55 protein-coding genes, 1 tRNA gene and 2 pseudogenes (1 of these 58 cut by a window edge) are annotated in these 54949 nt (G+C 71.5%); 38 read left to right on the forward strand and 20 right to left on the reverse strand.

Annotated features, from left to right (window positions below; translation table 11 throughout):
• Positions 1-551 (reverse strand): acetyl-coenzyme A synthetase N-terminal domain-containing protein (locus DLJ49_RS16115; protein ID WP_147277327.1); only part of this gene is annotated, 551 nt, incomplete at its 3' end.
• Between the two features lie 898 nt (positions 552-1449).
• Between DLJ49_RS16115 and DLJ49_RS16120 the strand changes: the two genes are divergently transcribed.
• Complete coding sequence (locus tag DLJ49_RS16120) at positions 1450-1935, forward strand: hypothetical protein (RefSeq protein ID WP_115394586.1); 486 nt, start codon at positions 1450-1452, stop codon at positions 1933-1935.
• A gap of 67 nt (positions 1936-2002) precedes the next feature.
• A complete protein-coding gene (locus DLJ49_RS16125) occupies positions 2003-2920 on the forward strand; it encodes an endonuclease/exonuclease/phosphatase family protein (protein WP_115394587.1) in 918 nt (305 codons plus the stop codon).
• Between the two features lie 3 nt (positions 2921-2923).
• Here DLJ49_RS16125 and DLJ49_RS16130 read toward each other — a convergent pair whose 3' ends face one another.
• The gene (locus tag DLJ49_RS16130; RefSeq protein WP_199533397.1) at positions 2924-3463 is read right to left on the reverse strand and encodes a CIA30 family protein; all 540 of its coding nucleotides are present in this window, start codon (positions 3461-3463) and stop codon (positions 2924-2926) included.
• 73 nt (positions 3464-3536) lie between these two features.
• Between DLJ49_RS16130 and DLJ49_RS16135 the strand changes: the two genes are divergently transcribed.
• Positions 3537-5888 (forward strand): methyl-accepting chemotaxis protein, encoded by a 2352-nt coding sequence (locus tag DLJ49_RS16135; RefSeq protein ID WP_115394588.1) that lies wholly within the window; start codon positions 3537-3539, stop codon positions 5886-5888.
• A 554-nt stretch (positions 5889-6442) separates the two neighbouring features.
• A complete protein-coding gene (locus DLJ49_RS16140) occupies positions 6443-7321 on the forward strand; it encodes a hypothetical protein (protein WP_115394589.1) in 879 nt (292 codons plus the stop codon).
• Positions 7322-7373: 52 nt separating this feature from the next.
• On the opposite strand, the gene DLJ49_RS16145 is transcribed toward DLJ49_RS16140, so the two are convergent.
• Positions 7374-7655 carry a DUF2312 domain-containing protein gene (locus DLJ49_RS16145; RefSeq protein WP_115394590.1) on the reverse strand — a complete coding sequence of 94 codons (282 nt, stop codon included), beginning with the start codon at positions 7653-7655 and terminating at the stop codon, positions 7374-7376.
• Positions 7656-7835: 180 nt separating this feature from the next.
• Between DLJ49_RS16145 and DLJ49_RS16150 the strand changes: the two genes are divergently transcribed.
• Positions 7836-8051, forward strand: a complete 216-nt coding sequence (locus tag DLJ49_RS16150) for a hypothetical protein (protein ID WP_115394591.1) — start codon at positions 7836-7838, stop codon at positions 8049-8051.
• 18 nt (positions 8052-8069) lie between these two features.
• Here the strand turns inward: DLJ49_RS16150 and DLJ49_RS16155 are convergent, their stop codons facing one another.
• Positions 8070-8408, reverse strand: a complete 339-nt coding sequence (locus tag DLJ49_RS16155; RefSeq protein ID WP_115394592.1) for a TraR/DksA family transcriptional regulator — start codon at positions 8406-8408, stop codon at positions 8070-8072.
• A 142-nt stretch (positions 8409-8550) separates the two neighbouring features.
• Between DLJ49_RS16155 and DLJ49_RS16160 the strand changes: the two genes are divergently transcribed.
• From DLJ49_RS16160 to DLJ49_RS16185, 6 genes and pseudogenes are all read left to right on the forward strand, one after another.
• Positions 8551-8976 (forward strand): protein tyrosine phosphatase family protein, encoded by a 426-nt coding sequence (locus tag DLJ49_RS16160; RefSeq protein ID WP_115394593.1) that lies wholly within the window; start codon positions 8551-8553, stop codon positions 8974-8976.
• A gap of 378 nt (positions 8977-9354) precedes the next feature.
• Positions 9355-9663: pseudogene (locus tag DLJ49_RS22500) on the forward strand (DUF2282 domain-containing protein); the annotation flags it as partial.
• A 132-nt stretch (positions 9664-9795) separates the two neighbouring features.
• Positions 9796-10650, forward strand: coding sequence for an MNIO family bufferin maturase (locus DLJ49_RS16170; RefSeq protein WP_115394595.1), 855 nt, complete (start codon positions 9796-9798; stop codon positions 10648-10650).
• Positions 10647-11399: an HvfC/BufC N-terminal domain-containing protein gene (locus tag DLJ49_RS16175; protein ID WP_115394596.1), complete on the forward strand. Its 753-nt coding sequence runs from the start codon at positions 10647-10649 to the stop codon at positions 11397-11399. The genes DLJ49_RS16170 and DLJ49_RS16175 overlap by 4 nt, the downstream gene beginning before the upstream one ends.
• The gene (locus tag DLJ49_RS16180) at positions 11396-11962 is read left to right on the forward strand and encodes a DoxX family membrane protein (protein ID WP_115394597.1); all 567 of its coding nucleotides are present in this window, start codon (positions 11396-11398) and stop codon (positions 11960-11962) included. Before DLJ49_RS16175 ends, DLJ49_RS16180 begins: the two co-directional genes overlap by 4 nt.
• Positions 11963-12116: 154 nt before the next feature.
• On the forward strand, positions 12117-12323 hold the full coding sequence (locus DLJ49_RS16185; protein ID WP_115394598.1) for a cold-shock protein: 207 nt from the start codon (positions 12117-12119) through the stop codon (positions 12321-12323).
• Between the two features lie 195 nt (positions 12324-12518).
• On the opposite strand, the gene DLJ49_RS16190 is transcribed toward DLJ49_RS16185, so the two are convergent.
• Genes DLJ49_RS16190 through DLJ49_RS16200 form a run of 3 tightly spaced genes read right to left on the reverse strand, consistent with a single transcriptional unit; the run spans position 12519 to position 13848 of the window.
• Complete coding sequence (locus DLJ49_RS16190; protein WP_115394599.1) at positions 12519-12935, reverse strand: c-type cytochrome; 417 nt, start codon at positions 12933-12935, stop codon at positions 12519-12521.
• Positions 12932-13375, reverse strand: coding sequence for a c-type cytochrome (locus DLJ49_RS16195; protein WP_115394600.1), 444 nt, complete (start codon positions 13373-13375; stop codon positions 12932-12934). Before DLJ49_RS16195 ends, DLJ49_RS16190 begins: the two co-directional genes overlap by 4 nt.
• A complete protein-coding gene (locus DLJ49_RS16200; RefSeq protein ID WP_233489116.1) occupies positions 13372-13848 on the reverse strand; it encodes a c-type cytochrome in 477 nt (158 codons plus the stop codon). The genes DLJ49_RS16195 and DLJ49_RS16200 overlap by 4 nt, the downstream gene beginning before the upstream one ends.
• Positions 13849-14066: 218 nt before the next feature.
• Here DLJ49_RS16200 and DLJ49_RS16205 point away from each other — a divergent pair, with 218 nt between their 5' ends.
• The 6 genes from DLJ49_RS16205 to DLJ49_RS16225 all read left to right on the forward strand — a co-directional run bounded on the left by DLJ49_RS16205 (position 14067) and on the right by DLJ49_RS16225 (position 18296).
• Positions 14067-14510: a hypothetical protein gene (locus DLJ49_RS16205; RefSeq protein ID WP_147277328.1), complete on the forward strand. Its 444-nt coding sequence runs from the start codon at positions 14067-14069 to the stop codon at positions 14508-14510.
• A gap of 100 nt (positions 14511-14610) precedes the next feature.
• Positions 14611-15312, forward strand: a complete 702-nt coding sequence (locus DLJ49_RS16210; RefSeq protein WP_115394603.1) for a DUF1045 domain-containing protein — start codon at positions 14611-14613, stop codon at positions 15310-15312.
• Between the two features lie 97 nt (positions 15313-15409).
• On the forward strand, positions 15410-15568 hold the full coding sequence (locus tag DLJ49_RS21830; RefSeq protein ID WP_158547488.1) for a hypothetical protein: 159 nt from the start codon (positions 15410-15412) through the stop codon (positions 15566-15568).
• 175 nt (positions 15569-15743) lie between these two features.
• Positions 15744-16898 carry an amidohydrolase family protein gene (locus tag DLJ49_RS16215; RefSeq protein ID WP_115394604.1) on the forward strand — a complete coding sequence of 385 codons (1155 nt, stop codon included), beginning with the start codon at positions 15744-15746 and terminating at the stop codon, positions 16896-16898.
• Positions 16899-17167: 269 nt separating this feature from the next.
• Positions 17168-17389 carry a hypothetical protein gene (locus DLJ49_RS16220; protein WP_115394605.1) on the forward strand — a complete coding sequence of 74 codons (222 nt, stop codon included), beginning with the start codon at positions 17168-17170 and terminating at the stop codon, positions 17387-17389.
• A 115-nt stretch (positions 17390-17504) separates the two neighbouring features.
• The gene (locus DLJ49_RS16225; RefSeq protein WP_233489118.1) at positions 17505-18296 is read left to right on the forward strand and encodes an aspartate dehydrogenase; all 792 of its coding nucleotides are present in this window, start codon (positions 17505-17507) and stop codon (positions 18294-18296) included.
• Here the strand turns inward: DLJ49_RS16225 and DLJ49_RS16230 are convergent.
• Positions 18283-18993, reverse strand: coding sequence for an NAD-dependent deacylase (locus DLJ49_RS16230; protein WP_115394606.1), 711 nt, complete (start codon positions 18991-18993; stop codon positions 18283-18285). The genes DLJ49_RS16225 and DLJ49_RS16230 overlap by 14 nt on opposite strands.
• 281 nt (positions 18994-19274) lie before the next feature.
• Between DLJ49_RS16230 and typA the strand changes: the two genes are divergently transcribed.
• Positions 19275-21092, forward strand: a complete 1818-nt coding sequence (typA, locus tag DLJ49_RS16235) for a translational GTPase TypA (protein WP_115394607.1) — start codon at positions 19275-19277, stop codon at positions 21090-21092.
• Positions 21089-21751, forward strand: coding sequence for a DUF6639 family protein (locus tag DLJ49_RS16240; protein WP_115394608.1), 663 nt, complete (start codon positions 21089-21091; stop codon positions 21749-21751). The genes typA and DLJ49_RS16240 overlap by 4 nt, the downstream gene beginning before the upstream one ends.
• 14 nt (positions 21752-21765) lie before the next feature.
• Here DLJ49_RS16240 and DLJ49_RS16245 read toward each other — a convergent pair whose 3' ends face one another.
• A complete protein-coding gene (locus tag DLJ49_RS16245; RefSeq protein WP_115394609.1) occupies positions 21766-22233 on the reverse strand; it encodes an MOSC domain-containing protein in 468 nt (155 codons plus the stop codon).
• A gap of 143 nt (positions 22234-22376) precedes the next feature.
• Here DLJ49_RS16245 and DLJ49_RS16250 point away from each other — a divergent pair, with 143 nt between their 5' ends.
• Entirely contained in the window at positions 22377-23015 is a 639-nt protein-coding gene (locus DLJ49_RS16250; RefSeq protein WP_115394610.1) for a DUF6639 family protein, read from the forward strand.
• Here the strand turns inward: DLJ49_RS16250 and DLJ49_RS16255 are convergent.
• The 3 genes from DLJ49_RS16255 to recA all read right to left on the reverse strand — a co-directional run bounded on the left by DLJ49_RS16255 (position 23012) and on the right by recA (position 27606).
• Complete coding sequence (locus DLJ49_RS16255; RefSeq protein ID WP_115394611.1) at positions 23012-23308, reverse strand: DUF1330 domain-containing protein; 297 nt, start codon at positions 23306-23308, stop codon at positions 23012-23014. The genes DLJ49_RS16250 and DLJ49_RS16255 overlap by 4 nt on opposite strands.
• On the reverse strand, positions 23305-26001 hold the full coding sequence (gene alaS, locus DLJ49_RS16260; RefSeq protein WP_115394612.1) for an alanine--tRNA ligase: 2697 nt from the start codon (positions 25999-26001) through the stop codon (positions 23305-23307). Before alaS ends, DLJ49_RS16255 begins: the two co-directional genes overlap by 4 nt.
• 531 nt (positions 26002-26532) lie before the next feature.
• Complete coding sequence (gene recA / locus DLJ49_RS16265) at positions 26533-27606, reverse strand: recombinase RecA (RefSeq protein WP_115394613.1); 1074 nt, start codon at positions 27604-27606, stop codon at positions 26533-26535.
• Between the two features lie 180 nt (positions 27607-27786).
• On the opposite strand from recA, the gene DLJ49_RS16270 reads away from it, so the two are divergent.
• On the forward strand, positions 27787-28407 hold the full coding sequence (locus DLJ49_RS16270) for a gamma-glutamyl kinase (RefSeq protein WP_233489120.1): 621 nt from the start codon (positions 27787-27789) through the stop codon (positions 28405-28407).
• Here DLJ49_RS16270 and DLJ49_RS16275 read toward each other — a convergent pair.
• The 5 genes from DLJ49_RS16275 to yajC form a co-directional block, all read right to left on the reverse strand.
• Positions 28404-28769 carry an Mth938-like domain-containing protein gene (locus DLJ49_RS16275; protein WP_115394615.1) on the reverse strand — a complete coding sequence of 122 codons (366 nt, stop codon included), beginning with the start codon at positions 28767-28769 and terminating at the stop codon, positions 28404-28406. The genes DLJ49_RS16270 and DLJ49_RS16275 overlap by 4 nt on opposite strands.
• A gap of 193 nt (positions 28770-28962) precedes the next feature.
• Entirely contained in the window at positions 28963-29724 is a 762-nt protein-coding gene (locus DLJ49_RS16280; RefSeq protein WP_115394616.1) for a TSUP family transporter, read from the reverse strand.
• Positions 29725-29734: 10 nt separating this feature from the next.
• The gene (gene secF, locus DLJ49_RS22505) at positions 29735-30703 is read right to left on the reverse strand and encodes a protein translocase subunit SecF (protein ID WP_233489121.1); all 969 of its coding nucleotides are present in this window, start codon (positions 30701-30703) and stop codon (positions 29735-29737) included.
• Positions 30704-30706: 3 nt separating this feature from the next.
• Positions 30707-32368, reverse strand: coding sequence for a protein translocase subunit SecD (secD, locus tag DLJ49_RS22510; RefSeq protein WP_233489122.1), 1662 nt, complete (start codon positions 32366-32368; stop codon positions 30707-30709).
• A 9-nt stretch (positions 32369-32377) separates the two neighbouring features.
• On the reverse strand, positions 32378-32704 hold the full coding sequence (gene yajC / locus DLJ49_RS16290) for a preprotein translocase subunit YajC (RefSeq protein ID WP_115394617.1): 327 nt from the start codon (positions 32702-32704) through the stop codon (positions 32378-32380).
• 295 nt (positions 32705-32999) lie between these two features.
• Here yajC and DLJ49_RS16295 point away from each other — a divergent pair, with 295 nt between their 5' ends.
• The 10 genes from DLJ49_RS16295 to DLJ49_RS21475 all read left to right on the forward strand — a co-directional run bounded on the left by DLJ49_RS16295 (position 33000) and on the right by DLJ49_RS21475 (position 43608).
• Positions 33000-33842: a trypsin-like serine peptidase gene (locus DLJ49_RS16295; RefSeq protein ID WP_115394618.1), complete on the forward strand. Its 843-nt coding sequence runs from the start codon at positions 33000-33002 to the stop codon at positions 33840-33842.
• A gap of 544 nt (positions 33843-34386) precedes the next feature.
• Entirely contained in the window at positions 34387-35118 is a 732-nt protein-coding gene (gene phbB, locus DLJ49_RS16300) for an acetoacetyl-CoA reductase (RefSeq protein ID WP_115394619.1), read from the forward strand.
• Between the two features lie 57 nt (positions 35119-35175).
• The gene (locus DLJ49_RS16305) at positions 35176-37041 is read left to right on the forward strand and encodes a PHA/PHB synthase family protein (RefSeq protein ID WP_115394620.1); all 1866 of its coding nucleotides are present in this window, start codon (positions 35176-35178) and stop codon (positions 37039-37041) included.
• A gap of 152 nt (positions 37042-37193) precedes the next feature.
• On the forward strand, positions 37194-37628 hold the full coding sequence (locus DLJ49_RS16310) for a phasin family protein (RefSeq protein WP_115394621.1): 435 nt from the start codon (positions 37194-37196) through the stop codon (positions 37626-37628).
• A 42-nt stretch (positions 37629-37670) separates the two neighbouring features.
• Positions 37671-37943 carry a hypothetical protein gene (locus DLJ49_RS16315; protein ID WP_115394622.1) on the forward strand — a complete coding sequence of 91 codons (273 nt, stop codon included), beginning with the start codon at positions 37671-37673 and terminating at the stop codon, positions 37941-37943.
• Positions 37944-37953: 10 nt separating this feature from the next.
• Positions 37954-38283 carry a hypothetical protein gene (locus DLJ49_RS16320; RefSeq protein WP_115394623.1) on the forward strand — a complete coding sequence of 110 codons (330 nt, stop codon included), beginning with the start codon at positions 37954-37956 and terminating at the stop codon, positions 38281-38283.
• Between the two features lie 33 nt (positions 38284-38316).
• Positions 38317-39306 (forward strand): HlyD family secretion protein, encoded by a 990-nt coding sequence (locus DLJ49_RS16325; RefSeq protein ID WP_115394624.1) that lies wholly within the window; start codon positions 38317-38319, stop codon positions 39304-39306.
• Positions 39296-42022, forward strand: coding sequence for a ribosome-associated ATPase/putative transporter RbbA (gene rbbA / locus DLJ49_RS16330; protein ID WP_115394625.1), 2727 nt, complete (start codon positions 39296-39298; stop codon positions 42020-42022). Before DLJ49_RS16325 ends, rbbA begins: the two co-directional genes overlap by 11 nt.
• Before the next feature lie 4 nt (positions 42023-42026).
• The gene (locus tag DLJ49_RS16335; protein WP_115394626.1) at positions 42027-43151 is read left to right on the forward strand and encodes an ABC transporter permease; all 1125 of its coding nucleotides are present in this window, start codon (positions 42027-42029) and stop codon (positions 43149-43151) included.
• A 271-nt stretch (positions 43152-43422) separates the two neighbouring features.
• Positions 43423-43608, forward strand: a complete 186-nt coding sequence (locus tag DLJ49_RS21475; RefSeq protein ID WP_147277329.1) for a hypothetical protein — start codon at positions 43423-43425, stop codon at positions 43606-43608.
• Here the strand turns inward: DLJ49_RS21475 and DLJ49_RS16340 are convergent.
• Positions 43592-43780, reverse strand: a pseudogene (locus tag DLJ49_RS16340) (transposase); the annotation flags it as partial. The gene DLJ49_RS21475 and the pseudogene DLJ49_RS16340 overlap by 17 nt on opposite strands.
• A gap of 379 nt (positions 43781-44159) precedes the next feature.
• Here DLJ49_RS16340 and DLJ49_RS16350 point away from each other — a divergent pair.
• The 3 genes from DLJ49_RS16350 (at position 44160) to DLJ49_RS16360 (ending at position 46771) form a co-directional block, all read left to right on the forward strand.
• Positions 44160-44235 (forward strand) — tRNA-Trp (locus tag DLJ49_RS16350).
• Between the two features lie 359 nt (positions 44236-44594).
• On the forward strand, positions 44595-45887 hold the full coding sequence (gene serS, locus DLJ49_RS16355) for a serine--tRNA ligase (RefSeq protein ID WP_115394627.1): 1293 nt from the start codon (positions 44595-44597) through the stop codon (positions 45885-45887).
• A 137-nt stretch (positions 45888-46024) separates the two neighbouring features.
• Positions 46025-46771 carry a hypothetical protein gene (locus tag DLJ49_RS16360; protein ID WP_233489123.1) on the forward strand — a complete coding sequence of 249 codons (747 nt, stop codon included), beginning with the start codon at positions 46025-46027 and terminating at the stop codon, positions 46769-46771.
• Between the two features lie 207 nt (positions 46772-46978).
• Here DLJ49_RS16360 and der read toward each other — a convergent pair whose 3' ends face one another.
• Positions 46979-48424, reverse strand: coding sequence for a ribosome biogenesis GTPase Der (gene der / locus DLJ49_RS16365; RefSeq protein ID WP_115394628.1), 1446 nt, complete (start codon positions 48422-48424; stop codon positions 46979-46981).
• A gap of 217 nt (positions 48425-48641) precedes the next feature.
• Positions 48642-49874 carry an SAM-dependent methyltransferase gene (locus DLJ49_RS16370; RefSeq protein WP_115394629.1) on the reverse strand — a complete coding sequence of 411 codons (1233 nt, stop codon included), beginning with the start codon at positions 49872-49874 and terminating at the stop codon, positions 48642-48644.
• Between the two features lie 486 nt (positions 49875-50360).
• Here DLJ49_RS16370 and bchE point away from each other — a divergent pair, with 486 nt between their 5' ends.
• The 4 genes from bchE to DLJ49_RS16390 form a co-directional block, all read left to right on the forward strand.
• The gene (gene bchE, locus DLJ49_RS16375) at positions 50361-52049 is read left to right on the forward strand and encodes a magnesium-protoporphyrin IX monomethyl ester anaerobic oxidative cyclase (protein WP_115394630.1); all 1689 of its coding nucleotides are present in this window, start codon (positions 50361-50363) and stop codon (positions 52047-52049) included.
• Between the two features lies 1 nt (position 52050).
• The gene (gene bchJ / locus DLJ49_RS16380; protein WP_115394631.1) at positions 52051-52683 is read left to right on the forward strand and encodes a bacteriochlorophyll 4-vinyl reductase; all 633 of its coding nucleotides are present in this window, start codon (positions 52051-52053) and stop codon (positions 52681-52683) included.
• A 468-nt stretch (positions 52684-53151) separates the two neighbouring features.
• Positions 53152-54378: an ATP-grasp domain-containing protein gene (locus tag DLJ49_RS16385; RefSeq protein ID WP_115394632.1), complete on the forward strand. Its 1227-nt coding sequence runs from the start codon at positions 53152-53154 to the stop codon at positions 54376-54378.
• Positions 54379-54403: 25 nt separating this feature from the next.
• Positions 54404-54949: the 5' portion of a hypothetical protein gene (locus DLJ49_RS16390; RefSeq protein WP_115394633.1), read on the forward strand. 1452 nt of this gene lie beyond the right edge of the window; only the first 546 of its 1998 coding nucleotides appear in the window; the start codon lies at positions 54404-54406; its stop codon lies off the right edge, out of view.

The raw sequence follows: 54949 nt of genomic DNA on the forward strand, positions 1-54949 counted from the left end.
TTGATCCGCGCGGCCAGCGCGTCGGAGGAAAACCCCGCGAAGACCACCGAGTGGATCGCCCCGATCCGCGCGCAGGCGAGCATGGCGTAGGCCGCCTCGGGGATCATCGGCAGGTAGAGGATGACGCGGTCGCCCTTGCCGACGCCCAGGTCCTCGAGGATGTTCGCCATCCGGCACACTTCGCGGTGCAGCTCGGCATAGCTGATGTGGCGGGCCTCCTCGGCGGGGTCGTCCGGCTCCCAGATGATCGCGGTCTGCTCGGCCCGGGTGGCCAGGTGCCGGTCGACGCAGTTGGCGCAGACGTTCAGCGTGCCGTCCTCGAACCAGCGGATATCGACCTGGCCCGGCTCGAACGACGTGCGCTTTACCCGCGTGAACGGCTTGATCCAGTCGACCCGCTTGCCCTGCTCCGCCCAGAACCCCTCCGGATCCGCAACGCTCGCCGCGTACAGCTCCTCGTACGCAGCAGAACCGACATGCGATGACGCGGCAAAGCCGGCGGGGACGGGTTGCAGGCCAGGCGCGGCGGGGGCGGCGTCGTGAATGGTCATGGGCTCCTCCCGAAAAGCATTACCCCCGGTTAGCGGGCGGCGTGAGGCGGCAACCTTGACCGGGATCAAACTGCGTCGTCCGGACAGGCGCTGAGAGGCTCCATACACGAATTGGTCAATGAGAGGCTAACATTCTTTTCTTTAATGCTTTTCCTGTCAATGTTTTGACTGAACGGCACACCACCTGAAAAGGTTAGCGCCAACGCCGCGCACAAACGGCCCGGATTACAGATGCTTCCCTGTCATGCCGGCCGCTCGCGCCCGTCGGGACGCGCCCGCACCGCACGCCGCGCCGCCGCCTCCGAGTGGCCTGCATGGTTGAAACTGTCGCAGCCGGCAGACCAGCCGGTCACCGCACAACCGGCGCGCGAACCGCGCCCCAGACCACGGGCAGCACGATTCGGGCCGGGGCGAATCGGCTGGCGCGCAAATCGAAGGCATGTGCGGCCGAAGCCGACACCGGCAGACGCGGCGGGGGATCGTGGGCGACCCGTGCTGCGCGTTCGCGCAGCCGGCAGCGGAGGGTCGTGGGCGGGCCATGGCCGCGGCGGCGTGCGGCCTGCCACACCGTGGCGCGCGTCGATGGCAAAACGTCGCGGCGACCCTGCCGGCGCCCCGGACCGCGCCATCGGCGAACGGGCGCCTCACGTTGGCCCCAAGCCCCTGAACCGCGTGGAAGAAGGCAGGCCCGACACTGTGCGGCCACTGCCTGCGGCGCGCGCCGTGCGCGTTCGGCAAGGCTCCGCGAGCGGCAAGAGAGACGGGCAGGAAGCGCCGACAGCCGGGCAAATTCGTGGTAAGGAAGCCACGTGACGCGGCCGCGCCGGGCGGGCTTGTTCCTCGGCCGCGGCCGGACCGCCGCTGGCGACCTGCCGGCGGCACGGCGCGGGAGGAGACCATGACGCCAGCGACGCTCATCCTCGGCATCGACCAGTCGGACGCATGTCCGGGCTTCGGCCCCGCCTGCCTCGAGAGGTTGGGCGCGCGATGGCGCTTTCCGGGCAAGGTCCGGCTGCTGCGCGTGGGAGCCGACGCGCCCGGCGTGGCGCACCTCGTGCCAGGGGCGCAGGCGCTGCTCGTCTTCGGCGCGCTCGGGCCGCGCGCGGCGGGCGGGCTGCAGATCGTGCAGGGGCACAAGGCCCAGGACGTGCTCGACGCGGCCCCGCCGGGCGGCCTCGCCGCGCTGGCCGATGCGCTGGAGACCGCTGCGGCTGGCGGTGCGCGGCCGGGCCGGATGGCGCTCGTGGGCTGTGGCCCCGACACGGACGGCAACGCGCCGGTCGCCCCCGCGGTCGAGGTGGCGCTGACCATCCTGCGGGGGTGGGGCATCTGCCCGATGCCCGGCGCCGCGCGGGCGGAACAGCTGGAGCCGGCCGCCGGCTGACCGCGCGGGCGGCAGGGGCCGCAATGGCCGCTTTCCCGCCGGCGGCGCGCATGTCACCCTCGCGCCCATGCGGCTGGCCACCTTCAACGTCCAGAACATGCGGCTGCGCCGGACCGCCGGACGCGCCCGCCTCGACGGGGCGCGTGACCGCGACTGGCAGGGGCCCGACGATACCGCTCTCGACCGGATCGACCGGCGGCTGACGGCCGAGGTGATCCATGCGATCGACGCCGACGTTGTCGCGCTGCAGGAGGTGTTCGACCGCGAGACGCTCGACTGGTTCCACGACTCGGTCCTGCTGCCGACCGGCACCGCGCCCTACCCCCACCGGATCTGCCTGAAGGGCAACGACGGGCACGGGCTGAACGTCGCGCTGATGAGCCGCCGCGCCCCCGACGCCGTGACGAGCCACGCCGAGGCGACGGCGGCCAGCCTCGGCCTCGCCGACCCGCCGGGCGAGGTGGCGCGCGGCCCGCTCTTTCGCCGCGATTGCCTCGCGGTGCGGATCGGGGCGCTCTCGCTCTACGTCTGCCACCTCAAGGCACCGTGGCCCGACAGGAAGCGGGCACGCGCGATCCGGCGGGCCGAGGCCGAGGGCGTGCGCCGCATTGTCGAGAGGGCGCACCCCGCCCCGGCCGAGGCCGAGTGGATCGTGCTGGGCGATCTCAACGAGGCGGCACCGCACGCCGGCGACGCGCTCGCGCCCCTGCGCGGCGGGTTCGCCGTCGACCTGATGGCGCGGCTGCCGCCGGGCGAGGACTGGACGTTCCGCACGCCCGACGGCGCGGCGCAGGGGCGGCCCGACGCGATCCTGCTCTCGCCCGCCCTCGCCCGCCGCTTCCCCGATGCTTTGCCCCGGATCTTCCGCGCCGGGATGGACCCTGACGCGGCGGCGCGCGCCGGCCCGCGGTTCCGCGCGGTGGGCGCGCCCCGGCCCCATGCGAGCGACCACGCGGCGGTCTGGGTCGATCTCGACGGGTTGTGAGGCTCACCAGATCCACAGGCTCCGCACCTCGAGGTCGGCCTCATGGTCGCGGCCATAGGCGACGAGGCCGATCGACGTGACATCCTGCGGCCGCGGCGTGCCGCGCAACAGCGCCCCCGAGGCCCGGAACGACGTGAACGGCAGACGCGCCTCCTGCCATTCGGGCGCGGTGGCGAACCCGGCCTGGTAGTAGTGCCACGGCAGGCGCGTGCCGCGCGTGCGCAGATGGACGAAATACCGCTCGCCGTTGCCCCGCGCCTCGAGCGCGATCCCGCGCGCGGCCGGGTCGAGGGGCGTGGCGAGCTCGGTGCGGACCTGGATGAAGCCGCCCCGGTTCTCGGTGCTGACCGTTCCGCTCAGCCGGATCGCGCCGCCGGTCGCCTCGGCCGCCCCCTTCGACACACCGCCCATCACCCGGTCGCTCAGGTAGCGCCACGGGCCCTCCGGATCGGTGACGTAATCGCGCTCCATGCCCTGCCCTTCTCCCGCGCCGGCGGCAAGGCAGGCCGCGCCGCCCAGGATCGCCCCCCGCCTGTCGATCATGATTGCCCTGCCCCGTTCAGCCCCTGTCAACGGATCTCTGCCAAACGATGCCCCAAAGGTACGGGAGAACGCCATGGCGGATTGGTCGGTCGCGCGACGTCTGAAAGTGGGCCTCGGCACGCTCGCCGGCGTGATCTTCGTGGTGGCACTCGTTGCCGTGGGCGCCTCGCTCTTCCTCAAGGGCCAGTTCGGAGAGTATCGCGCCACGTCACAGACGACCAACGATATCAATGCCATCGCCGAGGACATGTTCGATGCCCGCCTCGCCGTCGCCGCCCTGCAGGCCGGCCGGGGCGACGCGGCAGCGCTGCGCGACGAAGTCGGCTCCAACCTGGCGGAAATCGACGAGGTCGCGCGTCGACTGCTGGACACGGGCGAGATCGATGCGCAGTCACGCGCTCATCTCCAAACGATCGTGACCGAGGCCGCGACGTTTCACGCTGCCTTCCTGACCGGGGCCGACCGGCAAAGCGAACGCGATTCGCTTGTCGCCGGGGCGCTGGGCGAGGGCGACGCCGCGAAAGAGGCGCTCACCACCCTGATGGACGCCTCGAACCGCGCCGGCGACGCGGGCACCACCTTCTCGGCCGCGCGGGTGCAGCGGGACCTGATGGAAGGGCGGATCGCGCTGGAGCGGTTCGCGACCACCGGCGCGCCCGAACAGATCGAGACGGCCCGCACCGTGCTCGCCGGTGCGCAGCAGCAGCTTTCGTGGATGGCCACGATGGTGTCCGACCAGGCGCGCACCGCAACGCTGACCTCGGCGCGCGACCTGGTGGCGGCCTACGCCGAGAGCGCCGAGGCCGTCGCCGCGACGCAGGCCGCCCGCGATGCGGCCTATGCCGACATGCACGAGGCCGAGGCCACGACGATGTCCGCGATCGACACGCTGGTCGACGACCTCGTAACCCGGCAGCAGGGCGTTCATGCCGAGATCCGCGGCACCTTCGCCATGACGACGCTCGCCCTCAGCCTGCTGGCGGGGGTGTCGTTGCTCGGCGCGCTTCTGATGGCCCGGGCGATGCTGCGCCGGATCGGCGCCGATTTCGACCGCTCGCTCGAGACGGTGGGCGCGCTCGCCGACGGCGATCTGGACGTCGAGATCGAGGGGGCCGGCCGCGCAACCGAATTCGGCCGCCTCGCCGACGCGCTCGTGATCTTCCGCGACAAGGGCAGGGAGGCGCAGGAACTCGCCCGCCGCGAGGACGCCGCCCGGCAGGAGCGGCTCGAGGCCGAGCGGAAGCAGGCCGAGCGCGAGGCGGAGGCGGAACGCGAGCGCACCGTGGCCGCGGCGCAGGCGGCGGAGGCGCGCAAGCGCGAGATCTTCGAGACGCTGCGCGCGGCCGTCGACGGCGTGGTGACGGCCGCGGCCGAAGGCGACTTCTCGCGCCGGGTCGATGCGGGGGCGCTCGACCCCGAGCTCGCGCCCTTCGCGCAGGGCATCAATCGCCTGATGGAAAACGTCGATCGCGGCCTTGCCGAGATCGCCAAGGTGAGCGGCCGCCTCGCCGAGGGCGATCTGCGCGAGGGCATGGACGGGCAGTTCGAGGGCACCTTCGCGTCGTTGCAGCAGAACATCGAGGCGATGATCGCCTCGCTCGGGGGCCTGCTGTCGTCGATCGCCGCGGAGGCGGAGGGCGTGGCCGGCCAGTCGGCCGAGATGACGGCCGGAGCCGAGGATCTCGCCCGCCGCGCCGAGAGCCAGGCCGCCTCGCTGGAACAGACCTCGGCCGCGATGACCCAGATCGCCTCGTCGGCCGACTCCAACGCGCATTCGGCCGCGCAGACCAACACCGCCGCGACCGAAATGAACGACGAGGCAGGCAAGGCGCGCGCCGTGCTCGACGGCACCGTGGCCGCGATGCGCGACATCGAGGCCCACTCGAAGGAGATCGAGGCCATCGTCGACGTCATCGAGGATATCGCCTTCCAGACCAACCTGCTGTCGCTCAACGCCTCTGTCGAGGCCGCACGCGCCGGCGAGGCGGGCAAGGGCTTTGCCGTGGTGGCCAACGAGGTGCGCGCCCTGGCCCAACGCTCGGCAGAGGCGTCCTCCAAGGTGCAGCAGATCATCACGCAGAGCACCGGGGTGATCTCGCGCGGATCCTCTGCCGTGGACGAGACCGGCGAGGCGCTGTCACGGATCGTCGAGCGCATCGGCACCGTCTCGGCGAACCTGCGCGAGATCAAGGCGGCGAGCGAGGAACAGGCGACCGCGGTGAAGGACATCTCGAACGCCTTCGCCCAGCTCGACAAGATCACGCAGAAGAACGCGGCCGTGGCCGAGCAGACCCGGGGCGCGGCGGCGCTGCTCTCGACCCAGTCGGAGCGCATGCAGCAGGCGATCGGCAAGGTGCGCCTGCGCAACGCCCCTCACCCGGCGCGCAGCACCCTACCCGGAAAGACCGGCTCGGAAGCCGCCTGAACCAGGAGACCACCGCCACGGAGAGGGCGCTGCCTCGGGCAGCCGTGGGGCGGCAGCCAGGGAGCGGCGCCCCGCAACCGCAGGCTCGGCCCCGGTGGCAGGACACCGCGACGCCGAGCCGACGAGACGCAGAGGACAGCGCGGACCTGGCAAGGCAAGGCATGGCACGGCGCGATGCGGCACGGCGCGATGCGGCACGGCGCGATGCGGCACGGCGTGGCACTGCACAGCGGGGCACGGCACTTCACGGCGCGGCACCACGCAGCACGGCACTTCACGGCATGGCACCACGCAGCACGGCACGGCACGGCATGGCACCCAAAAAGCGCGGCACGGCGCGGCACGGCGCGGCACGGCGCTGCACGGCCATCGCACCCTTGCGCCGCAGGCCGGCGCCGATGCGGGCATGTCCGTCTCCGCGGGCAAAACGGCCGGCCGCGTGGCCGCCATCCGGGCGCCGCGGGCCTCCGCTGTCGGCCCGCGGACCGCGCACCGAATTGCTACCGGACAGGGGCGCTCCTATACTCCTCGCCGCGGATCGGAGAGGCAGGGCAATGCGCTTCACCTACCATATCGGGCTGCATTGCACGGACGCGGACCGCGCCCTCGACCGCCTGCTCGCACAATCGGGCACGCTGGCGCGCCAGGGCATCGCCGTGGCGCGCCCCGGCGTCTTTCGCCCGGCCCTGCGCGAGGCCATGCTCGAGCTTCGCGGCGCCGCCGCCTCGCCGCAGATGCAGGCGCACCTTCTCGCCGCGATCTGCGACATCGACGAGCCGGAGCATGTGCTGCTGTCGTCCGACAGCTTCCTCTGCGTGCCCCAGCGCGCGGTCGCCGACGGCACGCTCTACCCCCTTGCCCGCGAGCGCGCGCCATGGATCCGCAACCTCTTTCCAGATGCGCCCGCGCATTTTGCCCTTGCGCTGCGCAATCCCGCGAGCCTCATTCCGGCCCTGCAGGCGCGCTTCGCCGACCGCGAGAGCTGGGAGGAGTTCGTCGGCCGCATCGATCCCGAGGCGCTGTCGTGGACCGACATGGTGGCGCGCCTGCGCGACGCCGTGCCCGACGCCGAGATCACGGTCTGGTGCAGCGAGGACGCGCCGCTGCTCTGGCCCGATCTGCTCGCCCGGCTTGCCGGCACCCCGCCCGACGCGGCGCCCGAGGGCGGCGACGACTTCGTGGCAGACCTGATGTCGCCAGAGGGCTTCGCCCGCCTGCAGGGCTACCTGGCGGAGAACCCTGCCCGCGACGCGGGACACCGCCGCCGCGTCGCCGCGGCGTTCCTCGATCGCTTCGCCCGGCCCGAGGCGGTGGCCGACGAGTACGATCTGCCGGGCTGGGACGCCGACCGCGTCGCGCGCCTGACCGAGCGCTACGAGGCCGACATCGCCCGGATCGGCGCGATGCACGGCGTCACCCTGCTGCTGCCCTGACCGGCCGCCCGCCGCCGCAGCCCGGCCTCGCGGCAGACCGCGCCGGGGCGGCTCACATGCCCAGCGCCTGCTTGTACATCTCGAGCACCGCCTCCTCCTCGGCGATGTCGTCGGGCTCGCGCTTGCGCAGGGCGATCACCTTGCGCATCACCTTGGTGTCGTAGCCGCGCGCCTTGGCCTCGGCCATCACCTCCTTCTGCTGGTCGGCGATGTCCTTCTTCTCGGCCTCGAGCCGCTCGAACCGCTCAATGAACTGGCGCAGTTCGTCGGCCGTCACCCGGTAGCTGTCGGGCGCACCGCCCTCGTCGACCCCTGACTCGATCTGATCGGCCATGCGTCTTGCCTCCGCCCTTGCCTCGTGCCCCTGTGCCGCAGCGTCGCCCCGCTCGGCCGCCGCGTCCGGAGCCGCGTGGTAGCCACAGCGCAGCCCCCCCGCAAGGCTTGCCCGCCCCCGCGCGACAGGCTAGGCCGCCGCGACAGAGGAACTGGAAGGCCACGAGGGAGCGAACGGCGCATGGACGGTCTCATCCTTGCCGGCGTGGCGCTGTCGGTCGCCGGCCTCGGCGGAATCCTGTGGTGCATCGTGACGGTATGGCGCGCGAAACGCGCGGGCCTCGACGACGACGCCCTGCGCGCCCGCCTCCAGCGGGTCGTCACGGTGAACCTGGCCGCACTCCTCACCTCTGCCCTGGGGCTCGGGCTGATCGCGGTGGGGCTGATTCTGGCCTGACGCGGCGTTGCGGGCGGGCTAGCGCGGATGGGCGCCGGCGCAGGCCGCACAGAGCGGGGTATGGGGCAGGAGGTCGAGCCGCTCCCGGGCGATGTCGTCGCCGCAGCGCACGCAGACGCCGTAGGCCCCCTCCTCGATCCTCTGCAGCGCGGCGCGGATGGCGGCCATCTCGGCCTTGCCGGCAACGCCCTGCCGCTCGAGCACCTCGTCGGCCTCGCGCTCCTGCGCGAGTTCCGACCAGTCGCGGCTCTGGTGGCTGTCGAGCTCGTCCTCGATCTCGTGCAGCATCCGGTCGAGCGTCTCCAGCCGTGCTTCCAGCGTTTCCCTGCGGGCGGCGATATCGGGCGCGTCGGACATGTCTCGGCGTCTCCCCCTCCACTACGGTTGAACGATCCTGCGCCGGCCCGGGCCCGGGGCGCCTTGACGCAGGTCAATCCCGCGCGGGGCGCCCTGCCCGCGGGCTCTTGACGCGGCGGTGCCGGAAGCAGGAAAAGGACATATGGAAATTCGCCCCCTGACAGGCCGCTACGCCGTCTCGCCCCAGATCGCCGCCGAAGACGTCGCGGCGGCGAAGGACGCCGGCTTCACCGCCATCATCTGCAACCGGCCGGACGAGGAGGTGCCGCCCGGCTTGCAGGCCGCCGACATCCGCGCGGCGGCCGAGGCTGCGGGCCTCGCCTTCGTCGAGAACCCGATCACGCATGGCGGGATGCCGCCCGAGACGATCGACCTGCAGCGGCGCACGATCGAAGAGGCGCCGGGGCCGGTGCTCGCCTATTGCGCGTCGGGCACCCGCTCGACGGTCGTGTGGATGCTCGGCGCCGCGCCCGAGGAGTCGCCCGACACCCTGCTGTCGGCGGCGCGCGCCCAGGGCTATGCGCTCGACATGCTGCGGCCCCAGCTCGACGAGCTGCACCGGGGCTGAGCCGCCCCCGGGTCGGCCCCGATCGGGCCCTCGCCGCCAGATCGCTTCCGGGCGCCCTGCCTCCACTGTAACACCTCTCACGGCCGGCCTTGAACAGCCGTGCCGGGCGCGCCCGTGTGGCCCGCATTATTTCAGCTTCGCCGTGTCCAGCTGAAACAATGCTGCGCAGCGGCGCGGCGGCATCACGGAAAGTCTCGTGATCTGCCAGGGCCTTGACGCTACGGCATCACGCGATCGGGAGCGGCGCGGGTCACGCTCGCGTGCCGCACGGTCGCGTGACTGGGGTGTCCGGGCAGCTTCGGCCTAGCGTGATGCATGTGTCGCGGAGGAGCCGCCGGCACGACAGACCGACTGCCGATCAAGAAGGGACCGACCCAGATGACCGACACCAAGACCCTGGCGCTGACCGCTGCCGTTGCTGCCGCCGTCTCCGCCTACGCCGCCGCGCCGGCGCATGCGCAGGCACAGGAAAAGTGCTACGGCGTCAGCCTCGCCGGCGAGAACGACTGCGCCGCCGGCCCCGGCACGACCTGCGCCGGCACCTCGACCGTCGACTACCAGGGCAATGCCTGGACGCTGGTCGATGCCGGCACCTGCACCGATATCGACCTGCCCGACGGGCGCACGGGCGTGACCGCCGCCCAGCTGGAGGAGTGGGGCTTCAACGGCATCAAGCGCGATCTTCCCGACGACGCGAGCCTGACCGAGGATGTACTGAACCAGTATGTCACGCCCGAGCGTCTCGCCGAACTCAGCAGCTGATCGAAACGAGCGCCGCCTGCTTTGCGGGCGGCGCCGCCCCCGGGGGAGCCTGCCGCCATGCTGGATTCGACGCGCACATGCACCCTGCCCGATGCCCCTGGCGTGGGCTTCAAGGCGTGCCACTTCGAGGCGGTGACGTCCGCGCCCGGCGCCGTCCGCTGGCTCGAGATACATGCCGAGAACTATCTCGGAGACGGCGGCCGCCCGCAGGCGCAACTCGCCGCCCTTGCCGAGCGGTTCCCCCTCTCCGTGCATGGCGTGGGCCTGTCGATCGGCGCCGAGCGGGGCCTGGACCCCGACCACCTCGCCCGCGTCGCGGGCCTCGTCGACCGGCTGCGACCGGCGAGCTTTTCCGAGCATCTCGCCTGGTCGACGCACGACACGGCCTTTCTCAACGACCTTCTTCCGCTGCCCTATACCGAGGTGACGCTCGACCGCGTCTGCACTCATGTCGACCAGGTGCAGGCGGCGCTGAACCGCCCCATCCTGCTGGAGAACCCCAGCACCTACCTCTCCTTCGCCGAAAGCGCGATAACCGAGACCGACTTCCTGCGCGAAATCACGGACCGCACCGGCTGCGGCCTGCTGCTCGACGTCAACAACGTGTTCGTCTCGGCCACCAACCTCGGCACCGACCCGCGCGCCTACCTCGCCGCCTTCCCGATGGAGCGGGTGGGCGAGATCCATCTCGGTGGCCACGACGCGCAGGAGGACGAGCACGGCGCGCCCCTGCTGATCGACAGCCACGGCCGCGAGGTGGCCGACCCGGTCTGGACGCTCTACGCCGAGGCGATCGCCGCCGCCGGCCCCCGCCCCACCCTGATCGAGTGGGATACCGACGTGCCCGACTGGGCGACGCTCGCCGCCGAGGCGACGCGCGCCGAGGCGATCCTGGCGCGGGTGCCGGCATGAGCGTCACGCAGGAGACCTTTCGCGCAGCGCTGCTCGACCCCGCGGCGCCGGTGCCCGACGGGCTGACCGATGCCGCAGGGCGTCCGGCCGGGCGGCGCTTCGACGTCTACCGCAACAACGTGGTCGCCTCGCTCGCCGCCGCGCTCGAGACGGGGTTTCCGGCGGTGCGCGCACTGGTGGGGCCCGACCGCTTCCGCGCGCTGGCCATCGCCCATGCCCGCGCCCACCCGCCCCGAACGCCGCTGATGATGCATGCAGGCGCCGACCTGCCCGCCTTCCTCGAGGCGGCCGGCTTCGGCGCCGCGCTCGCCGACGTGGCGCGGCTCGAGCTCGCGGTGCGCGAAAGCTACCACGCCGCCGACACAGCCCCCGTCGACCCCGCGGCGCTGGGGCAGATCACGCCCGAGCGGCTGGAGAACCTGCGCCTGGGCATCGCGCCCGCGCTGCGCCTCGTGCCATCGGCGCATGCCGTGGTGTCGCGGCGCCAGGCGGCGCTCGAGGGCAGCGCCCAGGGCGCGCAGGATCGCCCCGAGACCGCCCTCGTCACGCGACCCGGTTTCGACCCGGTGGTCACCGCGCTCGCCCCGTCAGAGGGCGTCTTCGTCGCCGCGCTGGCGCGGGGCGCCCCCCTCGGCACGGCCGTGGCCCGAGCAGCGGCCCACGATCCCGCCTTCACCCCCGCCGCCGCCCTCTCGGCCCTGCTTGCGGGCGGCGCCATCACCTCGCTCGAGACGGAGCCTGCGCCATGACTGCCCTCATCACCTTCCATGATCGCGCCTTCGCGCGCCTCGACGCCGCCGTGTCCGAGATCGTGCTGCCGACCGCCGCGCGCCTCGTCTTCGCGGGGGTGCTGCTGTTCTACTTCTGGGCGTCGGCCGTCACCAAGCTGGGCGACGGCCTGCTGGGCTGGATCCGCCTCGACACGGGCGCCTACATCCAGATGTTTCCGCGCGCCTTCGAGGCGGCGGGCTACGATCCCTCGGCGCTGCCGATCTCGCTCAAGCTGATCGCTCTCGCAGGCACCTGGGCGGAATTCATTCTGCCGTTGATGATCGTGATCGGCCTGTTCACCCGCCTCGCCGCGCTGGGGATGATCGGCTTCGTCGTCGTGATGTCGGCGACAGACATCGCCGGCCACGGCGTCGACGCCGCCACGATCGGCGCCTGGTTCGACCGGGCCTCGGGTGCGCCCATCGCAGACCAGCGGGCGTTCTGGCTGTTCCTGCTGCTGTTTCTTGCCCTGCGCGGAGGCGGTCCGCTCTCGGCCGACCGTTTTCTGGGCATCGGCCACAGCCCCCGCGACCCAGCGTAAGGCAGCGCGGGCCGCGACATCTTGTCTTTTTCCTGCGGTGCGCCACTTCACGCGGGGGCGCCGACCCGCCGCGCGGCCGGCGGCGGCGCCCCCTCGAGGCGCCGCATGGCGGCGCCGACGGGTCTGAAGGGAAGACGCAGGGAGACGCGGGACCATGCCGACCGGCACCGTGAAATGGTTCAACACGACCAAGGGTTACGGCTTCATCGCCCCGGACGACGGCGGAAAGGACGTATTCGTCCACATCTCGGCGGTGGAGCGCGCGGGGCTGACCGGCCTCGCCGACAACATGAAGGTGGCCTACGAGCTGCGCGAGGGCCGCGACGGACGGGTGCTCGCGGCCGATCTCAAGGCGCTGTGAGCGCGGGCCGCCGCGCCCTTGACCGGTTTCACGGCTCTTTGCGCAACCACGCGTGCCGCGCGATGAGGTAACTCTGGTCAGCGGCCGAGCGGCCAGTCTGGCGACCGACCCGCGCGGCGATCGTGGCGTCATCGAGGCCGAATGGCTCGGGCCGGCATCACCCGAGGCGGGCACGAGCCGGGGCCGGCATGGCGCTCACTGCGGGGACCGCTGCCTCGCCTCGAGCCAGCGCGCGATGTCGCGTGCAGCGCGCGGCGTCTCGACCGGCCCGGCCGCGGTCTCGACGGTCACGCGCCCGCCCCGGTCGAACGCGCCGCCATAGATCGGCATCGGCGCACCATGGGCGAGCAGCGGGTCGCGTCCCTCGATCTGCGCCAGCACCCGCGCCAGGGGAAACGTGCCGCCCGAGCGCGCGGCGAGCGTCGTGAGGTCGGGCACCGGCACGGTCAGGAGCGGCGCGGTCGGCCCCGCCCCCATGGCCAGCGCGCCGTGACAGGTGGCGCAGAAGGCGGCATACGCCGAGGCGCCCGGATCGTCCGGGCCCGGCTCCTCGGCCGCCACCGGCAGGGCGAGGGCGACTGCGAGCGCCGGCCCGAGAGGCGCCCCCCTCACGACCCCTCCTGGATCGCCATGAGCCAGGCCACAAGGTCGGCCACCGGCCGCGAGGTCAGGACGGGCTGGCCCGCGGGTGTCTTCATGGCCGTGTCCTCGCCCTCGAAGAACGGACCGAAGACCGGCATGGGCGAGCCATGCGCCAGCACCGGGTCGCGCCCGTCGATCTGCCGGACCACGCGCGCCGTGGGGAAGACACCCCCGTTTCCGGCCGAAAGGGCGGTGAGGTCGGCGGGTTGCAGCGTCATGATCTCGGCCGTCGGCCCGTCGCCGCGCCCCTCGGCGCCGTGGCAGGTTGCGCAATAGAGGTCGTAGAGCGCGGCGCCCTGCTGCGGGTCGCCCACCGCCTCCTGCGCAGGCGCCGACAGCGGGGCGGCGAGACAGGCGGCAACGACGAGCGCGCCAGTGCGCGCGCCGGTGCGGAACGGGAATCGGGTCATGGCGTGTCCTCCTGGACGGTCTCGAGCCAGCGGGCAATGGCGAGAATCGGCTCGGTCGTCGCAACCGGCGCGCCGCCGGGGCCGTCGACGACCGCGGCCGGCCCGGTCAGCAGCCCGCCGAACATCGGCATCGGCCCGCCATGCGCGGCGAGGCCCTGCCGCCCGTCGACCGTCTGGATCACCCGCGCGATATCGTAGGTGCCCGCGTTGCGTGCGGCGAAACGGGTGAGATCGGGCACCTCGACGGTCAGCAGCTCGGCGGTCGGCCCGTCGCCCCCGGCCTCGCGGCCGTGGCAGCCGGCACACGCCTCGAGGAAGGCCACGCGCCCCGCCTCGGGGCCCGTCGGATCGCCCGTCGGGTAGCCGGCCGGATCGCCCGCCGGCTCGGAAGGCCCGGCCTGCTGCGCAGCGGCGCCCCCGGCCAGCGCCGCGACTGCCGCCGCCATCGCCGCCGCCCGTCTCCATCGGATCATCGCGCACCTCCCTGCGTGGTCTGCCCTGCCCCAGCCTTACCCTGCACCCGGCCGCCGTGTCTGATCCAGCACAAACGTCGCGGCGTCGGCCGCAGACAGGCGCGACCCGGCGGCAACGGCGCACGCGCCGCCCGCCCGCGGCGTCTTTGCCCGCGCGCGGCCCCGTGGTAGCACCTGCAGGGACGGGACAGCGACAATCTGCGAGGGGCGACACCACGATGTCCAGGACACTCACCGCACTGGCCCTTTCGGCCATGACCGCCGCCACGCCGGGCCTCGCGCCCGCGCAGGAGGCCCAGAGCGAGGGCGGCGGCGCCTTCACGCTCGAGCTCAACACCACCGCCACGGTCGGGCAGAGCTGCCGGGTGACCTATGTCGCCACCAACAACCTCGGCACCGATCTCGCGACGATGACGCTCGAGATGGCGGTGTTCGACGCCGATGGCACGGTGACCGACACGCGGATCCTGCTCGATTTCGGCGCGATGATGGCCGGCAAGACCAAGGCCATCGCCTTCGACCTCGCCGAGACGACCTGCGAGGACATCTCGCGCCTCCTGGTCAACGACGTGGCCGAGTGCACCGCGGCCGACGGGTCGGAGCCCGACTGCCTTGCCGCCCTCGAGACGAGTTCGCGCGCCGAGATCGACTTCGGGCTCTGACCGGGGCGGGCGCTCGCGCGCTGCGCTGCGCGCCCCCTCGCGCCCCTGCCGGCCCGCGTGCTAGCGCGGGGAGCACGCCCGGGAGCAGGGAGGCCCGCCCATGGACGGATATACGCGCTTCGCGCTCTACTACGCGCCGCCGCCCGGCGCCCTCGCCACCCTCGGGGCGCAATGGCTGGGGTGGGATGCGGAGGCCGGCCGCGGCGCCTCGCTGCCGCCGGGGCAGGACTGGCCGACCCTGCCCCGCCCGCAGAAGGCGCTGACCCGCCAGCCGCGCGCCTACGGCTTTCACGGCACGCTCAAGCCGCCCTTCGCTCTGGCGGAGGACCGCACGGTGACCGGGCTGCACGCCGCCGTCTCGGCCCTTGCGCCGCGGCTGCACCGGCTGCGGCTCGACGGGCTGCGCGTGGCCGAGATGGGCGACTTCCTCGCGCTGGTGCCTGAGGGCGACACGACCGCGCTCGATGCGCTGGCCGCCACGCTGGTCGAGGCGCTCGACGGGTTCCGCGCGGCCCCGACCGACGCGGAGGTCGCCCGCCGCCGCGCCGCGGGCCTGACCGAGCGGCAGGAAACCATGCTGGCGCGCTGGGGCTACCCCTTCGTGATGGACGAGTTCCGCTTTCACATCACCCTCACCGGCCCGATCCCCGACGCGGCGGAGCGCGCGGCGGTGGCCGATGCCCTCCGACCGCTCTTCGAGCCGCTGATCGAGCGCCCCTTCCGGATCGACGAGATCTGCCTCTTCGGCGAGGGTCAGGACGGCCGCTTCCGCAACCTGCACCGATACCCCCTTTCGGGCTGAGGGGCACGCGGGCCCGGATTTCCCCGGATCGTGCCACGACAGCGCCGCATTCCACCGCTTGTTTCTGCGCGGGACGACGGGAAGGCGGAGGCGCAGGATGCAGCCGATCGCAGAGATGATCGCCGGGATCACCCTGGGAGAGCTGGTCCTTGCCGGGCTCGCCATCGCCCTGGCCCGCGACGCCGCCGTGGCACTGCTGCCCGACCGGATCGCCGGGCCGGGCGGATGGCTGATCGACACCTCTCGCCGCGGCTGAGGGGGCTGCCGCCCGCCGAAAGGGCAAATGCCGCTCGAGCGGGCATCTCTCGCGCATGCCAGGCGCGCCGCGTCATCGCCCGGGATTCAAGGCGCGATGTCATACGGGCGATACAGACCGCCGCTAGTTATCCACAGACCCGATCACGTTTAGAGCAGTCTGGCGGTCCATCTCGATGTCCCTCGTCTCCGCGCTCCGGTCCGGCGCCATTGCGCGCCCCGTGCCGCTGCCGCCGCTGCGGTTCACCGGCGGCGAGACCCTGCGCGCGGGCGCGCTACAGCGCCGCTCGCTCGCTGTCGAGGCGGGGCGGATCGTGCGCGGCCCGCTGCCCGAGGTCGACCTGTCCGGGTTCGTGCTGTTGCCCGGTATCGTCGACCTGCGCTGCGACGCGCTGGAGGCGGCCGCAGATGCGCCCGCGCTCACCCGGCACGCCCTGGCGCGCGCAGGCCGGGCGGCAGCGGCAGCCGGGATCACCACCGGCTGGCTCACCCAGGGCTGGTCGTGGGAGGGCGGCGCCCACGGCCCCGCCCATGCCGAGCGGATGCTCGCCGCCCATGCCGCGTGGCGCAGCCAGGCGCCCGGCGACCTGCGCCTGCGCCTGCGCGCCGAGACCCACCAGACCGACGATGCCGACCGGCTGCTCGGCGCGGTGCGGCGCCACGGCGTCGATCTCGTCGTGTTCTCCGACCGCGCGCGTGCCGTCGCCGGGGATGCCGCCGCGCCGGCCGACCTCCGCCGCCGCGCCGAGGCCGCGCTCGCGCGGAAGGCGGAGGTGCCGCGCCATCTCTGCCGGCTGGCCGAGGCGTTCGACACGATGGGCGTGACCTATGGCAGCCAGGGCGACGCCGACGGCGAGACGCGCGAGCGCTTCTCGATGATCGGGGCGGGCTTCGCCGATGCGCCGGCCTCGCGCGCGGCGGCCGCCGCCGCCAAGGCGATGCACGAGCCCGTGGTGCTCGCCGCGCCCGACCTCCTGCGCCAGCCGCGTCCGGGCCCGGCGGCGGGCTTCGTCGCGCAGGGACTCTGCGATGCCCTCACCTCCACCGACGACGTGACGGCCCCGGCCGCGGCGGCCTTCGCGCTGGCCGACCGGGGCGTGCGCGACCTCGCGTCGGCCTGGGCCTTCGTCTCGTCCCGCCCGGCCGAGATCATGGGGCTCGCCGACCGCGGCACGCTGGAGCCCGGCAAGCGAGCCGATTTCGTGGCGATCGACCGCGAGACGCGGTCGGTCGAGATGACGGTTGCGCGCGGCCATCTCACCCATCTGGGCGCAGTGGCGGCCGAGCGGCTGTGCAAGGCCGTCACCGGCCTTGGCATCGCCGCGGAGTAGCGCCCTCCCCGGCCGGGCGCGCGCCCGGCAAAGACGCCGCAGGGCGCTCTGGTGACTGCCATCCTCCACCTCCTGCCGAATTTCTCGGCATCCTTCCCGCGCGCCTGCACACTGCGCGAGCGGCACGCGCAGGTCCGCCGGGGAACAGGCCAGAACAGAACTGGCGCACCGGCTGCCTTGCCGAGCCGCGTCTTGCCTGTTCCATGTCCGTCATGTCTGTTGGCGGCGACGATCCGACCCGGATCGGGAGCCGCCGAAAGGAGACTGCCATGCTCAAGTTCGCCCCCCCCGTCGCCCTGCTCGCCACCGCCGGGGCCGCCCTCGGCCATCCGGGCCACGATGCCGCCGCCGCGCAGGGCGCCGCCCACTGGCTGACCGAGTGGAGCCACTGGATCGTGCTCGCGCTCGCCGGCCTGGTCATGGCCGAACTCGGCCGCCGTGCGGTGCGCGCGCTCGTGGCCCGCCGTTCGCGCCGCGAAGACCGGGCGTGACGCCAGGCACGCCCATCTGCGGCGCGCGCGCACGCGCCGGCTGTGGCGCGCACGACCTGGGCCACGCGGGCCTTCCGCCAAGGGCGGGCGGGATCGCCACGACCGGCCGCGCACCGTGACCGGGCGCGAGAGTGACATCGCCGTCATCGGGCACGGCCCCGTGGCGCGCGCCCTCGTCGCCGTCACCGGCCGGCCTGCCGCCGTGATCTGCCGGCCCGGCCGCGAGACCGCCGCCGAAGCCGCGATGGGCGCCCCCGCCGTGACCGAGGCAGCGACACTGCCTGAAGGGCTCGACTGCGTGGTCGAGGCAGGGGGGCATGCCGGCCTCAGGGCGCACGGCGCGGCGGTGCTCGACCGCGGCCTCGACCTGATCGCCGTGTCGCTCGGGGCGCTCGCCGACGACTCGCTCATGACCGAACTGGCCGCGGCGGCCGAGCGGGCGGGCGCGCGCCTGCACCTGGCCACCGGCACCATCGGCGCGCTCGACGCGCTGTCGGCGGCGCGCGAAGGAGGTCTGACGCGCGTCGTCTATACGGGCCGAAAACCGCCCACCGGCTGGGCCGGCTCGCCCGCGCAGGACATTCTCGACCTCGCCGTGCTTGCGGCCCCCGCCACGCATTTCGAGGGCACCGCGCGGGCCTGCGCGCTGGCCTACCCCAAGAACGCCAACGTCGCCGCCGCCGTCGCCCTCGCCGGCCTCGGCTTCGACGCGACCGAGGCGCGGCTCGTGGCCGACCCCACGATCGGGGCGAACCTGCACGAGATCGAGGCCGAGGGCGCCTTCGGCCGCCTGACCTTCCGGATCGAGGGGCGTGGCCTGCCGGACACCCCCCGCTCCTCGGCGCTGACGGCGATGAGCCTCGTGCGCGCGGTGCGCGACCGGCGCCGCGCCGTCACCTTCGGCTGACGCCTGCCGTGCTCAGGATTTCCGCCACCCAGGCGGGCACCAGCGCAGAGGCCGGGCCGAGGCGGCTCTCGTCGAAGAGGCTCGCCACCTCCGAGCGGTCGAGCGTGAGCTCGAGCGTGCGCGCGCCCGCCTCCGCCGCCTCCTGCACGAAGCCGGCGGCCGGGTAGACCGTGCCCGAGGTGCCGATGGCCACGAACAGGTCGGCGCGCTCGAGATGGGCCGCGATCTCGTCCATCCGGTAGGGGATCTCGCCGAACCACACCACGTCGGGCCGCGCCGCCGCGCCCCCGCAGGCGGGGCAGGCCGTGGCGGGCGACATCTCGGGAGGCGCGGCCCACCGGTGGTCGCAGGCGGCGCAGAGCGCCCGCATGAGCTCGCCGTGCATGTGGATGACGCGGGGCTGGCCGGCGCGCTCGTGCAGGTCGTCGATGTTCTGCGTGACCAGCACCACCTCGCCCGGCCACTCCGCCCCGAGCCGGGCGAGGGCGCGGTGGGCGGCGTTGGGCTCTGCCGACAGGCAGTCGGCCCGGCGGGCGTTGTAGAAGGCATGCACGAGGGCGGGGTCGCTTGCATACCCCTGCGGGGTCGCCACGTCCTCGAGGTCGTAGCGCGCCCAGAGCCCGCCCGCGTCGCGGAACGTGCCGAGCCCGCTCTCGGCCGAGACACCCGCGCCGGTGAGAATGACGATCTTCTCCATGCCGCCACCATCGCCCGCCCGGCCCCGCAGGGCAACCGCGCAGGCCGTGCCCCGTCGCGCCGCCCCGGCGCCGGCTCTCGCGGCCGCGTCGGGATCTGCGTAGTCGGGGCGGAAAGAAGCAGGGGCCGCCGCGATGGGCGCGAGGCTGGGCGCGGGCAGCGCGACGGGGGCGACCGGGAGGACGCCGCGGGACCCCCGCCCAGAGGGCGCGCGGCGCTTTCCTGCTGGCTTTCGCCGCGGCTGCACGGTAACGCGCGGCCATCCCCTTTCAGGACGATCCCATGGACCTGCGCAACATCGCCATCATCGCCCATGTCGACCACGGCAAGACCACCCTCGTCGACGAGCTGCTCAAGCAGTCGGGCGCCTTCCGAGAGAACCAGGCGGTCGCCGAGCGCGCGATGGACAGCAACGCGCTGGAGCGCGAGCGCGGCATCACCATCCTCGCCAAGGCGACCAGCGTCGAATGGCACGGCACCCGGATCAACATCGTCGACACGCCCGGCCACGCCGATTTCGGCGGCGAGGTCGAGCGCATCCTGTCGATGGTCGACGGCGTGGTGCTGCTGGTCGATGCCGCCGAGGGGCCGATGCCGCAGACCAAGTTCGTCACCTCCAAGGCGCTCGCCCTCGGCCTGCGCCCCATCGTGGTGCTCAACAAGGTCGACAAGCCGGACGCCGAGCCCGACCGCGCGCTCGACGAGGTGTTCGATCTCTTCGCCGGCCTCGACGCCGACGAGGACCAGCTCGATTTCCCCCACCTCTACGCCTCGGGCCGCTCCGGCTGGGCCGATGCCGAGCTGACAGGGCCGCGCAAGGATCTCGACGCGCTGTTCCGCCTGATCGTCAACCACGTGCCCCGCCCCAAGCAGCAGGCGCGGGCCGACGAGGATTTCCGCATGCTCGCCACCACGCTCGCGGCCGATCCCTTCCTCGGCCGCCTGCTGACGGGGCGCATCGAATCGGGGCGCGTGCGCACTGGCCAGACCGTGCAGGCGCTCTCCCGTGTCGGCCAGAAGATCGAGCAGTTCCGCGTGGCCAAGGTGCAGGCGTTCCGCGGCCTCGGACTGGACGAGATCGACGAAGGGGTGGCGGGCGACATCGTCACGCTGGCCGGCATGCAGAAGGCGACCGTGGCCGACACCATCTGCGCGCTCGCCGTGGACGATCCGCTGCCGGCCCAGCCGATCGACCCGCCGACGATCTCGGTCACCTTCGGCATCAACGACAGCCCGCTCGCCGGACGCGACGGCAAGAAGGTGCAGAGCCGCGTCATCCGCGAGCGGCTGATGCGCGAGGCCGAGACGAATGTCGCCATCCGCGTCACCGACACGCCCGGCGGCGAGGCGTTCGACGTGGCCGGCCGGGGCGAGCTGCAGATGGGGGTGCTGATCGAGAACATGCGGCGCGAGGGCTTCGAGCTGTCGATCTCGCGCCCCCGCGTGCTGACCCGCGAGGAAGACGGCCGGCGGATGGAGCCGGTCGAGGAAGTCACCATCGACGTCGACGACGAGCATGCCGGCGCCGTGATCGAGAAGCTCACCGGCCCGCGCAAGGGCGAGATGGCCGAGATGCGCCAGCAGGGGGGCAAGACGCGCATCGTCGCCCATGTCCCCTCGCGCGGGCTGATCGGCTATCACGGCGAGTTCCTGACCGACACCCGCGGAACGGGCGTGCTCAACCGCGTCTTCCACGGCTGGGTGCCGTGGAAGGGGGCCATCCCCGGCCGGCGGGCGGGCGTGCTGATCTCGATGGAGAACGGTCAGTCGGTCGCCTACGCGCTGTGGAACCTCGAGGGGCGGGGCAAGCTGTTCATCGGGGCGCAGGAAGACGTCTACGAGGGCATGATCATCGGCGAGCATTCGCGCGAGAACGACCTCGAGGTGAACCCGCTCAAGGGCAAGAAGCTGACCAACGTGCGCGCTGCGGGCAAGGACGACGCCGTGACGCTCACGCCGCCTGTCCGCCTCAGCCTGGAGGAAGCCATCGCCTATATCGACGACGACGAATTGGTCGAGGTGACGCCCAAGGCGATCCGCCTGCGCAAGCGGTTCCTCGACCCGCACGAGCGCAAGCGGCAGGCCCGCGCCGCCGGATGAGAGGGGCGGCGGCCGCACTCGCCCTCTGGGCCGCTGCCGCTGCCGCTGCCGGGGCCGAGCCACGCCCCTGCCCCGGCACCGGCATCACGGTCGAGGCCGACCCGGCCCTCGCGCCCCGGATCTGCCGCGTGGCCAGCGAAACCGCCGAGCGTCTGTCGCGCTGCGGCCTGCCCCTGTCCGGGCCGGTCGAGATCCGCGTCGTCGCGGCGCTGCCCGAGGCCTGCACCGGCCTCTACCATTGCGGCGCCCGGCGGATCGACGTGCTGGCGCCGGGCGCACTCGAGACGGCGCGCCGTTCCGACACCGCCTTCGCCACGATCCCCGCGCCCGCCTATTTCGACAGCCTGATCGCCCACGAGATCGCGCATGCCGCGCATGATGCCGTCCCCTGCCCCTTCGGCACCTGCGAGGTGACGGGCGAATACGTGGCCTATACTGCCCAGATCGCCGCCCTGCCCGAGGCCGACCGGGCGGCGTTCCTCGCGGCGGCCGGCGTCGCCGCGGCCAACAGGGCCGATCTGTCGCTCGTTCTGCTCAAGCTCGACCCCGCCCGCTTCGCCGCATCGGCCGTTCGCCATCTCGACGCCCGGGGGGATCCGTGCGCCTACCTTGCCGCCATCGGCCGCGGCGATATCGTGCTCGACCGCCAGCGGCCCTGACCGGCGGGGCGCCCTCAGCCGGGCGCCACGCCGTCGCCCACCGCGATCCGGCCCGGCACGAGCACGCGGGCGCACCAGCCGCCATGGCCGCGCATCGCGGTATAGCCGCCGTGGCCGAGCGCCGCCTCCATCCGCGAACACGGCGCGCAGGGGCCGGTGATCTCGATCTCCGCCGCGCCAAGGCGCAGCCGGCGCCCGCGCAGCGCGGCAAGGTTCAGCCCCGACACGACGAGGTTGCGCCGGAGCGTTTCGGGCTCGACCCGCTCCAGCCCCGCGAACGCCGCGATCACCGGCAGATGCTCGGCCTGGATGAGCGTCAGCGCGCGCTTGCCCTCGCGCGCGTGGTCGCCATCGAGCCCCGCCTGCCCCAGCTCGGCCTCTGCGACCGGCTCGGGCGGGGCCAGTCGCGCGGGCCGCAGCAGGACCGCCTCGATCCGGCCCGCCTGCGCGTGGCGCGCGGTCAACTCGGCCAGCGTCAGCATCGCCGCGACGGGACTTCTTCGTTGACCGGCATCAATGAGGCGACCTGCCGATGCGCCGATGATGAACCGCCCGACAGGAGACAGACATGCCCGCAAGACCGACCGCCCTGGCCAGTGTCGCGGCCTTGGCAATATCTGCAGCCGTGGGCGCCCTGGCAGACGCCACCGCCTGCGGCGACCCGATGCTGGCGGTCGACGCGCCCGACGCCGCCATCGTCGAGCGTGTCTGCACCGCGGCGATGACCGCGAAGGCGCAGCTCGCCACCTGCGGCCTGACGCAGAGCCGCGCCGTGCGCATAGAGATCGTGCCCGGGATCGACGGCCCGTCCGACACGTGCGTCGGGTTCTACCAGTGCGGCACCGACACGATCGCGCTCGTCCCGCCGTCGGCCGTGCCCGAGGTCATGCCCGGCGACAGCGTGTTCGCAACGCTCGACCCGCAGGTCTATTACGACAGCCTCGTCGTGCACGAACTGGCCCACGCCCTGATGGACCAGGCCGAGTGCGCCCACCCCAGATGCGACTCCGACAAGGAATATGTCGCCTACGCCATGCAGTTTCTCAGCCTCCCCGAGAGCGCACGGGACACTCTGCTGTCGTGGCGCGAGCGGCCGCAAGAGGTGCCGCAGGAGCGGCTGAACGACATCCTGCTGTGGATGAAGCCCGATATCTTCGCCTTCACCGCGTGGGCGCATTTCGACGGGCTCGACGACGGCTGCGCCTTCGTGCAGGGCATTGTCCGGGGAGAGACGACGCTGCAGCTGCCCGATTTCCTGCCCTAGGCGCCCTCGACGATCATCAGCTCCCGCTCGGAGGCGCCGCGCGCGTGGCTCAGCGCCTCCTGGTAGGTGTCGGAGCGATAGCAGGCCTCGGCCGCCTCTAGCGAGGGGAAGCGCGCGACCACGTTGCGCGGCCGCTCCCTGCCCTCGAGCTGCACGAAGCGGCCGCCGCGGGCGAGGAACTCGCCGCCATGGGCGGCGATGGCCTCGGTCGCCAGCGCGGCGTAGCGGGCATAGGCCGCCTCGTCGGTCACGGTGACGTGGGCGATCCAGTAGGCCGGTTTCGTCTCGCTCATTCCGCAGCCACCTTCTGCAGCACCTGTTCCGCCGCCGCGATGGCGGCCTCGGCGTTGGCGGCATCCTTCCCGCCGCCCTGCGCCATGTCGGGCCGGCCGCCGCCGCCCTTGCCGCCGAGCTGCGCCACCGCCGCCTGCACGATGTCGACGGCCGAAAGGCGCCCCGTCAGGTTGTCGGTCACACCGGCCGCAACCGCGGCCTTTCCGCCCGTGTCGGCGATCAGCAGGATCGCGCCCGACCCGATGCGCTGCTTGTGGGCGTCGATCAGGCCCGGCAGATCCTTGCCCGTCACGCCGGAGAGCACCTGCGCGAGGAACGGCGTGCCGCCCACGTCGCGCGCGTCGGGGCCCGCGGCATCGCCGGCCGCCTGCCCCCCGCCTGCCAGAGCGAGCTGCCGGCGCAGCTCGGCCACCTCGGCCGCGAGGCTCTTTCGCTCGTCGACCAGCGCCTTGACACGGTCCACCACCTCGTCGCGCGGCGCCTTGACGGCACCCGCCACGGCAGCCACCCGCGCGGCCTGATCGGCCAGGTAGCGGCGCGCAGCCTCGCCCGTCAGCGCCTCGACCCGGCGCACGCCCGACGACGAGGCGCCCTCGCCCACCGTCACGAACAGCCCGATGTCGCCGGTCTGGCGCACGTGGGTGCCGCCGCACAGCTCGATCGACCACGTCTCGCCGTCGGCGCCCTTGCCCGTCGGCGCCCGGCCCATCGAGACCACGCGCACCTCGTCGCCGTATTTCTCGCCGAACAGCGCCTGCGCGCCGAGCGCGCGGGCGTCGTCGGTCGGCATGATCCGCGTCACCACGGGCGCGTTCTGCCGGATGAAGGCGTTGACCTCGGCCTCGACCGCCTCGATGTCGTCGCGCGAGAGCGCGGTGGTGTGGCTGAAGTCGAAGCGCAGCCGGTCGGGCGCATTGAGCGACCCCCGCTGCGCGACGTGCTCGCCCAGCCGCTGCCGCAGCGCCTCGTGCAATAGATGCGTGGCCGAGTGATTGGCCCGGATCGCGCCGCGCCGCGCATGGTCGACCTCGAGCTTCGCGGGCGTGCCGGGCTCGATCCGCCCCTGCTCGACCTCGGCGAAGTGGATGTGCACGCCCGCCACCTTCCGGCAGTCGGTGATCCGGGCGCGCCCCTCGTCGGTGGTCAGCACCCCGGTGTCGCCCACCTGCCCGCCCGCCTCGGCGTAGAACGGCGTCTGGTTGAGCACCACCTGCACGGTTTCGCCCGCCTGCGCGGCCTCGACCCGCGCGCCGTCCTTCACCACCGCCAGGATCTGGCCCTCGGCCACCTCGGTGTCGTAGCCGAGAAAGTCGGTCGTGCCGTGCGCATCGGCGATGTCGAACCACACGCCGGCATCCGCCACCTCGCCCGAGCCCGCCCAGGCGGCGCGCGCCTTGCGCTTCTGCTCGGCCATCGCCGCATCGAAGCCCGCCTGGTCGACACTGCGGCCCCGCTCGCGCAGCGCGTCCTGCGTGAGGTCGAGCGGGAAGCCGTAGGTGTCGTAGAGCCTGAAGGCCGTCTCGCCGGGCAGCGCCGTGCCCTCGGGCAGATGCTGCAACTCGTCGTCGAGCAGGCGCAGGCCCCGCTCCAGCGTCTGGCGAAACCGCTCTTCCTCGGTCTCGAGCGTGGCCTCGATCAGCGCGCGCGCCTCGTGCAGCTCGGGGTAATGCGCCCCCATCTGGCGCACCAGCTCGGGCACCAGCCGGTGCATCAGCGGATCCTTCGTGCCGAGCAGGTGCGCGTGCCGCATCGCCCGCCGCATGATCCGCCGCAGCACGTAGCCCCGCCCCTCGCCCGAGGGCAGCACGCCGTCCGCGATCAGGAAGCTGACCGAGCGCAGGTGGTCGGCGATGACACGGTGATGGGTGCGCCCCGGCCCGTCGGGATCGGTGGAGCTTTCGTGCGCGCTCGCCTCGATCAGGGCGCGCATCAGGTCGGTGGCGTAATTGTCGTTGGTGCCCTGCAAGAGCGCCGCGACACGCTCGATCCCCATGCCGGTGTCGATCGACTGTGCGGCGAGCTCGCGGCGCGAGCCGTCCTCGAACTGCTCGTATTGCATGAAGACGAGGTTCCAGATCTCGACGAAGCGGTCGCCGTCCTCCTCGGGGCTGCCCGGCGGGCCGCCCCAGATGTGATCGCCGTGGTCGTAGAAGATCTCCGAGCAGGGCCCGCAGGGGCCGGTATTGCCCATCATCCAGAAGTTGTCGTCGGTGGCGATGCGCAGGATGCGCTCGTCGGGCAGGCCGGCGACCTTCTTCCACAGGCCCGCCGCCTCGTCGTCGGTGTGGTAGACGGTGACGAGCAGGCGGGAGGGGTCGATGCCGAGCTCCTTCGTGACGACCTCCCACGCGAAGGGGATCGCCTGCTCCTTGAAGTAGTCGCCGAACGAGAAGTTGCCGAGCATCTCGAAGAAGGTGTGGTGCCGGTTGGTATAGCCGACATTGTCGAGGTCGTTGTGCTTGCCCCCGGCGCGCACGCATTTCTGCGAGGTCGTGGCGCGGGTGTAGTCGCGCGTCTCGAGCCCGGTGAACAGGTTCTTGAACTGCACCATGCCCGAATTGGCGAACATCAGCGTCGGGTCGTTCCTCGGAACGAGCGGAGAAGAGGGCACCACCGCGTGCCCCTGCCTCGCGAAATAGTCGAGGAAGGTCGAGCGGATCTCGGCGAGGGAAAGCGCGGACTGGCTGGACATGGGGCGGTGAGGTCTCTCGCTGGGTCGGGGCCGTACCGAAGCACCGGCGTGAGATAGTCAAGCCGCGGCCGGGTGTCCACAGCCCGACTCGCCCCGCCGCCCCGGAGGAGCGATCCGGCCCGGGCCGGCCGGCACGCAGTCTCTCCCACGCCCGACGCGCCCGGCGACCTTGGCGACGGGGCGCAGGCCGCCGACCGCCATGCCCGCCGACCGTCCGCGTTCGGCGCCCCGCGGCCGGGAGGCACACGACACCGAGCGCCTCCGGACACGTCGCAGCACGCCGTCTGCCCATCATCTTGGCCCAAATACTCCGGGGGAGTCGCCCGGCCCGGGCGACGGGGGCAGCGCCCCCGCCCCCGAGCGGGGTCGCGCCCACCCTCTCCGACGTCCACGCGCTCTACCGTGCCAGCGCCCGCATGGCCTGAAAGGTGCGGAGCCTGCGCCGCCTCCGACCTGCAAGATGCGGCGCCCGCAAGGCGAGCGCACGCGACTCGCTCATGCCCGGGCTTGCGCCCGAAGCGCGCCTATGGCTCAGGCCTCGACCACATCGTCGTCGCCGCCGTCCCCGGACATGTGGAAGTCGAGCCCGTGGGCGGCGCGGATCTTGTCCTCGATCGACAGCGCCACGTCCGGATGCTCCCTCAGGAAGGTCTTGGCGTTCTCGCGTCCCTGACCGATCCGCTCGTCGGCATAGGAATACCACGCGCCCGACTTCTCGACCACGCCCGCCTTCACGCCGAGGTCGATCAGCTCGCCGGTCTTGGAGATACCCGCGCCGTACATGATGTCGAACTCGACCTGCTTGAACGGCGGGGCGACCTTGTTCTTGACCACCTTGACGCGGGTGGCGTTGCCCACCACCTCGTCGCGGTCCTTGATCGCGCCAATCCGGCGGATGTCGAGCCGGACGGAAGAGTAGAATTTCAGCGCGTTTCCGCCCGTCGTCGTCTCCGGCGAGCCGAACATCACGCCAATCTTCATCCGGATCTGGTTGATGAAGATCACCATGCAGTTCGAGCGCGAGATCGAGGCGGTCAGCTTTCGCATCGCCTGGCTCATCAGGCGGGCATGCACCCCCACCGACGAATCGCCCATGTCGCCCTCGAGCTCCGACTTGGGCGTCAGCGCCGCCACCGAGTCGACCACCACGAGCGACACCGCGCCAGAGCGCACCAGCGTGTCGGTGATCTCGAGCGCCTGTTCGCCGGTGTCGGGCTGCGAGATCAGCAGCTCGTCGAGATCCACCCCCAGCTTGCGGGCATATTGCGGGTCGAGCGCGTGTTCGGCGTCGACGAAGGCGCAGACGCCGCCCTTCTTCTGCTCCTCGGCGACGACGTGCAGCGTCAGCGTGGTCTTGCCGGAGCTTTCCGGCCCGTAGATCTCGATCACCCGGCCCTTGGGCAGGCCACCGATGCCGAGCGCGATGTCGAGGCCGAGCGAGCCGGTCGAGGTCGCCTCGATCTCGGCCACGGGGTTGTCGCCCCCGAGCTTCATGATCGAGCCCTTGCCGAACTGCCGCTCGATCTGCGCGAGCGCCGAATCCAGCGCCTTCTGCTTGTCCGCGCTCTTCTTGTCCACCATGTCCAGAAGGGTCCCCGTGGCCATCTTTCGGCTCCTTGTCTCACAGGCCGGAGCGGGCGGCAACGGCGCCCCCGGCCCGGCATCGACTGCTCGTGTTCACCTCTTGTTCTACCGTGAAGGGGCGACGCGGGCAATTCAAGAAAAATCTTCGACACCTCGCGGAATGACCCGATTCTGGTTAATGGGCCGTTAGCGAATGGGGAGATGCGCGGAAGGGTCGGGCGGGCGATGATGGTGTTCTGGAAGGCGCGGCTGGTGATCCTCGCCGTGCCCAAGACCGGCTCGGAGGCGCTCGAGGCCGCGCTCGCCCCCCACGCCGACATGGCGATCCGCTTTCCGCCCTTCTACCGGCACATGAACGTGGCCTGGTACGAGAAGAGCCTGAAGAAGCTGTTCCTGCCCCGGGACAAGGCGCGCCTCGAGACGCTCGCGGTGGTGCGCGAGCCGGTCGACTGGCTGGGCAGCTGGTATCGCTACCGCGCGCGCCCCGATCTCGACGGTACCGAGCGGAGCACCAGGGCGCTGGGCTTTGCCGATTTCGTCGAGGGCTGGCTGGCCGAGCCGCCGCCCGCCTTCGCCAACGTGGGCCGCCAGAGCCGCTTCTGCGCGCGGTCCGACGGCAGCCTCGGCGTCGACCACCTCTTCGCCTACGAGGCGCCCGCGACGCTGCATGCCTTTCTCGAGGCGCGCACGGGGCTGGCGGTGCGGACGGAGCGGGTGAACGTCTCTCCGCCGCGCGACACGGCTCTGCCCGTGGCGCTGCGGGAGCGGCTGCGGCGCGAGGCGGCGGCCGAGTTCGAGCTGCACGCTCGGGCGCGCCGCTAGCGGACGGCCGCCACAGGCAGCGCGGCCAGCGCCACGCGGCGGCCCTCCGACAGGGTGACGTTGTAGGCGCGGCAGGCGGTGGGCGAGGCCATCGTCTCCACCCCGATGCCGGCGGCCTCGAGCTCCCGCACCAGGGCGCGGGGGGCATGGGCGATCTCGGCCCCGGTGCCGAGGAACAGCACGTCGATCGCGCCGGCCAGCGCCCTCAGCGGCTCCGGATCCCCCAGCCCGGCCCAGTCGGACCGGCCCGCCGGCCCGACCAGCAGCGGCCCCTCGACCACCTCTCCGCCGATCCGGAAGAAACCGGGGCCGTAGCCCTCGACGGGGCGCGCATCGGGAAAGGACATCTCGGTAATCCGCATAACGCGAGACCTAGACCGCCCTGCAGGGCGGCTCAACCCTTCGTCCGGGCGCGGGGCGCTCCTGCCCGAGGGGGCGCCCGGCGGCGCCGGCGTGCCATGCGTATTTGCAACAGAAAGAAGCGGGGCGGGGTGGGATCGGTCGCGCAAGGCGTGGGTGGCTGGGGCCGCGGGGGCCGGGCTCGCCGTGCAGCGGTCACGACCAAAGCGGCAGGCCCATCAGGATGGCGCCGGCGATCAGCAGGTAGGCGGCGCCGCGGTAGGCACGCTCGCGTTCGGGGCGGAAGAGGCGCTGGCCCAGCAGCGTGGTGGCCGCATAGGGCACGGCGAGGACCGCGCAGAAGGCCAGCTCTGCCCAGCCGAAGGAGAAGCGCAGCAGAAGCGCGACGGTGATCGAGATGTCGAGAACGCAGAGGAAGAGGATGGTGTTGGCGCGCACCCGCTCCGCCCCCGAGGGACCGGCGAGGTAGAACAGGATGGCCGGCGGCCCGCCGAGGCCCGTCGCGCCCCCCAGCAGCCCCGCGCTCGCGCCCACCGCGGCCAGGCCGCCGCGCCCCACCCGGCGCGTGTACCGCCAGCCCGAGACCAGCGCGGCGAGCGTCAGTGCGGCGGCCACCGCGACGACCCAGCGCAGCGTCTCGACCGGCAGCGCCGCCAGCAGGGCCACGCCCATCGGCACGCCGAAAAGCGCCGCCGCTCCCATCACCGCCACCTCGCCGCGCGCGGCCTTGCCCCAGGCGGGCGGCAGCAGGACGGGCCAGACGGCCATGCCCGTGACGACGAGGGTCAGCACCGCGAGCGGCGGATCGATCAGCGCGCCCGCCACGGGCATGAAGACGAGCGCCGTGCCGAACCCGGTGAAGCCGCGCACGATGCCCGCCGCGGCGATGGTGCAGGCGAGCGCGGCGAACGGCGCCACCCCGCCCGCCAGTGCGAGCACGGCTTCCGAGACCGGCATGGAGACGCCCTCAGGGCTGGGCGCCGCCGAACTGGGTGCCGGCCTCCTGGTCGGGCTTCGACCAGTCGCGCTTCACCCCCAGCCACAGCAGGATCGCCGAGGCGACGAAGACCGACGAATAGGTGCCCACGATCACGCCCCAGATCATCGCGAAGACGAAACCGCGGATCACGTCGCCGCCCAGCACGTAGAGCGAGACGAGCGCGAGCAGCGTGGTGACCGAGGTCATCACCGTGCGCGACAGCGTCTCGTTGATCGACAGGTTGAGGACGTCGCGCAGGTCCTTCTGCTTGTACTTGCGCAGGTTCTCTCGCACCCGGTCGAACACGACCACCGTGTCGTTGAGCGAGTAGCCCACGATGGTCAGCAGCGCGGCGATGATGGCGAGGTCGAAGCGGATCTGCAGCAGCGAGAAGATCCCGATGGTCAGCACCACGTCGTGGACGAGCGCCGCCACCGCCCCGAGCGAGAACTGCCATTCGAAGCGCAGCCAGATGTAGACGAGCACTGCCGCGATGGCGAGCGTGACCGCGAGGATCGCGGTGCGCACCAGCTCGCCCGACACTTCCGGCCCCACCGATTCGACCGAGGCGAACGTGATCCCGGGGTCGACGCCGCGCAGCGCCTCTTCGATGGCGGCGATGGTCTCGGGCGCGACGCTCTCCTGCCCCGGCTGGGCCTGTATGCGCACCTGCGCCACGTTCTGATCCGGGCCGAAGGTGGGGTCGAACACCTCGGTTATCGTGACATCGCCGAGACCCAGCGGGGTGAGCGCGTCGCGGTAGGCGCCGACGTCGACCGCGGCGGGGCTCTCGGTGCGGATCGTGGTGCCGCCAAGGAAGTCGATGCCGAAGTTCAGGCCGACAAGGAGGAACAGGAGGATCGAGCCAATCACGGCCGCCGCCGAGGCGCCGAAGGTCAGCCGGAGGATGCGAAAGAAATCCCAGGTCGTTTCGCGGGGCACGAGCTTCAGGCGCATGGATCAGACCTCGATCGTCTTGGGCCGGCGGCGCTCGAACCACATCACCAGCAGTAGCCGCGTCACGAAGATCGCCGTGAAGACGGAGGTGAGGATGCCGAGGCCCAGCGTCACGGCGAAGCCGCGCACGGGGCCCGAGCCGAGGGTGAACAGGATCGCGGCGGTGATGAAGGTGGTGATGTTGGCGTCGAGGATGGCCGAAAGCGCCTTCTCGTAGCCCAGCTCGATGGCACGCGCGGGGCCTCTGGCCGTCTTCAGCTCCTCGCGGATGCGCTCGAACACCAGCACGTTGGCATCGACCGCCATGCCGACGGTCAGCACGATGCCGGCGATGCCGGGCAGCGTCAGAGTCGCCCCGATCAGCGACAGCAGGCCGAAGATCAGGCCGATATTGATGATCAGCGCGACGTTGGCGAACAGCCCGAAGAGCCCGTAGCTGAGGAACATGAACACCAGCACCGCCGCGAAGGCGACGATGGTGGCGATCTGACCCGCCTCGATCGAATCCGCCCCCAGCTCCGGCCCGATCGTGCGCTCCTGCAGGAAGGTCATCTCGGCCGGCAGGGCGCCCGCGCGCAGGAGCACCGCGAGGCGGGTCGATTCCTCCACCGTGAAGTTGCCGGTGATGATCCCCGAGCCGCCAGGGATGTGATCCTGGATGACGGGGGCCGAGATCACCTCGTCGTCGAGCACGATGGCGAAGGGCGAGCCGATGTTCTCGAGCGTGTAGTCGCCGAACTTGCGCGCCCCCGAGGGATTGAAGCGGAAGTTGACTGCCGGGCTGCCGTTCTGGTCGAAGGTGGGCTGGCTGTCGGTCAGTTCCTCGCCGGTGACGACGGGGCGCTCCTCGAGGACGTAGGACACGCCCTCCTCGTCCATCGAGGGCAGGATGATCTCGCGCGGGCCGGCATCGGCATCGGCGTCGGAGGTGCGCGACAGGACCGGATGGAAGGTGAGCTGCGCGGTGGTGCCGATCAGCTCCTTCAGTTCGTCGGCCGAGCCGATACCCGGCACCTGGATGACGATGCGACGCTCGCCCTGGCGCTGGATCGAGGGCTCTCGCGTGCCCGACTCGTCGACGCGGTTGCGGATGATCTCGAGCGATTGCTGGATCGTGCGGTCGACCGTGGCCTGCCGTTCGGCCTCGCTCAGGCGGATCACCAGCTCGTCGCCGTCGCCCGCGACCTCGATGTCGGAGCGCCCCGCGCCGGTCAGCGACACGACGGGGCGGGCGAGCTCTCGCACCGTCTGCATCGCGACGGCCATCGCGCCCTCGTTCTCGATTCGCACGCGCAGCACGTCCGGAGCGCCGTCGATCCGGCGGATCGCGCCGACCTCGCCACGTACCTCGCGGAGCGCGTCGCGCACGTCGGGCCACAGCGCCTCCATGCGCTCGGCGAACACGTCCTCGACCTGCACCTCGGCGAGCAGGTAGGCCCCGCCGCGCAGGTCGAGCCCGAGATTGACGAGGCCAGACGGCAGGAAGGACGGCCACGCGCCGGAATCCGCCTCGCGCTCGGGCGTCGCGCCCTGCGCCTCGATGGCGGCGACGGCGTCGTTGTGACGCTCCACCCGCGGATAGAAGAGATTCGGCATCGCAAGCGCGAGGCCCGCGACGACGAGCCCCCAGATCACGATCCGGTTGATCAGCGGGATGTGGAGCATGCGCCCGGCTCAGCTCTCGGCCGGCTCGGTCTTGGACATCACCTGCGCGATGGTGTTGCGCACGACGCGCACCTTGACGCCCTCGGCCAGCTCGACTTCGAGCTCGTTGCCGTCCTTCACCTTGGTGACCTTGCCGATCAGGCCGCCCTGGGTGACCACCTGGTCGCCCCGGCGCAGCGCCTCGACCATGGCCTGATGCTCCTTCAGTTTCTTCTGCTGGGGCCGGATCAGCAGGAAGTACATGATCGCGAAGATCAGGATGAGGGGCAGGAACTGGAGGAAGGCGCCGGCGGCGCCGCCATCGGCGGCCTGGGCGTAGGCGGGTGTGGCGAACATGCGTGTCCCCGGATAGGTGGATGAGATCGGTGGGTCGTCGGGGCACGCGGCCCTCGAATTGGCGCGCAACCTAGGCACGGGGCGACCGGAGCGCAAGCGCAAGCGCGCCCCCCGGAGCCATCGCCGGGGCGCAGGCCGGGCCGCCACAGGGCTTGCAGCGCAGGAGCGCGCGCAATGGCCGGCGCGCCCGGCGGCCGCGCCTGCCTGGCACTGGAGGCGGCGCGCCGTCGCCGCTAGGCTGGGGCGGCGAGCCGCGCCGGCGGCGCGACTTCTTCAACCGAAGGCGAGGCTTCCGTTGCGCCAGACCGTCCCGCCCTCCCCTGCCGCGCCCGCCGTCGCGCATGCCAGCCGCGGGCACGCGACGGGGGCCCCCGTCAGCGCCGCCGCACGCGCCGTGGCGACGGGGCGTGCGGTGGCGACGGGGCTGGCCGTGGCGACGGGGCTGGCCGTGGCGACGGGGCTGGTCGTGGCGGGGCTCGTCACAGCTGCCGTCGCAGATGGCTCGATCCTGCCCGAGGCCGAGCAGACGGAGTGGAACGCGGTCGGCCGCGTCAACATCGCCGGCTACAACACTCGGCGGATGTGCACGGGCACCCTGATCGCGCCCGACCGGGTCCTGACGGCGGCGCATTGCGTGCTGGGCCCGCGCGACACCCCCGCGAGGCCCGCAGAGATCGTCTTCGTCGCCGGGTGGCGGGCAGGCGCGGCGGCGGCCGATGGCCGGGGCGCCGCGCTCGACCTGCATCCGGGCTTCGCCGAGGGGCTCGCGGCCGGCGAGGTGCGCATCGTCCACGACCTCGCGCTGCTGACGCTCGACCGCCCGCTCGACGGTGTCTCTCCCCTGCACGTCGCGCCCCTGCCCGAGGCGCCCCGGTCGCTGGCCATCCTCGGCTACCGGGTGGACCGGCCGCACATCGCCACCCGCTCGGCGCCCTGCGCGGTGACCCACCGCGCCCCGGGCGCCTTCGTCACCGACTGCACCGTGGTCGAGGGCACCTCCGGCGCGCCCGTCCTCGCCGAAACGGCCGCCGGCTGGCGGGTCGTCGGGGTGGTCTCGGCGGCAAGCGAACGCGGCTCGGTCGCCCCGATCCCCGTCGCGTGGGAGGCGGTCGCCCCTTTCGCACAGCCGCCTCGCTGAGCGCCGTCCGCCGCGCGATGGAGATGCCGGCATGGCAAGGCAGCGGATTGGGGGCACATCGTCGCGCGCGGCGCCCGGCACACCTGAACGGCGGTCGGCCGGGACGACCCCCGACGGCTGACCGGATTGGTAGTGCCCCACGGCATGGTGTATGGGGGCCGGCCATCGGAGAGGCCCGATCTGGTCAGGAGGCCACGGCGGGCAGGCTGACGTTGTGAGGATCGGCGATGCGGGCCAGCGACTCCAGCCCCATGTGGCGGCGCGGTGGAGGGGACCGGCGCGCCAGTGGCGCGGCGAAAACCCCGGAACGCCCGTTCGTCGTTGGTTTCGATCATCAGCGCGCCGACGAGGCGGATGAGGGCCGCGTCATCTGCGCGCGTCATGGAACACGGGACCGGCCCGGCACGTCTTCGGCGTGTGTGAATGCGGACCGCCCCGAGGGGGGCGAAAACGGTGGCGCGGACGGGTGGTGGCGCGGCTGTCCGGTGGCGCGGCCGTGCGGTCGCTTCCGGAGAGGCCGAGACAGAACGCGAGGGATGACGACATGACAAGCGACAGGCGAACGGCGCTCGTGACCGGCGGGGTGCAGGGGCTCGGCGCGGCCGCGGCCCGGGCGCTCGCCGAAGCCGGGGTGGAGGTTGCCGTGGCCCATCTTGGCGCGGGAGAACGGGCCGAGGCATTCGGGCGCGAGACCGGCATGCCGGTCTTCGAATGGGACGTGAGCGATTTCGACGCCTGCGCCGAGGGGGTGGCGGATGTCGAGGAGGCGATCGGGCCGCTGGACATCCTCGTGAACAACGCCGGCGTGAACCGCGACGTGATGTTCCACAAAATGGACCGTGCCGACTGGGACGCGGTCATGCGGGTCGATCTCGACTCGATGTTCAACGTCACCCGCCACGTGATCGAGGGGATGCGCGACCGCGGCTTCGGGCGGATCGTCAACATCTCGTCGGTGAACGCCGCCCGCGGCCAGGCCGGGCAGACGAATTACAGTGCCGCCAAGGCGGGAGTCGAAGGCTTCACGCGGGCGCTCGCGCGCGAGAGCGCGGGCAAGGGCATCACCGTCAACGCGGTCGCGCCCGGTTATGCGGACACGCCCATGGTCGACGCCCTGCCGGACGAGATCATGGAGGGCATCCTCGCCAACGTGCCGCTGTCGCGCCTCGCCGACCCGGCCGAGATCGGCCGCTGCGTGCGCTTCCTCGCCTCCGACGACGCCGGCTTCATCACCGGCGCGACCCTGCCGGTGAACGGCGGCCTGCAGATGGGCTGATCACCCCCTGCAGAGCACCCCCTGCAGAGCACGCACGCCACGCAAGAAAGGACCGTGATGCCCGACACACGCATCGAGCCGACGACCGAGCCCCGCGACAACGACGCCGTGCCCTCCGACGGGGAACGCCAGACCGAGGAAGCGCGCAGCGGGCTCGATGCCGAGCCCCCCGAACTCGTCCATACCTCGCCCATCGAGGCACCGGACCGCTACAGCACGAAGAGCCTCGACCGCGCCTTCAACGCCCATCTCGCCCGGTTCACGCTGGGCGTGTCGCCCTACGGCGTCGCCTCTACCTATTTCGCATGGTGGGCGCACCTGATGGGCTCGCCCGGCAAGCAGGCTCAACTGGCCGAAAAGGCGGCTCGCAAGGCGACGCGCTTCGGCATCTACGCCGGCCAGGTCGCCCGCGACCCCGAGGCCGAGCCCTGCATCGAGCCGCTGCCCCACGACCACCGGTTCGACGCCGAGGGCTGGCGGCGCTGGCCCTACAACCTGATCTACCAGAACTTCCTGCTGACCCAGCAATGGTGGTACAACGCCGCCTGCGACATCGACGGGCTGACCGACCGGCAGGAGCGGGTCGTGTCGTTCCTCACCCGTCAGATGCTCGACACGGTCGCGCCGTCGAACTTCGTGGCGACCAACCCGGAAGTCGCCGATGCGACGCTGCGCGAGGGCGGGGCCAACCTCGTGCGCGGGGCGCAGCACTTCCTCGAGGACTGGGAGCGCGCGATCTCAGGAAAGCTGCCCGTCGGCACGGAGGACTACCTGCCCGGCCGCGACGTGGCCACGACACCCGGCAAGGTGGTGTATCGCACCCGCCTGCTGGAGCTGATCCAGTATGCGCCGCAGACCGAGACCGTGCAGGCCGAGCCGATCTTCATCGTGCCGGCCTGGATCATGAAATACTACATCCTCGATCTCAGCCCGCACAATTCGCTGGTGCGTCACCTCGTCGAGCAGGGCTTCACCGTCTTCATCGTGTCGTGGCGCAACCCCACCGCCGAGGACCGCGACTGCGGCATGGACGCGTATTTCGCCGCCGTCGAGGAGGCGATGGACGCGGTGAGCACGATCGTTCCCCAGCAGAAGATCCACGGCGTGGGCTACTGCCTGGGCGGCACGCTGATGGCCGCCAAGGCGGCGCAGATGGCGCGCGACGGCGACGACAGGCTTGCCTCGCTCACGTTCTTCGCCACCCAGACCGATTTCGAGGAGCCGGGCGAATTGCAGCTCTTCGTCAGCGAGAGCGAGGTCTCGTTCCTCGAGAACATGATGTGGGACCAGGGGTATCTCGACACCAAGCAGATGGCCGGCGCCTTCCAGCTGCTGCGCTCGGCCGACCTGATCTGGTCGCGCTACATCCACGAATACCTGATGGGCCGGCGGCAGGGCATGTTCGACCTGATGGCGTGGAACGCCGACGCCACCCGAATGCCCTACCGGATGCACAGCGAGTATCTGCGCCGGATCTTTCTGGGCAACGAGCTGGCCGAGGGCAAGTACCGCCTCGGCGGCGCCCCGGTCACGATCGGCGACATCGAGGTGCCGATCTTCTGCGTCTCGACGACGTCGGATCACGTCGCACCGTGGCAATCGGTCTACAAGCTTCACCTGCTGGCCGACACGGAGATCACCTTCGTCCTCACCAATGGCGGCCATAACGCCGGCATCGTCAGCGAGCCGGGCCATGAGGGGCGCGAATACCGCATCCGCACGACCGGTGAAGACGAGTCCTACCTCTCGCCCGACGGCTGGCAGGCGGCGGCGGAGCAGCGCGACGGGTCGTGGTGGCCGGCGCTGGTCGACTGGCTGCGCGCCCGGTCGAGCGGCGAGACGGCGCCGCCCGCACTCGGAACGCAAGCGGGGGCCTATCGACCGATGGAGGATGCGCCGGGCACGTATGTCTTCCAGCGCTGAGGCGGTCGGCGCCGGCCTGTGCCTGCCCCGTGCGGGCGAGCGCACGACCGCGGCGCGATGTCGGTGTTGACCGCGGTCAATGCACGGCGCTGTTCCACGCGCGAGCCACGGCGCGCGCGCACTTCACCCCGAGGCCCGAAAGGAGACACGACATGGCAAGCGACGCAAAGACCGACGTCACCGAGATGATACGGAGGACGCAGGGCATGGTCGCGAGCGTTCCGGCGATGACTCCGCAAATGGAGGCGTTCTGGAAGGCGCAGGACGGCATCCTCGACGATGTGGAGGATTACACCCGGGCCTGGTTCGAGCGGCGGCACGCGGCGACGCGCTCCGCGCTGGAGGCCGTGCGCGAGGTCAGCGGCAACGGCAGCGATCCCGCGACCGCCATGACCGTGATCGCCGATTGGCAACGGCACTCGATGGAGCGCATGACCGAGGACATCCAGCAATGGACGGACCTGTGGGCGCGGTGCGCGGGCCGCATGGCGCCGACCACGCCGGCAGCTTCCGCGAACGGGGGCACGAAGACGGCGAAATCGGCCACCGGGACCCGCGGCGGATCGCGATCCGCACCAAAGGAGTAGGCGACGTTTGTCGGCTGGCTTCCGACCGGTCCGGCGCGCGGCGTGCCAGCGCCGGCCGGCCTCGTGCGCCCCTGCCGCACCCGGTGCGACACCGGGCCGGATCGCAGGGATCAACACGGCGCGGGGGTCGGCCAGATCACCGCCACCGACCACCGGCTGATCCACTCCCCCCGCAACGTCGTGAACGTCGGGGATTTCGACGCGCTGCGACCGCGCGGCACTTTGGACCGGGTGGAGCAGATCGGCGGGAGCGGGATCGGGCCGCAGGCCCGCACCGCGCGCCCGATCGGCGCCATGACACATGACCCCGGCTGATGGAGGCACCATGTCCGACGACATCATCAGACTGGCCGAGAACCTGATCGGCCCGGCCGATCGACGGCGGCTGGAAAGCTACGGCGCGCATGTCATCCAGCACGGCTGGGCCACGCGCTACGCGTGGTCCGAAGAGGATGGCGACCCGCGCTTCGACATCTTCCGCGGCGGGCCGAACGAGGAATGCGCCGTGCGCGTCGGCCGCCACCGAGAGGCGGACGAGTTCTTCGCCGAGGACGCCGCGGGCCAGCAGATCACCGCCGGCCCGCTCGACCACGTGATGGCCGAGCTCGACATCTATCTGGAGCAGCGCAGCGGCCATGCCCCGCATGGCGCCTGAGCCGGCGGCCGCCTGGATGCGAGATGGTGCGTGATGGACAGCAAACGGATTGCCGCGGTCGTCGTCGCTGTCGCCCTCGTCGCGGCGGCGGCGCTGGGCTACATCTATTGGTCCGACGACGATGAACTCCCTCCGGGCTTCGCCGCCGCGAACGGGCGGATCGAGGCGGAGCGGGTGGACGTCGCCACGAAATCCGGCGGCCGGCTGGAGGAGATCGCCGTCACCGAGGGCGACCGGGTCGAGAAGGATCAGGTGCTCGCGCGGATGGACGACAGCGAACTGCGCGCCCGCCTGCACGAGGCCGAGGCGGGCGTGTCCTCCGCGCGGCAGCAGCTGGCCGAGCGCCGGGCGATCCTCGCGGAAAAGGAGAGCAGCCTCGCCTTCGCCCGCAAGGAGCTGGCCCGCGCCGAAGTGCTCGTCGACCGCGACGTCGTCTCCGAAGAACAGGTCGACCTGCGCCGCACGCAGATGGAGACGGCGCAGGCGGCGGTGGCCTCGGCCGAGGCCGGCGTCGCCGCCGCCGAGGCGCGGATCGAGGCGGCCGAGGCCACCGTGGAGCGACTGAACGCGGAGCTCGACGACTACGTGCTGCGCGCGCCCCGGGCCGGGCGGGTGCAGTACCGGCTGGCCGAGCCGGGCGAGATCCTCGGCGCCGGCGCCCGCGTGCTCACCCTGCTCGACCTGACCGACGTGCGGATGACCGTCTACCTTCCCACGGGCCAGGCCGGGCGGCTCGCCTACGGTGCCGAGGCGCGTCTGGTGCTCGACGCCGCGCCGGAGTTCGTCATCCCCGCCCGTGTCAGCTTCGTCGCCGGGGAGGCGCAGTTCACGCCGAAATACGTCGAGACCGAGGACGAGCGCGAGACGCTGATGTTCCGCGTGCGGCTGCGCATCCCGCCCGAGATCCTCGCCGACTACCAGGACATCGTGAAGACCGGCGTGCCGGGCCTCGCCCATGTCCGCGTCGACCCGGAGGCCGAGTGGCCCGAGCGACTGGCCGTGCGTCTGCCCGATGCCCGATGAGCGGCCGGTCGTCCGCCTGAGCGGGGTCACGCACCGCTACGGCGCCGTGACGGCGCTGGACGGGGTGGACCTGAAGCTGCACGCGGGCCGGATGCTGGGTCTGATCGGTCCGGACGGGGTGGGCAAGTCCACCCTGCTGGGCCTGGTCGCAGGGGTGCGGCGGCTCCAGGAGGGCGAGGTGGAGGTGCTGGGCGGCGACATGGCCGACCGCGCGCACCGCGCCGCAACGCATCCGCGGATCGCCTACATGCCGCAGGGGCTGGGGCGGAACCTCTACCCCACGCTTTCGGTGCGCGAGAATGTCGACTTCTTCGGCCGGCTCTTCGGACAGGGCGCTGCCGACCGCGCCCGGCGCATCGACGAATTGCTCGCGGGCACCGGCCTCGCGTCCTTCGCCGACCGCCCCGCCGAGAAGCTCTCGGGCGGCATGAAGCAGAAGCTCGGCCTGTGCTGCGCCCTGATCCACGACCCCGACCTGCTGATCCTCGACGAGCCCACAACCGGCGTCGATCCGCTCTCGCGGCAGCAGTTCTGGGAGCTGATCGCGCGCATCCGGAAGCGCCGGCCAGAGATGGGCGTGATCGTCGCCACTGCCTACATGTCGGAGGCGGAACGCTTCGACCGTCTGATCGCGCTCGACGCAGGGAGCGTGCTTGCCGAGGGCACGCCTGCCGACTTGCGCGAAGAGGCGGGCGCCGACACGCTGGAGGAGGCGTTCATCGCCTTCCTGCCGCAGGCGGCGCATGGGGAGCACGGCCCGGTGCGCCGGCCGCCGGCAGAGGAGGGTGACGGCGAGACGGCGATCGAGGCCGAGGGTCTGACGAAACGGTTCGGCGACTTCACCGCCGTCGACCACGTGAGCTTCCGCATCGAGCGGGGCGAGATCTTCGGCTTCATCGGCTCGAACGGCTGCGGCAAGACCACGACGATGAAGATGCTCACCGGCCTGCTGGAGCCGAGCGAGGGCACCGCGCGCCTGTTCGGCAAGCCGGTGGACAGCGCCGACCTCGCCACGCGGCGGCGGGTCGGCTACATGTCGCAATCCTTCTCGCTCTATTCCGAGCTTTCGGTGCGCCAGAACCTCGTGCTGCACGCCCAGCTCTTCCAGCTGTCGCGCGCGCGCCAGCGCGAGCGGGTGGCCGAGCTGCTGGAGCGCTTCGACCTGCAGGACGCGGCCGACACGCGCCCGCCGTCGCTGCCGGTGGGCGTGCGCCAGCGGCTGCAACTGGCCGTCGCGGTGCTCCACAAGCCCGAGATGCTCATCCTCGACGAGCCGACGAGCGGGGTGGACCCGGTGGCGCGCGACCGGTTCTGGGCGCTTCTGGCGGAGCTGTCGCGCGACGACGGGGTTACGATCTTCGTCTCGACCCATTTCATGAACGAGGCCGAACGCTGCGACCGGGTCTCGCTGATGCATGCCGGGCAGGTTCTGGCCGTCGGCGCCCCCGACGATCTGCGCACAGACCGCGGCGCCGAGACGCTGGAGGAGGCCTTCGTCGATCACCTGCGCGAGGCGGCCGGCGAAGAGGCGCCCGGCGACGACCCGGTGCCCGAGGACGCCGACGAGGCCGCTCCCGCCCGCCCGCCGCTGTTCTCGCCCGCGCGGGCCTGGGCGGTGGCACGGCGCGAGGGGACGGAGCTGATGCGCGACCGCGTGCGGCTCGCCTTCGCCCTGATCGGGCCGATGATCCTGATGATCGCGGTGGGCTTCGGCATCTCCTTCGACGTCGACAACCTCGACTACGCCGTGCTCGACCGCGACCGCAGCCTCGAAAGCCGGACGCTGACGCGGCAGTTCTCCAGCTCGCGCTATTTCCGCGAAGCGCCCGCGCTCGACTCCCTCGCCGGGATGGACGACAGCCTGCGCCGCGGCGACATCGGCATGGCGCTGGTGGTGCCGCCCGGCTTCGGCCGCGACCTGCTGGCGGGCGACCGGCCCGACGTGGCGCTCTGGGTCGACGGGTCGAATACCGTGCGCGCCGAGACGGCGCGGCGCTATGCCGAGGCGGTGTTCCGAGACTTTCTCGCCGAGGCGGCCGAACGCGAGACCGGCCTGCGCCCCGATCCGTTCCCCGTCTCGATCGAGCCGCGCTTCCTCTACAACCAGACCTTCGACTCGGCCCGCGCGATCCCGCCCGGCGTGCTGATGCTGATGCTCGTCATGATCCCCACGATGATGACGGCGCTTGGCGTGGTGCGCGAGAAGGAGGTCGGCTCGATCGCCAATTTCCACGCCGCCCCGGTGCGGCGGCTGGAGTTCCTGCTGGGCAAGCAGGCACCCTATGTCGCGGTCGCCCTCGTCAGCTTCCTGACGCTCCTGGGGATGCTGCTGACGGTGTTCGGCCTGCGCGTCGAGGGCAGCTTCGCCGCGCTGGCCGCGGGCGCGGCGCTCTACACAACGGCGGCCACGGCCTTCGGCCTCGTGATCTCCACCTTCGTGCGCTCGCAGATCGCCGCGATCTTCGGCAGCGCGATCATCGTCATCATCCCGGCGGTGAACTTCTCGGGCATGCTCTACCCCGTCGCCACGCTCGACGGGCTGACCCGCGCGATCGGGCAGTCCTTCCCCTCCCTCTACTTCCAGCGGATCAGCACGGGGGTGTTCAACAAGGGGCTGGGCTTTGCCGATCTCTACCGCGATCATCTGATGCTCGCGGCCTTCTGCGTGCTGTTCTGGGTGCTGGCGGCGGCGCTCCTGCGCAAGCAGGAGGCGTGAGCCGATGCGGGGCCTGCGCAACATCTACCGCCTCGGGCTGAAGGAGCTGTGGAGCCTGTTCCGCGATCCCGTCCTGATGGGTCTCGTCGTCTATACCTTCACCGGCGCGGTCTTCTTCGTGGCCAACGGCGTGCAGACCGAGGTGCGCAACGCCGCCATCGCCGTGATCGACAAGGACCGCTCCACCCTCTCGGCCCGCCTGCGCGACGCCTTCCTGCCCCCACACTTCCAGCCGGCCGACCTGATCGACGTCGGCGAAATGGCGCCGGCGATGGACCGGGGCACCTACAGTTTCGTGCTCCACGTGCCCGCCGGGTTCGAGGCCGACGTTCTGTCCGGGCGCAACCCGACGCTCCTGCTTGCCGTCGACGCCACGGCGATGACGCTGGCGGGCAACGGCACCGCCTATATCGAGCGGGTCGTGCAAGACGAGGTGGCGGGCTTCCTCGGCCCCGGCGCGGGCGCGGCGGCGCAGGCGGCCACGCTGGTGCCGCGCGCCCGCTTCAACCCCAACCTGCAGTCGCAATGGTTCTTCGCGGTGATGCAGGTGACGGGCAATGTCACCATCCTGTCGGTGGTGCTCTCGGGCGCCGCGGTCATCCGCGAGCGCGAGCACGGCACGATCGAGCACCTGATGGTGATGCCGGTGACGACGCTCGAGCTGATGATGGCCAAGATCTGGGCCAACGGCGTCGTGATTGTCACCGCAGCGGTCCTGTCGTTGCTGCTGGTGGTGGAGGGGCTCATGGGCATCCCCGTGCCGGGCTCGATCGGCGTCTTCGCCGTGGGCGCGGGCGTCTACCTGTTCTCGGTGACGGCACTGGGGATCATGCTGGCCACCTTCGCCACCACGATGCCGCAGTTCGGCTTGCTGGCGATCCCGGTCTTCGTGGTGCTCTACCTGCTCTCGGGCGGCGTGACCCCGGTCGAGGCGATGCCGGAGCCCCTGCAGACCCTGATGCAGGCCTCGCCGGCCACGCATTTCACCAGCTTCGCGCAGGCGGTGCTCTACCGCGATGCCGGGCTCGGGCTGGTCTGGACCGACCTCGCCGCCGTGGCGGGGATCGGTAGCGTGTTCCTCGGCCTCGCTCTGCTGCGCTTTCGCAAGACGATGGCCGCGACGCGCTGAGGCCGACATTGTGGATCGGCACCGGGTGACCTGCCCACCGCGAAGTCCCTCACCCTGACGTTGGGTCTGGCCAACCGCGAAGGAGCAGCCGACATGGGGAAAAGCCACGTCACCCCGGCGCATTCACCGAGGCGCAGATCATGGAGATGATCGAGGTAGAGGAAGCCGGCCTGGCGCGCGCGGACGTGTGCCGCACATATGGGCTCGCGGCGGGTGATGATCGACGGCGTGCAGCAATGTCCGGAGGGTGGAGGCCGGCGACGTCGGTGACATGGAAGACGTGATCCTCGCCGGCGAGCGGCGCAATGAACCAGAAGCCGCGATCGCGGGAGCAGAACCTCACGAAACCCAAAATAATTATAAAAAATCAGTATGTTGCGCATTTTTTGCGGGAAGTCTGACCAAAGCGCGTAGCTGCCAGGCTCCAGACTCGTTGAGGGTCAAGGCCAGAAGATGACGGCTGCGGCGAGGGCGATTGCGGATGGGGAGACTTTCGGGCAGCGGTCGTACCGGGCTGCGACGCGCCGCCAGTCCTTCACACGACCGAACATGATCTCGATGCGATTGCGGCGCCTTTATCGGCGCTTGTCGTAGCGAACCGCCTTTTCGCGCGACTTCCAGCCGGGGAGGTCGACCCCATACTCAGCATAACCACGGAAGCCCCCTGATCATGCCCTCAGGCCAACTCGCTCTTTCCACCACCTTGACGGACGTCACCTCTTGGAACACGACCCGCATGCGCTCCGATACCGCGGCGTCATGGAGCTGGCATGGGCCGGATGTGACGATGAGGAGATCATGTCGTATTCCGGCCACGACACGCGGGACATGGTGAAGAAGCATGTCGGCGAAGCAAGACAGCGGGTGAGGGCAAAGTCGGCCTGGGAGAAGCGCAGAAGAACGGAACAGGGGTAGAACATGAACACCCGTACGGCTGACAACCGGACTGCTAACCGGCCGGCCGCCGCTTGACGGCGGCGGGCCGAAATACTAAGCGGACAACGGCTTAGGGGTATAGCTCAGTTGGTAGAGCATCGGTCTCCAAAACCGAGGGTCGTGGGTTCGAGTCCCTCTGCCCCTGCCAGACGACTGACGGACTTGCGAGACCCGCCGGCGGTCTCGCGTCCTCGTCCTCCTGACTCCCCCATGCCTCCTGCCTCCCTCCATGGATGGCGCGTCGTGCCCGGCCACCGGATCGTTGAACCCGAGGCTTGAATGGCGGGCGCAATCGTCGAGGACCGGGCGTTCGCAATTCGGGCCCAAGGGGGGGCTCGGCCGCGGCCTGCGCGCAAGGCCTGCGGGCAACCACCGCCCCGAGGGTCTGCACGCCCGCGGCGACACGACACCGGGGCGATACCGACCGGATACCGCAGGCCGCCTTGGGGCCTTCCGTCCCTCGGCGGGAGGGGCTAGGAGAGCGGCGCTCGACCCGAGGAGGCCCCGATGCACGACATCCGTTTCATCCGCGAGAACCCCGAGGCGTTCGACGCCGCGATGGCGCGGCGGGGGCTGTCGGGCATCGCCCGAGAAGTCCTTGAAATAGATCGGATAAGGCGCGAGAAGATCGCCGCCGCCGAGGCCGCGCAGGCCGAACGCAACGCCGCCTCGAAGGAGGTCGGCCAGGCCAAGGCGCGTGGCGACGAGGCAGGGTTCGCCCGCCTGCGCGCCCTCGTGGCCGACAAGAAGGAGGAGGTCGCCCGCCTCGAGGCCGAGGCCCAGGCGCAGGATGCGCGCCTCACCGACATGCTCATGGGCCTGCCCAACCTGCCGCACGACGACGTCCCCGACGGCGCCGACGAAGACGACAACGTCGAGCTTCGCCGCTGGGGCACCCCGCCCGAGTTCGCTTTCGCTCCGAAGGAACACTTCGAGATCAAGGGGGCAGCCGACCATCTCGACTTCGAGACCGCTGCCCGCCTCTCCGGCTCGCGCTTCGTGATGCTGACGGGTGCGGCCGCCCGCCTCCACCGCGCGCTCGCGCAGTTCATGCTCGACACCCACGTGAGCGAGAACGGGCTGCGCGAGGTCAACGCACCGGTGCTCGTGCGCGACGAGGCGATGCTCGGCACCGGGCAGCTGCCCAAATTCGGCGAGGACAGCTACCAGACCCGCGAGGGATGGTGGCTGATCCCCACCTCCGAGGTGACGCTGACCAACATCGTCGCCGGCGAGATCGTCGACGAGGCGGCACTGCCGATGCGCTTCACCGCGCATTCCCTGTGCTTCCGCTCCGAGGCGGGCGCGGCGGGCAAGGATACCCGCGGCATGCTGCGCCAGCACCAGTTCGAGAAGGTCGAGATGGTGTCGATCACCCACCCCGACCACTCGCGCGACGAGCACGAGCGCATGACCCGCTGCGCGGAAGCCATCCTCGAGCGGCTCGGCCTGCCCTACCGCACGATGGTGCTCTGCACCGGCGACATGGGCTTCGGCGCGCGGCGCACCCACGACATCGAGGTCTGGCTGCCGGGGCAGAACCGCTACCGCGAGATCTCGTCGGTCTCGGTCTGCGGCGACTTCCAGGCCCGGCGGATGAACGCCCGCTTCCGCCCCGCCGGCGGGGGCAAGCCCGACTACGTCCACACGCTCAACGGCTCGGGGCTGGCGGTGGGCCGCTGCCTGATCGCGGTGCTCGAGAACGGACAGCGCGAGGATGGCTCGGTCGCCCTGCCCCAGGCGCTGACGCCGTATCTTGGCGGCGCGCGCGAGATCACGGCCCTGGGCGCGCTGGCCTGAACCGGGGCGCGCGACTTCAGCGGCCCCGGCTCCATTTCGTCGCAGGGCGCCCCGAACCGGCCGGGCGGGGTGGCGTTTCCGCCCCGGGGGGGAGACGGTCGGTGCAACCGCCGCCCAGATCCCCGCGTTGAGAGGCCATGTCAGATCTGCCACCCTCCCCCGACGACGCCACCGACACCGCCCGGATGAAGGCCGCGCTGGTGGCGGCCGCCGCCGTCGCCTTCGCCGCCGCACCGCTCGCGGTGCCCTTCGACGGGTTCGAGCCCGGCGCCTACCCCGTCCCGCAGGACGACCCGCCGGTGCAACCCGCCGGCTACGCCTTCGGCATCTGGGGGCCGATCTACCTGTGGCTCGTGGCGCACGCGCTCTACGGGCTGGTCCGCCGCTCCGACTCGGCCCGCTGGGAGGGCACGCGCTGGCCCATGGCGCTGTCGCTCGCCGTCGGCGCGGGGTGGCTCGCCATCGCGCAGGTCTCGCCGATCTGGGCGACCGTGCTGATCTGGGTAATGCTTCTGTCGGCCCTCCTCGCCCTCTGGCGCGCCCCGGAGCGGGAGGACCGGTGGCTGCTGCGCGCGCCGATCTCGCTCTACGCGGGGTGGCTGACGGCGGCGAGCTGGGTGGCCGTCGGGCTGCTCGGGGCGGGCTACGGCGTGGGCCCCGGCGAGGTCGGATGGGCCTGGATCGGGCTCGCCGGCGCGCTTGCCACCGCCCTTGCCGTCACCCGCCTCGCCGGGCCCGCCCCCTTCTACGCCGCCGCGGTGGCCTGGGCGCTGATCGCCGTGGCCGTCGCCAACTGGGGCGCGCAGTGGGGCCTCGTCGCCGCCGCACTCGGCGGCGCCGCCGTGGTGGCCGCTCCCGCCCTCGCCCGGCTCCGGGCGGGGTAGCCATCCGCCAGGGCCCGGGCCCGGGCCAGGACCCCATTGCCGCGGCTCCATCATCTTGGGCCAAATACTCCGGGGGGTGCGGGGGGCTGGCCCCCCGCTCCGGCGCGGCGGTCGGGCACTCCGCCCCCACCAGACCTTTCCCACACCGGCCCCTGCCCCGGCGCTACTGCTGCCGTTAGTTCTTGCCGCCGTCAGTTCTTGCCGCCGTCAGTTCTTCCCCAGGTGCTTGCGCAGCTTCGACGGCCCCGGGGCCTTCCTGCCCTTGTAGGGGTTCCTGTCCGCCTGGCTGCGGAAGGTCAGGCGGATCGGCGTGCCGGGCATGTCGAAATCGGCCCTCAGACCGTTGACGAGGTATCGGCGGTAAGCCTCGGGCAGATCCTTCGGGTTCGAGCACATCACGACGAAGCCGGGCGGGCGCGTCTTGGCCTGCGTCATGTAGCGCAGCTTGATCCGCCGCCCCCCCGGCGCCGGCGGCGGATGCGCCTCGACCATCGCGCCGAGCCACTGGTTCAGCCTCGCCGTCGTCACCCGGCGGTTCCACACAGCGTGCGCCTGCAGGATCGCGTCGTGCAGCCGGTCGAGGCCGCGGCCCGTCTTCGCCGACACCGTCACCAGCGGCGCGCCGCGCAGCTGCGGCAGCAGGCGGTCGAACGCCTCCTTGAGCGCGGCGAGCTTGCCTTGGCGGTCCTCCTCCACGTCCCACTTGTTGACGGCGACGACGACCGCCCGCCCCTCGCGTTCGGCAAGGTCGGCGATGCGCAGGTCCTGTGCCTCGAAGGGGATCGCGGCATCGAGCAGCACGACCACCACCTCGGCGAAGCGCACCGCGCGCAGGCCGTCGGCGACCGACAGCTTCTCGAGCTTCGCCTGCACCTTGGCCTTCCGCCGCATGCCCGCGGTATCGAAGATGCGCATCGGCGTGCCGGCCCAGTCGATCCGCAGCGCGATCGCGTCGCGGGTGATCCCCGCCTCGGGGCCGGTGAGCAGCCGCTCCTCGCCGAGGATGCGGTTGACCAGGGTCGACTTGCCGGCGTTGGGCCGGCCGACCACGGCCACCTGCAACGGCTTCTCCGCAGTGATGGCGCGGGGGGCGTCGAGATCGTTCTCGCCGACGTCGACCTCGGTCTCGGGCGCCTCGGCCTCGGCCCGCGCCTCGAAGCCCTCGGCCAGCGGCGCCAGGGCGGCGTAGAGCTCGGGCATCCCCTCGCCGTGCTCGGCCGAGAGCGGGATCGGCTCGCCCAGCCCCAGCCCCCAGGCCTCGATCACGCCGGCCTCGCCGGCGGAGCCCTCGGCCTTGTTCGCGGCGACGATCACGTGGCGGGCGTTGCGCCGCAGGATCTCGGCGAAGACCTCGTCGGCGGCCGTGACGCCCGCGCGGGCGTCGAGCAGGAACAGGCAGACATCGGCCTCGCCGACGGCGCGCTCGGTCAGCTTGCGCATCCGGCCCTGCAGGCTTTCGTCGGTCGCCTCCTCCAGGCCGGCGGTGTCGATCACGGTGAAGCGGAGGTCGCCCAGCCGCGCCTCGCCCTCGCGCAGGTCGCGCGTGACGCCGGGCTGATCGTCGACCAGCGCGAGGCGCCGGCCCACGAGCCGGTTGAACAGGGTGGACTTGCCCACGTTGGGGCGGCCAACGATGGCGAGAGAAAAGGTCATGCGTCACCGCGCCAGACTGGAAGCGCGCCTCATACACGAGCGGCGCGGCAAGGCAAACCCGCCCGAGGCCGCCGCCCGCGAAGATCACAGCCCGCTGCCCCGGCCGCACCGCTGCCTGACCCCACCGCCGCCGGCCGGCGCGGACCTCGGCTGCGCCATCGGCCCGCCCACCCGGCGATCCCTCGCCTGCGCGCGCCGCCCGGCCCGGCGCTTGTTGCTATTCGGCGGCCATGCGCGCCCGCTCCGGCGGAGCGTAAAGGTAGTCGCGCGTGAGCGGCACGACATCGCGCTCGGTGGCGAGCTGGAGCTGGAAGACGCAGTGCATGTGGTGGCGGAAGCTCATCTCGGAGGCGATCAGGTAGTAGCGCCACATCCGGCAGAACCGCTCGTCGTAGAGTTCGCGCGCCCGGTCGATGTTTGCCATGAACCGCTCGTACCAGTGCGCCAGGGTGTAGGCGTAATGCAGCCGCCAGACCTCGACGTCGCATGTCCACAGCCCCGAGCGCTCGACCGGCGTCATCACCTCCGACAGCGCCGGGATGTAGCCGCCGGGGAAGATGTATTTCGAGATCCACGGAGAGGTCACGCCCGGCGGGTTGGACCGCCCGATCGTGTGGATCAGGGCCACGCCCCCCGGCGCGAGCCGGGCGTGAACGTTCTCGAAATACTCGCCGTAATGCGGCACGCCGACATGCTCGAACATGCCGACCGACACCACGCGGTCGAACTCCTCGCGCACCTTGCGGTAATCCTGCAGGCGGAACTCCACGCGGTCGGACAGGCCCGCCATCTCGGCCCGGCGGGTGGCGACGGCGTGCTGTTCCTTCGACAGGGTCACGCCGACCACCCGCGCGCCGTGATCGCGCGCCAGCGTCAGGGCCATGCCGCCCCAGCCGCAGCCGATGTCGAGCACACGCATCCCCGGCTCGAGCAGCAGCTTGCCGGCGATATGGCGCTTCTTGGCCTCCTGCGCGGCATCGAGCGTCATGCCCGCCCTGGGAAAGTAGCCGCATGAATACTGTTTGTCGGCGTCAAGGAACAGATCGTAGAGCTCACCCGACAGATCGTAATGGTGCGCCACGTTCGCCCGCGCCCTGGGCATGGGATTCGACTGCGCGAGGCGGCGCAGCGCCATCTGCGCGGCCTGGTGGGCCGAGATCGTCCAGTGCGAGCCGCCGGCGCGGCGGTTGCGCGTGAGCAGCTCGAGGAACCCGTGCAGGTCGTCGCCCTCGATGGCGATCGTGCCGTCCATGTAGGCCTCGCCCACGGCGAGCTCGGGATGCAGCACCAGCCGGCGCGGCACCGCGTCGTCCTCGATCCGGATGGTCACGTCAGGCCCGTTCTCTCCGGGGCCGAAGCTGCGCGGGCCGCGCCGGCCCGGCCCCTCCAGCGTGAGGCGACCCACCACCACGAGCCGCGAGAGCATGTTGTCGAGCAATCTTGTCCACATGGGCGCCCCCTCGCCTTGGAAAGGCAGCGCCCTCGCACCGGGCACCGCCCCGTGTCTCAACAAGGTGACAGGATGCCACAAGGTTCCCCTTCCGACAAATCGAGGCGCGCCGGCGGCACGCTCAGCCGTCGGAAACGATGCGTTTCGCGAGAGATTCCCCTTTGTCAATCGGCGGTTTTTCGCTCATATTCGACCCGCTATACACTCGACCCTCGGCCGACTCGCGGGGATGCCACGATGATCGCTGTGCGACTGCTCCTCCTCTCCGGCATGCTGACGGGCATGGCACTCGCCGTGTTGATCGCCAGCCTGCACTGACCGCGCCGCCATGGCCGTCCACGCCGTGTCTGCGGGGTCGTGGCGTCTTGGCGTGGCGCCCGCTCTCCCGACCGATCGACCGTCCTGCGCATTTCTGACCTATGTCAAGGAAACTTGACAGAGCACCTGTCAGCTTCCCTCGAAACACGCGGAGGGAGACGCACCGCCATGCGCATCATGTTCATCCACCCGAACTACCGCTCCGGCGGGGCCGAGATCGCCGGAAACTGGCCGCCGGCCTGGGTCGCCTACCTCACCGGCGCCCTGCGCAAGGCGGGGTACGACGACATCCATTTCGTCGATGCGATGACCAACAACCTCACCGAGGGCGAGATCCGGGTGAAGCTGGCCGAGATCCAGCCCGACGTGGTGGGCGTCACCTCGATCACGCCGTCGATCTACGCCGCCGAGCGGTGCCTGCAGATCGCCAAGGAGGTCGTGCCCAACGCCGTTGGCGTCCTCGGCGGCGTCCACGCGACCTTCATGTTCAAGCAGGTGCTTTCGGAGGCGCCGTGGATCGACGTGATCGTGCGCGGCGAGGGCGAGGAGGTGGTCGTCCAGCTCTTCGACGCCATCGCCGAGGGCCGCTGGCCTGCCGACCGCAAGAAGATCAACGGTCTGGCCTATACCGACGGCGACGAGATCGTGGCCACGCCCGCCGCCGCCACGGTGAAGGATCTCGACGGGCTCGACCCCGACTGGTCGATCCTGGAGTGGGAGAAATACACCTACATCCCGCTGAACACGCGCGTCGCCATCCCCAACATGGCGCGCGGCTGCCCTTTCACCTGCTCGTTCTGCTCGCAGTGGAAGTTCTGGCGCGACTACCGCGTGCGCGACCCCAAGGCGGTGGTCGACGAGATCGAGAAGCTGGTCAACGAGCACGACGTGGGCTTCTTCATCCTCGCCGACGAGGAACCCACCATCAACCGCAAGAAGTTCGTCCAGTTCTGCCAGGAGCTGATCGACCGCGGCCTGCCCGACCGGGTGAAATGGGGCATCAACACCCGCGTCACCGACATCCTGCGCGACGAGGAGCTTCTGCCCTTCTACCGCAAGGCCGGCCTCGTCCACATCTCGCTCGGGACCGAGGCCGCCGCGCAGATGAAGCTCGACCAGTTCAACAAGGAAACCAAGGTCGAGGACAACAAGCGCGCGATCGAGCTGTGCCGGAAGGCCGACATCCTCACCGAGGCGCAGTTCATCGTCGGCCTCGACAACGAGACGCCCGAGACGCTGGAAGAGACGTTCCAGATGTGCTGGGACTGGCAGCCCGACCTCGCCAACTGGGCGATGTACACGCCGTGGCCCTTCACGCCGCTCTTCCAGGAGATGAAGGACCAGGTCGAGGTGTTCGACTTCTCGCGCTACAACTTCGTCAATCCGATCATGAAGCCCGCGGCGATGGACAGGGCCACCCTGCTCGACCGGGTGATGCACAACTACCGCCGCTTCTACAGCCGCAAGGCGCTGTTCCACTATCCGTGGCGCGGCACGGGCTTCCGCCGGCGCTACCTGCTCGGCTGTCTCAAGGCCTTCATGAAGGCGGGCGTCCAGCGATCGTTCTACGACCTCGGCAAGAACAACTACTGGGGTCCGCAATCGAAGGACAAGGTGCATTTCGACTTCGACATGTCCAAGCAGCTCGCCGAGGCCCAGCTGGAAGACTGGGAGGCCGCGGCCGACCGGGCGGCGCGCGCCGCCGAGCGGCGCGAGGCAATCCGCCAGCAGGGCAAGGAGCGGGCGCAGGAGCGCAACGCGGCCAAGGCCTTCAAGATGCCCAACGGCGCCGAGATCGGCGGCTGTGGCGGCGGCGGCAGCCAGCAGATGACCGAGGACGAGATGGAGCGGACCTGACATGTTCGCCGCCCTCGCCGGAGCCCCCCCGGACGCCTCCCCGCACGGGGACCCGCACGGGGGGGCGCGCATCGGCCCCAACGCCATCCTGCAGATGGTGCCGGTGCTCGACGCCCATACCGGGGCCGACATCCGCCGGTCGCTCCTCGCGGAGGCCGGGGTGATCGACCTGCCCGACGGGTCAGGGATGATCCCCGAAGGCCCGGCCGCCGCGCTGCACCAGGCGCTGCGCCGCCGCCTGCCCCACGAGGCGCCGCGGATCGCCCGAGAGGCGGGGCTCGGCACCGGCGACTACATCCTCGCCCACCGTATCCCGCGGCCCGCGCAGACGCTCCTGCGCGTGTTGCCGGCCCGCCTCGCCGCGCCGATCCTCGCCCGCGCCATCGCCAGACACGCCTGGACCTTCGCCGGCTCGGGCACATTCGCCATCGCGGCGCGCGATCCGCTCACCTTCACGCTGGCCGACAACCCGGTGGTGCGGGGCGAGCGCTCCGACGTGCCGCTCTGCGCGTGGCACGAGGCAGTGTTCGAGCGGCTGTTCCGCAGCCTTGTCAGTTCCCGCACGCGCGTGACCGAGACGCAATGCTGCGCGCAGGGCGCGCCCGCCTGCCGCTTCGAGGTGCGGCTGCGCTAGCCGAGGCGGGCGGCACCGTCAGGCTGGGGCACGGTCAGGCTGCGGCACGCGCGGCGGCCTCCATCCAAAAGCGGGCGCCGCCCCTGTCCGCCCCCGGGCCGGAACGCCACACCGGACGACACCAACCCCATCAACGGGGCGGTGAGCGGCGCGCTGACCCGCATCCTCGGCGCATGACGCAAGGGCGGGCCCCGCCCTCGCCCCCTCGCTCTCGCCCCGCGGCCGAGCTCGTCCCTGGCACCGGAAGGACACCGACGAGCCTGCGAGCCGCTCTGCGCAATGCCTTGATATGAAACCGTAAAACTTCCAGGCGTTGAAAGAGGGCCAGCCGGGCGTTACGATTCCCTCAATATCCCCGAGCACAACGCCCGCTGTCGGGCGTTTCGCCAACCCGCGTATGGCCGCAGGCCGACGCGGCCCCGAACCTGCGCGCCGCGCCTCCGGGGCGAGCGCACGAGAGGAGGACAGATGACCGATCGCAACCCCGACAAAGGGTTTATTGCGCTTCTCGGCTGGAGCCTGAACGCCATCGACGCCGTCGACCGCTTCGACCGGCGCTATATCGTCGTGGCGCCGCCCTGGGCCGAGGACTATTGCCAGCAAAACGACATCCCCTTCATTGCGTGGGATTTCGACCGGCTCAACGAACGGTCCTACGAGCTCGCCCACAAGCTCAAGGAGGAAGGCGTCGATGTCGCCATTCCGCTCTACGAGGAGACGGTGGAATGGGCCGGCGCCGTCAACGCGGTGCTGCTCGAAAACCCGCGCCTTCTCGGCCAGTCGATGCTGTTCCGCGACAAGTCGCTGATGAAGCGGCGGGCGCAGCTCGGCGGCATCCGCGTGGGCGTCTTCGAGGAGGCGCACGACCGCGGCGACGTCATCCGCTTCCTGAAGCGGGTGAACCAGACGCTGCTCAAGCTCGACGGCGACCCCAACGACCCGATCCACTTCAAGGCGTTCGACAAGTCGGGCACGGCCGGCCACCGGGTGATCCGCACGCCCGAGGATGTCGACAACATCCCCGACGAGGAGTTTCCGGCGCTCCTGGAGAGCCACCTCGACGGCTGGGAATTCGCGGTGGAGGCGTGGATCAAGGATCGAAAGATCCAGTTCCTCAACATCTCGGAGTACGTGACGCTCGGCTACTCGGTCTTCGTGCCGGCCACGCCAGAGCTCGAGGCGCACCGAGCCCGCATCACCGAAGAGATCGAGAAGCTGATCGAGGCGTTCGACATCGACTTCGGCTTCATCCACCCCGAGTATTTCCTGACGGCCGACAACCGCCTCTACTTCGGCGAGGTCGCCTATCGCCCGCCGGGCTTCAACGCGCTCGAACTGATCGAGCGCGCCTACGGCTTCAACGGCTACCAGGGCTTGGTTCTGATGTTCGATCCCAAGACGACGCAGGACGAGATCGACGCCTTCTTCCCCAAGCCGGTCGAGGGCGCCCGGGGCCACGCCGGCTGTTTCGGCGTCTATCCGCGCCGCCGGGTCATCAGCCGTCTCGAAGTGCCGAAGGAGACGGCCGACAACCCCTATTTCGAGTTCCACGAGCTTGCCGAGCCGATGGAGCAGAAGGTCGCCAAGCGCACCGCCTTCGGAACGCATTGGGGGCTGGCCTACTTCTTCGGCGAGGATCCCCACACGCTGCGGGACCTGTTGAAGGCGCAGGAAGAGCTCGACTACTACGTCTGAGGCCGAACAGCAGCGGCAGGTGCCCATGACGCAGACCATCAGCGACGCCGACCGGCTGGCCGGCACGCTCGACGTCGCCCTCGAGCGGCTCGAGCAGGCGCGGCCCTTCGCCAAGGCGCGTCACCAGCGCCCCGTGCTCGACGTGGTCGCGCGGCTGATGGCGCTGCCGGGCGGGCCGGAGGCGGTCTATGTCCGCGCCGCGCGAATGGATGCCGCCGGCCTGTTCGCCGGCTCCGACTGGGCCGTGCCGACGGCGCTCCTGCCGCAGCTGTCGGGCCAGACGCTCGAGAGCGAAGACCGGGTGCTGGCCGCCCTCGAGATGGCGAGCCTGATGCGCTTTCTCGCCGTGGCGACGGGCGATGCGCGCCACCCGCTCCTGCAGGAGGAGCATTCGCGCCACTACCTGACGCAGGTGCTGGCGCTCAACCTGCCGCGCTTCTTCGAGTTCTCCGACGAGGCGAGCCGGGCGGCGGGCGAGCGCGCGGCGCTGGTGAGCCGCGTGCTGCGCTTCATCGCCGAGCGGGTGGGCCTGCGCGACGTGCTCGGCGTGATGGTCGCCGAGATCTGGCGC

Source organism: Rhodovulum sp. 12E13 (assembly GCF_003340565.1).
GTDB lineage: Bacteria > Pseudomonadota > Alphaproteobacteria > Rhodobacterales > Rhodobacteraceae > HLUCCA09.

Excerpts from the sequence above, each read along its gene's own strand:
- DLJ49_RS16205 (WP_147277328.1), top strand. The coding sequence starts at position 14,067 with ATGTCCAGGACACTCACCGCACTGGCCCTTTCGGCCATGACCGCCGCC.
- DLJ49_RS16275 (WP_115394615.1), bottom strand. The coding sequence starts at position 28,769 with ATGCGGATTACCGAGATGTCCTTTCCCGATGCGCGCCCCGTCGAGGGC.
- DLJ49_RS16145 (WP_115394590.1), bottom strand. The coding sequence starts at position 7,655 with ATGGCCGATCAGATCGAGTCAGGGGTCGACGAGGGCGGTGCGCCCGAC.
- DLJ49_RS21830 (WP_158547488.1), top strand. The coding sequence starts at position 15,410 with ATGCAGCCGATCGCAGAGATGATCGCCGGGATCACCCTGGGAGAGCTG.
- DLJ49_RS16155 (WP_115394592.1), bottom strand. The coding sequence starts at position 8,408 with ATGTCCGACGCGCCCGATATCGCCGCCCGCAGGGAAACGCTGGAAGCA.
- DLJ49_RS16180 (WP_115394597.1), top strand. The coding sequence starts at position 11,396 with ATGACTGCCCTCATCACCTTCCATGATCGCGCCTTCGCGCGCCTCGAC.
- DLJ49_RS16150 (WP_115394591.1), top strand. The coding sequence starts at position 7,836 with ATGGACGGTCTCATCCTTGCCGGCGTGGCGCTGTCGGTCGCCGGCCTC.
- DLJ49_RS16360 (WP_233489123.1), top strand. The coding sequence starts at position 46,025 with ATGTCAGATCTGCCACCCTCCCCCGACGACGCCACCGACACCGCCCGG.
- DLJ49_RS16320 (WP_115394623.1), top strand. The coding sequence starts at position 37,954 with ATGTCCGACGACATCATCAGACTGGCCGAGAACCTGATCGGCCCGGCC.
- bchE (WP_115394630.1), top strand. The coding sequence starts at position 50,361 with ATGCGCATCATGTTCATCCACCCGAACTACCGCTCCGGCGGGGCCGAG.
- DLJ49_RS16245 (WP_115394609.1), bottom strand. The coding sequence starts at position 22,233 with ATGCTGACGCTGGCCGAGTTGACCGCGCGCCACGCGCAGGCGGGCCGG.
- DLJ49_RS16270 (WP_233489120.1), top strand. The coding sequence starts at position 27,787 with ATGCGCGGAAGGGTCGGGCGGGCGATGATGGTGTTCTGGAAGGCGCGG.
- DLJ49_RS16370 (WP_115394629.1), bottom strand. The coding sequence starts at position 49,874 with ATGTGGACAAGATTGCTCGACAACATGCTCTCGCGGCTCGTGGTGGTG.
- secF (WP_233489121.1), bottom strand. The coding sequence starts at position 30,703 with ATGCGCCTGAAGCTCGTGCCCCGCGAAACGACCTGGGATTTCTTTCGC.
- rbbA (WP_115394625.1), top strand. The coding sequence starts at position 39,296 with ATGCCCGATGAGCGGCCGGTCGTCCGCCTGAGCGGGGTCACGCACCGC.
- yajC (WP_115394617.1), bottom strand. The coding sequence starts at position 32,704 with ATGTTCGCCACACCCGCCTACGCCCAGGCCGCCGATGGCGGCGCCGCC.
- DLJ49_RS16185 (WP_115394598.1), top strand. The coding sequence starts at position 12,117 with ATGCCGACCGGCACCGTGAAATGGTTCAACACGACCAAGGGTTACGGC.
- bchJ (WP_115394631.1), top strand. The coding sequence starts at position 52,051 with ATGTTCGCCGCCCTCGCCGGAGCCCCCCCGGACGCCTCCCCGCACGGG.
- recA (WP_115394613.1), bottom strand. The coding sequence starts at position 27,606 with ATGGCCACGGGGACCCTTCTGGACATGGTGGACAAGAAGAGCGCGGAC.
- DLJ49_RS16240 (WP_115394608.1), top strand. The coding sequence starts at position 21,089 with ATGAGAGGGGCGGCGGCCGCACTCGCCCTCTGGGCCGCTGCCGCTGCC.
- DLJ49_RS16170 (WP_115394595.1), top strand. The coding sequence starts at position 9,796 with ATGCTGGATTCGACGCGCACATGCACCCTGCCCGATGCCCCTGGCGTG.
- DLJ49_RS16310 (WP_115394621.1), top strand. The coding sequence starts at position 37,194 with ATGGCAAGCGACGCAAAGACCGACGTCACCGAGATGATACGGAGGACG.
- DLJ49_RS16210 (WP_115394603.1), top strand. The coding sequence starts at position 14,611 with ATGGACGGATATACGCGCTTCGCGCTCTACTACGCGCCGCCGCCCGGC.
- DLJ49_RS16220 (WP_115394605.1), top strand. The coding sequence starts at position 17,168 with ATGCTCAAGTTCGCCCCCCCCGTCGCCCTGCTCGCCACCGCCGGGGCC.
- DLJ49_RS16215 (WP_115394604.1), top strand. The coding sequence starts at position 15,744 with ATGTCCCTCGTCTCCGCGCTCCGGTCCGGCGCCATTGCGCGCCCCGTG.
- DLJ49_RS16255 (WP_115394611.1), bottom strand. The coding sequence starts at position 23,308 with ATGAGCGAGACGAAACCGGCCTACTGGATCGCCCACGTCACCGTGACC.
- DLJ49_RS16305 (WP_115394620.1), top strand. The coding sequence starts at position 35,176 with ATGCCCGACACACGCATCGAGCCGACGACCGAGCCCCGCGACAACGAC.
- DLJ49_RS16130 (WP_199533397.1), bottom strand. The coding sequence starts at position 3,463 with ATGATCGACAGGCGGGGGGCGATCCTGGGCGGCGCGGCCTGCCTTGCC.
- DLJ49_RS16335 (WP_115394626.1), top strand. The coding sequence starts at position 42,027 with ATGCGGGGCCTGCGCAACATCTACCGCCTCGGGCTGAAGGAGCTGTGG.
- DLJ49_RS16325 (WP_115394624.1), top strand. The coding sequence starts at position 38,317 with ATGGACAGCAAACGGATTGCCGCGGTCGTCGTCGCTGTCGCCCTCGTC.
- phbB (WP_115394619.1), top strand. The coding sequence starts at position 34,387 with ATGACAAGCGACAGGCGAACGGCGCTCGTGACCGGCGGGGTGCAGGGG.
- DLJ49_RS16175 (WP_115394596.1), top strand. The coding sequence starts at position 10,647 with ATGAGCGTCACGCAGGAGACCTTTCGCGCAGCGCTGCTCGACCCCGCG.
- DLJ49_RS16280 (WP_115394616.1), bottom strand. The coding sequence starts at position 29,724 with ATGCCGGTCTCGGAAGCCGTGCTCGCACTGGCGGGCGGGGTGGCGCCG.
- DLJ49_RS16120 (WP_115394586.1), top strand. The coding sequence starts at position 1,450 with ATGACGCCAGCGACGCTCATCCTCGGCATCGACCAGTCGGACGCATGT.
- der (WP_115394628.1), bottom strand. The coding sequence starts at position 48,424 with ATGACCTTTTCTCTCGCCATCGTTGGCCGCCCCAACGTGGGCAAGTCC.
- serS (WP_115394627.1), top strand. The coding sequence starts at position 44,595 with ATGCACGACATCCGTTTCATCCGCGAGAACCCCGAGGCGTTCGACGCC.
- DLJ49_RS16125 (WP_115394587.1), top strand. The coding sequence starts at position 2,003 with ATGCGGCTGGCCACCTTCAACGTCCAGAACATGCGGCTGCGCCGGACC.
- DLJ49_RS16230 (WP_115394606.1), bottom strand. The coding sequence starts at position 18,993 with ATGGAGAAGATCGTCATTCTCACCGGCGCGGGTGTCTCGGCCGAGAGC.
- DLJ49_RS16195 (WP_115394600.1), bottom strand. The coding sequence starts at position 13,375 with ATGACCCGATTCCCGTTCCGCACCGGCGCGCGCACTGGCGCGCTCGTC.
- alaS (WP_115394612.1), bottom strand. The coding sequence starts at position 26,001 with ATGTCCAGCCAGTCCGCGCTTTCCCTCGCCGAGATCCGCTCGACCTTC.
- secD (WP_233489122.1), bottom strand. The coding sequence starts at position 32,368 with ATGCTCCACATCCCGCTGATCAACCGGATCGTGATCTGGGGGCTCGTC.
- DLJ49_RS16140 (WP_115394589.1), top strand. The coding sequence starts at position 6,443 with ATGCGCTTCACCTACCATATCGGGCTGCATTGCACGGACGCGGACCGC.
- typA (WP_115394607.1), top strand. The coding sequence starts at position 19,275 with ATGGACCTGCGCAACATCGCCATCATCGCCCATGTCGACCACGGCAAG.
- DLJ49_RS16160 (WP_115394593.1), top strand. The coding sequence starts at position 8,551 with ATGGAAATTCGCCCCCTGACAGGCCGCTACGCCGTCTCGCCCCAGATC.
- DLJ49_RS16200 (WP_233489116.1), bottom strand. The coding sequence starts at position 13,848 with ATGATCCGATGGAGACGGGCGGCGGCGATGGCGGCGGCAGTCGCGGCG.
- DLJ49_RS16135 (WP_115394588.1), top strand. The coding sequence starts at position 3,537 with ATGGCGGATTGGTCGGTCGCGCGACGTCTGAAAGTGGGCCTCGGCACG.
- DLJ49_RS21475 (WP_147277329.1), top strand. The coding sequence starts at position 43,423 with ATGGAAGACGTGATCCTCGCCGGCGAGCGGCGCAATGAACCAGAAGCC.
- DLJ49_RS16385 (WP_115394632.1), top strand. The coding sequence starts at position 53,152 with ATGACCGATCGCAACCCCGACAAAGGGTTTATTGCGCTTCTCGGCTGG.